Below are 55,996 nucleotides of genomic sequence, written 5' to 3' on the forward strand. Positions count from 1 at the left end.
GGGCGCGGCCGATCTCGGCGCCGTCGGCGGTGACGAAGGAGTTCAGCGACATGTTCTGCGCCTTGAACGGCGCCACGGCGACGCCCTGACGGGCCAGCCAGCGGCAGATGCCCGCGGTGACCACGCTCTTGCCGGCGTCCGAGGTCGTCCCGGCGACCAGCAGTGCGTTGCTCATGCGCTCCCCCTTCGCTTGCCCGCCTTGAGTGCCTGCACGACGGCGTGCCCGGCGACGGTCGTACCCAGTGCGAGCAGTCCCACCCGGCGGGAGAGCCGGCAGGCGCGCTCGATGTCGTCCACCGTCACCGGCCGCAGCTCGCCGCCCAGCACCGGCCGGTGCTCCACCCGGGAGCCGTACCGCAGGGTGCCGCCGAGGCGTACGCCGACGGCGCCGGCGAAGGCCGACTCGGCCTGGCCCGCGTTGGGGCTGGGGTGGGCGGAGCCGTCCCGCCGCCAGACCCGCCAGGCCGTCCGGGGCTCGGGCGCGGCGGCGACGGTCAGCAGCGCGGTCAGCCGCGCGCCCGGCCAGCCCGCCGCGTCGTCCAGCCGGGCCGAGGCCCAGCCGAACCGGGCGTGGCGCGCCGAGCGGTGGCCGACCATCGCGTCCAGGGTGTTGACGGCGCGGAAGGCCAGCAGGCCGGGCGCCCCGGCGAGGGCGCCCCAGACGAGCGCGTTGACCACGGCGTCGGCGGTGTTCTCGGCGACCGACTCGACCACCGCGCGGGCGATCTGCTGCTCATCGAGCCCGCTCGGGTCGCGTCCGCACAGGTGCGGCAGCCGCCCGCGCGCCGCCGCGAGGTCGTGCGCGGCGAGCGAGCGTCCGATCGTGCGGGCCTCACGGGTGAGCGAGGTGCCGCCGAGCACCGTCCAGGTCGCGGCGGCGGCCAGCGCGGCCCGCCCGAGCGGCCGGCGGCCCAGGGTGCGGTCGGCGGCCACCGCGCCGGCCGCGACGGTGCCCACGCAGAGCGCGGTGAAGGCGGTGCCGACGGCGCGGTGGTCGCGCCAGATCCGGCGCTCCAGGCGGCCGGCCGCGCTGCCGAAGACGGCCACCGGGTGGCCGCGGCGCGGGTCGGCGAAGCGGGCGTCGGCGAGGTACCCGGCGGCGGCGCCCAGCGCGTAGGCGGCGGCGCGGGTCAGCGGGCGCACGACGGACAGCGGAGGTCTCGGAAGGTCGGGGCAGCCTGCATCGCGTGCGTGTCCTCACTCAGGGTCCGCGCCCTGGATCGACGTACCGGGGGCGAGAGTCTCCTGGCTTCCGGGGCGGACGCACTCCCGGGCCTTCCAGCGGCTTCGACGGCCCGCCGCGATGGGCCCCCTCCGGCGCCGCGGCGGGCGAGGAGGGACTCCGAGTGTGCTCCCCGGTGACAGTGGCGGGACCGCGCCGGACTCGCACCGGCTTCCTCTGCATGCCTCCGTTTGGCTGAAGGATCCCATCACGCGGCCGAACCGTGCGTCAACCGAGGTCACGGAGGGGTAGGTCACAGCGCCGCCGGGTTTCCCGGCCCCGTGGCTACCTCCGATCGGCACCCCCCGCAGGGGCATGACAGCCTGTGGGATCGTCCAGTCGCCTGGAGGAGCCTCCAGTCCCGCTTCGTGTGTTCGGCGGCTGGGGGGCGGCCGGACCACCCCCTACCGTCTGGTCCCATGCGACGCAGACAGCCACCCGCCCTGCCTCCGGTGCCCTTCTCGCCCGCGGCGGCCCGCGCGCACCGCGCCGGCCTCGGCCTGACCCCCGAGCAGGTGGCCGAGGGCATGGCCGCGCACGGCGTCCGGCTGCTGCCCGCCCACGTGCTCGGCTGGGAGAGCGGTGAGCTGCGCCCCACCGAGGAGGAGTTCATCGCGCTGGCCCGGGCGCTCTGGTGTCCGCCGGCCCAGCTGATGGGCGTCCGCCCGGCCCGGCTGCGGGACCTCCGGGTCGCCCGGGAGCTCAACCAGGAGGGCGCGGCCCGCCGGATCGGCATCGCCCTGCGGCAGTACCAGCTGGCCGAGGCGACCGGTCAGTGGGACGGCGACCAGGAGCAGACGCACGCGCTGGCCCGGGTGCTCGGCCTGACCCTGCGCGAGCTGGTCGCGGTGACGGGCCGGGCGGACGAGCTGGACCGGCGGCTGCGGCAGGGCGTGGACGGCCGCTGGCAGGCGCACGTCCGGGCGATCGGCCGGATCGTGCCGGTGCACGAGGACGACCTCGCCACCGTGCTGACGGTGCTGCAGAACGAGAACCAGGTCTCCTCGCACTGGGGCGCCGGCAGCTGGGGCTCCCCGGCCCCGGCGGCGGACCCGGTGGCGCCGGGGGCCCGGCCGCTCGGCGAGCGGTTCTGGGAGCTGCTGGGCCGGCTGGAGACGGAGCTCCCGGTCTGACGGGCCGGCGTCCGCGGGACCCTCCCCGCTGCCCTCCCCGCGCCGCCCCCCGCGGTGGTCCCCGCCCCCGCCGTGACCCGGACGGCCGTGACCCGGACGGCCGTGTCCGGTGGCCGGGCGCCGCCGCCGCGAGTGGACTGGTGGGCACAGTGCCCAGTCCGCGACCAACAGAGCGGGGAGCGATATGCGTTGGGGAACCGCAGCCGCCGTGGCGGCCGCCGCCGTCGGTACCGGGGCCGCCGTCCTGCTGATCGGCCGGAGGGCGTCCGAGCGGATGGTCCACCCGGCGGCCGCCCGTGAGCGGGCCGCCGGCCCCGTCGTGGTGCTGGGCCTCGCCGCCGGACGGGTCACCTTCACCCGCGGCGCCGAGAGCGCCCGCGCCGGCCGCTGGGCCGTCGAGTGGGCCGGCGGCGGGCACGCGGTGGTCGACGAGGTCCTGCACGCCGACGAGCGGGGCGTCACCCGGCGGCTGGTCCGCGCCGACCGGGGCACCCTGGTCCCCGGCACCTCGGTCCGCTTCACCCCCCGGGTGTACCTCGGCGACCCGACCGGTGCGCTCGGCCTGCCGTTCACCGAGACCGCCGTCGAGGGCGAACTGGGCGCGCTGCCCGCCTGGCGGCTCGACGGCAAGCGCGGCGCCTGGGTGATCCTGGTGCACGGCCCCGGCGCGGACCGGCAGCAGACCCTCCCGGTGATCCCCGTCCTGCACCGGCTCGGCCTGCCCGTCCTCGCCGTCACCTACCGCGGCGACCAGGGCGCGCCGGCCTCCCCGGACGGTCTCGGCCACTTCGGCGAGACGGAGTGGCGGGACGTCGAGGCGGCCCTGCGGCTGGCCCTCGACAGCGGCGCCGGGCGGGTCATCCTCTACGGCTGGTCGCTCGGCGCGACCATCGCCCTGCAGACCGCGGCCCGCTCCGCCTGGGCGTCCTCGATCAGCGGCCTGGTGCTGGACTCGCCGGTGCTCGACTTCCCGGCCACCGCCCGCCGGGGCGCGGCCCGGGCCGGCTACCGGGGCGCCGCCGCCGAGCTGGGCGCGCTCGCCGCGGAGGGCCGCGCGGGCGTGGATCTGGCCGACTTCGCCCGCCTCGCGGACGGCACCGACCTGCGGGTGCCCACGCTCCTGCTGCAGGGGTCCGACGACACGCTGGCGCCCTGGCGGGCCGCCGCCCGGCTCGCCGACCGGCGCTCGGACGTGGTCGGCCTCCAGGCCGTCCCGGACGGGGAGCACGCGGCCCTCTGGAACGCCGACCCCGACCGCTACGAGGAGCACCTCCGGCGCTGGCTCACCCCGCTGCTCTGAGCCGCCGCCGCGCCGGGTCCGGAAGGGGCCGGCGCCCGCGTCCCGACCCTCCTCCCGCGCCCCGTCCACCCCACCGCTCCCGAGCTGGCGTGTTCGCGTCATACAGATCCGGCCAGGCGGTTTGGCCTCTGTTGCCCGATCTTGTCGACCCCCCGCGACCGCCTCCCGGGAGTCGGGGCCGATCGGATGTGACAGAAGGCCGGTACAAGGGGAAGACTGCTCGACGTGACGTCTCGGAATCCGCGCGACCGTGATGCCCAGCTCCCGCCGACGATCGGCTCCGGTGCGACGGTGACCCGTCTCCCCGGAACTGCCCACCGCCCCGCCGGCGCCAGGCCGGGCGGCTCCGGCGTACCCCGCCGACGAGGCCCCGCACCCGCCCCCGGCCGTGGCCGGGTCCCGGTGCCGGAGGGCTTCCCCGCTCCCGCCGAGCTCGCCCCGCTGGCCCGCCGGATGCTGATCGACGCCGTCCGCATCGCCCGCTGGGCCGGTGAACTCGCCGAGGTCGACAAGCGCGGCGAGCTGCTCCCCGAGGACGCCCGCGCCGCCGGCCGCGCCCTCGCCATGACGGTGGGCGCCGCCACCAAGGCCTGGGGCCAGGCCCTGCTGGTCGGCCTGGTCGAGGCCCGGGACGGCGGCGCCGCCCCCGGCTGGCGCCTGCACGCCTGGGAGCACGACGACGAGGCCGTGGTCCGCGGCTGGTCGGCCCTGTTCGACGCCTGGACGCTGCTCGCCCCGGTGCCGCCCGCCGCCCTGCGCGGCGTCTTCGCGGTGCTCGCCGGGCAGGCCGTCGACCAGGCGCCGCAGCTGCTCTCCTTCCTGCACCTGGTGGCCGGTCCGGTCGCCGACAGCGAGCTGCTGGAGCTGCTGCGCCGGGGCCTGGACGAGCGCCGGGTCGGCGGCGGCGACGGCGCGCTGGGCCTCTCGCCCGTGCCGCACGCGGCCTCGGCGGTCTCCGCCGTCCGCGGCACCTGCCGCGAGCCGCAGATCGACACCCCGGCCGCGCCCTCCGACGTGGCCGCCGTCCTGGACTGGATGCTGGACGGCCTGGCCGCCGTCGGCGCGGTGGTCCGCAGGGACGACGCCGCCGAGCTCTCCCCGCTCGGGCACTGGGCGGTGCGGGCCAAGCTGGAGGAGATCTGCACCGTCGCGCAGACCGCCGCCGGGCACATCGAGCAGAGCGCCTTCGAGCTGCTCAACGCCTGCGCCGACTACTCGCCGGGCCCGGCCCGGGCCGAGTTCCGCGCCTGGGTGGCGGCCCGGCCGGCCGACCGGGCGGTGGCCGAGCTGCTGGACGCCGCCCAGGGTGACGACGCCCTGGTCCGCGGCCTCGCCTTCGAGGCCCTGCGGGTGGCCGGCTCCACCGCCGAGCAGGCCGTCCGGGCCGCCGTGGACGCGCCCGTGCTGCGTCCCTACGCGCTGCTCTGGCTGGCCGAGCAGTCGGACGAGGGCGTCGCCCCGGCCGATGTGCTGGGCGCGGAGGACGCCGCCTGGCTCTGGGTGGACACCGCGGCCGCCGTGCTCGACCACGGCGAGACCGAGCTCCTGGTGGGCCACGTCGAGGGCGCCTCGGCCGGTGACCCGGTCCGGCTGTTCGCCCGTGCCCGGCAGTCCGGCCACCCCCGGGCGGCCTCGGTGCTGACCGCCGTCTCCAGCGTCCACCCGGACCCGGGCGTGGCGCGGGCGGCCCGCCGCTCGGCCTTCAGCGTCCACCGCGGCGGGGCGTAGCCGGCCGCTGCCCGGTCCCCGGGCCGCAGGGAGGCGCCGCAGGGCCGCAGGAGCGCCGCGAGGGCGTCCGCAGGGCCGCCGCAGGGCATGCGAAAGGGCCCGGATCCGCCGAGCGGATCCGGGCCCTTCGTCGTACGTCCTGCGGGATCAGCCGATCCGGGACTCCGCGCGGCGCGCCCGGACGTCCCCGACCTTCTGGCCGACCTTGCGCCGGATCACCAGCAGCGGGGCCATCGCGGCCAGCGTGATCTGGGCGAAGGCGCCGATGTGCAGCAGCGTGTCGCCGCCGGGTGCCCCGGTCGCCCAGGCCGCCAGGCAGCCGATCGAGAGCACGATCCAGCAGAGCGTGGCGGTGGCCAGCAGCCCCTGCGGCTTCGGGTACTCGATCCGGCTCATCATCAGGTACGCGGTGCCCGCGATGGCCAGCAGGCCGGGCAGGAACGGCGGGTCGAGCAGCACGATGGCGATCACCGTCATCGCGCCCATCGGGCAGGGCATGCCCTGGAACACCCCGGGTCGCATCTTCACGGCGGAGAAGCGCGCCAGCCGCAGCACCACGGACAGCAGCACCGTCAGCGCGATCAGCGCCGAGAGGCGGCTGTCGGAGCCGGGCGAGACCATGCCCCAGACCGCGACGAAGTAGGCCGGCGCGATGCCGAAGCTGATCAGGTCGGCCAGGTTGTCGAGCTCGGCCCCGAGGGCGGAGGAGCGCAGCTTGCGCGCCACCAGCCCGTCGAAGAGGTCGCACATCGAACCGATCAGCAGCAGCGTCACCGCGGTGGCGGCGCTGTGCTTGTCCGGCGCGGCGTCCGGGTTGGTGATGTGCGGGACGAGGACCCCGGTGGTGATCGAGTAGATCGCCAGGAAGCCGCAGACGGCGTTCCCCAGGGTCAGGAAGTCGGCGGTGGACAGGTGCTGAGGAGAGCGCGGGGCGCGCAGCTCGCGGTCGCGCGCCCAGCGGCGGCGGCGCAGGGCCGTCTCCTCGTCGTCCAGGCCGACGATCGTCTCAGGATCAGTCACGGTCAAGGCGCGTCACCCCGGCTGTGGTCTTCTGGCCGACCTCGACGCCGACCTCGACGCCGGCCGGCAGGTAGGTGTCGACCCGGGACCCGAAGCGGATCAGACCGATCCGATCGCCCTGCTCGACCTTGGTACCGGCGTCGACGTACGGCACGATCCGGCGGGCCACGGCCCCCGCGATCTGCACCATCTCGATGTCGCCGAGCTCGGTCTCGAAGTGCCAGACGACCCGCTCGTTCTGGTCGCTGTCCTTGTTGAACGCGGGCACGAAGCCACCCGCGACATGCTCCACGGAGGTCACGGTGCCGGGCAGGGGCGCCCGGTTGACGTGCACGTTGAGCGGGCTCATGAAGATCGCCACCCGGGTGCGGCCGTCCGGCCAGGCGTCGATGCTCTGCACCACGCCGTCGGCGGGGGAGATCACTCTGCCCGTGCCGATCTCACGCTCGGGGTCGCGGAAGAACCACAGCATGCCCGCGCTGAGCGCACAGGCGGGTACCGCCGCCAGGGCCCACGCGCCGTTGCGCCGGGTGAGGGCGGTGGTCACGGCGGCGGTGGCGAGGGTGGGGACGAACCAGGGGGTGGCTCCGCGCGCGATGGTCACGCGGGGTCGCCGACCGGCCGTCGTGGCGGCGAGGGCATCGCGGTCCGTGACGGAGGTGTGAGGGGACGGGCTGATGGGCATCGAAGACCTTTGTCGCGGGGGATCATGGCCGCTGGACGGGGGCCACCGCGGGGATCGAGTAATAGAGGGACGGCTGCTGTCCCGGTGGATGCTATCGGGAGCACACGGTGGGTGGGCAACCCGCCTGTTCGTTCATGTGTCCTGGGTGCGGCGCAGCCGCGCGTTCTGTGTATACGACCGTAGCTCGCCCCGCTCCGGTTCCCAAGGGTCCTGGCGAGGCTGGTGACTCTTGTCTCAACAGGCACGCCGACCGAACCCCCGACGGCCTCGGCGCCGGGGGCGGGCGGGGGGTGCGCCGAAGCGGCCGCAAGGCGCGTGACAGCAGCTGTACGCCCTGCGGCCGCTTCGGGAGCCGTGCCGGACCCCAGGCGGACCAGGCCGGGGTCCTGGTGGCACGGCGGGGTGCCGGGACGGGCCCGCACGCCCGTCGACCGGCCGTCACCGGGCCGTCGACCCGCCCCGCGGAGCGTCACCGCGCCGCCGGGCGAGTCTTCGTGCTGGTCGTTCTCACTCCGCGATGCGGTACTCCTCCAGCAGACGACGTCCGACGATCATCTTCTGGATCTCCGCAGTACCTTCACCGATGAGCAGCATCGGGGCCTCGCGGTAGAGGCGCTCGATCTCGTACTCCTTGGAGAAGCCGTAGCCGCCGTGGATGCGGAAGGCGTCCTCGACGACCTCCTTGCAGTACTCGGAGGCGAGGTACTTGGCCATGCCGGCCTCGAGGTCGTTGCGCTCGCCGCTGTCCTTCTTGCGGGCGGCCATCACCATCATCTGGTGGGCGGCCTCGACCTTGGTGGCCATCTCGGCGAGCTTGAACTGGATCGCCTGGTGCTCGGCGATCTTCTTGCCGAAGGTGGACCGCTGCTGGGCGTAGGAGATGCCCAGCTCGAAGGCGCGGCGGGCGACGCCGCAGCCGCGCGCGGCCACGTTGACCCGGCCGACCTCGACGCCGTCCATCATCTGGTAGAAGCCCTTGCCGGGGACGCCGCCGAGGACGCGGTCGGCCGGGATGCGGACGTCCTGCAGGATCAGCTCGGTGGTGTCGACGCCCTTGTAGCCCATCTTCTCGATCTTCCCGGGCACGGTGAGGCCGGGGACGGTCGGGTTCGGGCCGAAGCCCGCCGTCTTCTCGATCAGGAAGGTGGTCATGTTCTTGTACGGGGAGCTGCCGCCCTCGTCGGTCTTGCAGAGCACCGCGACCAGGGTGGACGTGCCGCCGTTGGTGAGCCACATCTTCTGGCCGTTGAGGACGTAGAAGTCGCCGTCCTTGACGCCCTTGGTGGAGATCGCGGAAACGTCGGAGCCGAGGCCGGGCTCGGACATCGAGAAGGCGCCGCGGATTTCGCCGGCGGCCATCTTCGGCAGGAAGTAGTCCTTCTGCTCCTGGGTGCCGTGCGCGTTGATCATGTGGGCCACGATGAAGTGGGTGTTGACGATGCCCGAGACGGACATCCAGCCGCGCGCGATCTCCTCCACCACCAGGGCGTAGGTGAGCAGCGACTCGCCGAGACCGCCGTACTCCTCGGGAATGGTGAGGCCGAAGAGGCCGAGCTGCTTCATCCCCTCGACGATGGCGGCGGGGTACTCGTCCTTGTGCTCCAGCTCGGTCGCGACCGGAATGATCTCCTTGTCGACGAAATCCCGCACGGTGGCGAGGATGTCCCGCTGGATCTCGGTCAGGCCGTCGGTCTGTGCGAGGCGTCCCATCGTGCGGCTCCTGTGGCGAAAGGGGATGAGGGTGGGGGAGGGGAAGAACTGGCGGGGGGGGGGGGATTTCCCGGGGGCCCTGCCGGCGTGGCTGCGGCAGCAGGGCCCCCGGTACCGGGGTGGGGATCGGCCGATGACGGCGGCCTACCCGTCCGGGGCTCTGGGAGGTACGGGCCGGGCCCTAGGACAGCGGAGTGGGACGGCCGGGCTGCTCGCCGCCGCGCTCCTTGATGTACGTCGCGGTCGGCACCATCACCTTGCGGCGGAAGACGCAGACGACCGTGCCGTCCTGCTTGTAGCCCTTGGTCTCGACGTACACGATGCCGCGGTCGTCCTTGGACTTGGAGGGCCACTTGTCGAGCACGAGGGTCTCGCCGTAGAGGGTGTCGCCGTGGAAGGTCGGCGCGATGTGGCGCAGCGACTCGATCTCCAGGTTGGCGATCGCCTTGCCGGAGACGTCCGGGACGGACATGCCGAGCAGCAGCGAGTAGATGTAGTTGCCCACCACGACGTTCTTGCCGAAGTCGGTCGTCTTCTCCGCATAGTTGGTGTCCATGTGGAGCGGGTGGTGGTTCATGGTGAGCAGACAGAAGAGGTGGTCGTCGTACTCGGTGACCGTCTTGCCGGGCCAGTGCTTGTAGACAGCGCCGACCTCGAACTCCTCGTAGGTGCGTCCGAACTGCATCTCAGTGGTCCTTAGGAGGTCAGGCCTGCGGGGGCTCGAACTTGGAGGTGCGCTGGAACCCGGCGGCGCGGCCCTTGCCCGCGATGACCAGGGCCATCTTGCGGCTGGCCTCGTCGATCATCTCGTCGCCGAGCATCGCGGAGCCCTTGGCGCCGCCCGCCTCGGAGGTGCACCAGTCGTAGGCGTCGAGGATCAGCTCGGCGTGGTCGTAGTCCTCCTGCGAGGGCGAGAAGATCTCGTTCGCGGCGGCGACCTGGTCCGGGTGGAGCACCCACTTGCCGTCGAAGCCGAGCGCGGCGGCGCGGCCGGCCACCTCGCGGTAGCCCTCCTGGTTGCGGATCTGCAGGTAGGGGCCGTCGATGGCCTGCAGGTCGTTGGCCCGGGCGGCCATCAGGATGCGCATCAGGATGTAGTGGTAGGCGTCGGCCGGGTAGCCGGCCGGCTGCTCCCCGACCACCAGGGACTTCATGTTGATCGAGGCCATGAAGTCGGCCGGGCCGAAGATGATCGTCTCCAGGCGCGGGGAGGCCTCGGCGATCGCGTCGACGTTGATCAGGCCCTTGGCGTTCTCGATCTGCGCCTCGATGCCGATCTTGCCGACCTCGAAGCCCATGGTCTTCTCGATCTGGGTGAGCAGCAGGTCGAGCGCCTTGACCTGCTCGGCGTCCTGGACCTTCGGCAGCATGATGCAGTCGAGGTTGGGGCCGGCGCCCTCGACGACCGTGATCACGTCGCGGTACGTCCAGTGGGTGGTCCAGTCGTTGACGCGGACGACCTTGGTCTTCTTGCCCCAGTCGCCGTTGTTCAGCGCGTCGACGATGTTGTGCCGGGCGCTCTCCTTGACCAGCGGGGCGCAGGCGTCCTCCAGGTCGAGGAAGACCTGGTCGGCCGGCAGGCCCTGGGCCTTCTCCAGGAAGCGCGGGTTGGAGCCCGGCACGGCGAGGCAGGAGCGGCGGGGGCGGAGCCTGTTGACGGTTGCCATGGGGTGGGTCAGTCCTTCCGGGGTCAGCTGGTGGTCGTCGCGGCGGCTGCGGGCGTCCACGGCTGGAGCCTGTTGGCCAGCCGGATCTCGTCCACGATCCGGCCGATGATGGTCGTGATGCCGAAGTCCTTCGGGGTGAACACGGCAGCCACGCCGGCGGCCTTGAGAGCCTCGCCGTCCGCTGCCGGGATGATGCCACCCACGATCACTGGCACATCCTCCACCCCGGCCCGGCGCAGCCGGTGCAGGACGTCGGGTACCAGCTCGGGGTGGGCCCCGGACAGGATCGACAGGCCCACGCAGTGCACGTCCTCCGCGACGGCGGCGGAGACGATCTGCTCGGGCGTCAGCCGGATGCCCTGGTAGACCACCTCGAACCCGGCGTCGCGGGCCCGGACGGCGATCTGCTCGGCGCCGTTGGAGTGCCCGTCCAGGCCGGGCTTGCCGACCAGCAGGCGCAGCTTGCCGGTGCCCAGCTCGGCGGCGGTCGCGGTGACCGCCTCGCGGACGGCGGCCAGCTCGCCGCCGGGCTCGGCCGCCACCGCGACCGGGGCACCGCCGACGCCGGTGGGTGCGCGGTACTCGCCGAAGACCTCGCGCAGGGCGAAGGACCACTCGCCGGTGGTGACCCCGGCGCGGGCGCAGGCGAGCGTGGCGGGCATCAGGTTGGCCTCGGTGGCCGCGATGCTCTTCAGCTCGTCGAGGGCCAGCTGGGCGGCGGCCTCGTCGCGGCCGCCGCGCCACTGCTCCAGGGCGGCGAGCACGGACTGCTCGGAGGCCGGGTCGACCACCATGATCGCGGTGTCGAGGTCGGCCGTGAGCGGGCTCTCCTCGGTGGTGTCGAAGCAGTTGACCCCGATGATCTTGTCCTCGCCGGACTCGATCCGGGCCCGGCGGGCGGCGTGCGAGGCGACCAGGTTGGACTTGAGGTAGCCGGACTCGACGGCCGGGATGACCCCGCCCATCTCCAGCACCTTGGCGATCTCGGCCTCCGCGCCCGCCAGCAGCGAGGCGGTCTTGGTCTCGATCACCTCGGAGCCGTTGAAGATGTCCCCGTACTCCAGCAGGTCGGACTCGTAGGCGAGCACCTGCTGGATCCGCAGCGACCACTGCTGGTCCCACGGGCGGGGCAGGCCGAGCGCCTCGTTCCAGGCGGGCAGCTGGACGGCCCGGGCCCGGGCGTCCTTGGAGAGCGTGACGGCGAGCATCTCCAGCACGATCCGCTGGACGTTGTTCTCGGGCTGCGCCTCGGTCAGGCCCAGCGAGTTGACCTGGACCCCGTAGCGGAAGCGCCGCTGCTTGGCGTCCTGGATCCCGTAGCGCTCCAGCGTGACCTTCTCCCAGAGCTGGGCGAAGGCGCGCATCTTGCACATCTCCTCGACGAAGCGCACGCCGGCGTTGACGAAGAAGGAGATCCGGGCGACCACCTCGCCCATCCGCTCGGCCGGCACCTGGCCGGAGTCGCGCACCGCGTCCAGTACCGAGATCGCGGTGCACATCGCGTAGGCGATCTCCTGGACCGGGGTGGCCCCGGCCTCCTGCAGGTGGTAGCTGCAGATGTTGATCGGGTTCCACTTGGGGATGTTCCCGACCGTGTAGGCGATCATGTCGGTGATCAGGCGCACGGACGGCCCGGGCGGGAAGACGTGCGTCCCGCGCGACAGGTACTCCTTGACGATGTCGTTCTGGGTGGTGCCGGTGAGCTTGGCGATGTCGGCGCCCTGCTCCTCGGCGACCACCTGGTAGAGCGCCAGCAGCCACATCGCGGTGGCGTTGATCGTCATGGAGGTGTTGGTCTGTTCGAGCGGGATGCCGTCGAACAGGGTCCGCATGTCCCCGACGTGGCCCACCGGCACGCCGACCCGGCCGACCTCGCCGCGGGCGAGGATGTGGTCGGAGTCGTAGCCCGTCTGGGTCGGCAGGTCGAAGGCCACCGAGAGGCCGGTCTGGCCCTTGGCGAGGTTCTTCCGGTAGAGCGCGTTGGAGTCGCTCGCGGTCGAGTGCCCCGCGTAGGTCCGCATCAGCCAGGGCCGATCACGCTTCTGATCAGTCATCGGATCGCCTTAGATGTCGCGGCTGGGCCGCTCGGCCCGCTCGGAGGCCTCGCGGAACAGGTTGATCGCGGGCAGGTGCTTCTCGCGCAGCTCGGCGTTGCGCACTCCCAGGCCCTCGGAGGGGGCGAGGCAGAGCACGCCGACCTTGCCCTGGTGCTTGTTCTGGTGGACGTCGAGGGCGGCCTGGCCGGACTGGTCGAGGGTGTAGACCTTGGACACGGTCGGGTGGATCTTGCCCTTGGCCACCAGGCGGTTGGCCTCCCAGGCCTCGCGGTAGTTGGCGAAGTGCGAGCCGACGATCTTCTTCAGCGACATCCACAGGTAGCGGTTGTCGTACTGGTGCATGTAGCCGGAGGTGGAGGCGCAGGTGACGATGGTGCCGCCCTTGCGGGTGACGTACACCGAGGCGCCGAAGGTCTCGCGGCCCGGGTGCTCGAAGACGATGTCCACGTCCTCGCCGCCGGTCAGCTCGCGGATCCGGCTGCCCAGGCGCTTCCACTCGCGCGGGTCCTGGGTGTTCTCGTCCTTCCAGAACTTGTAGCCCTCGGCGGAGCGGTCGATGATCGCCTCGGCGCCCATGGCCCGGCAGATCTCGGCCTTCTGGTCGTTGGAGACCACGCAGATCGGGGTGGCGCCGCCGGCCAGCGCGTACTGGGTCGCGTACGAGCCGAGGCCGCCGCTGGCGCCCCAGATCAGCACGTTGTCGCCCTGCTTCATGCCCGCGCCGTTCTGCGAGACCAGCTGGCGGTAGGCGGTGGAGTTGACCAGGCCGGGGGAGGCGGCCTCCTCCCAGGTCAGGTGGGCGGGCTTGGGCATCAGCTGGTTGGTCTTCACCAGGGCCAGCTGGGCCAGGCCGCCGAAGTTGGTCTCGAAGCCCCAGATCCGCTGCTCCGGGTCCATCATCGTGTCGTTGTGGCCGTCGGAGGACTCCAGCTCGACGGAGAGGCAGTGGGCGACGACCTCGTCGCCCGGCTTCCAGGCGTTGACCCCGGCGCCGGTGCGCAGCACCACGCCCGCGAGGTCCGAGCCGAGCACGTGGTACGGCAGGTCGTGGCGCTTGGTGAGCGGGGAGAGCCGCCCGTAGCGCTCCAGGAAGCCGAAGGTGGAGACCGGCTCGAAGATCGAGCTCCACACGGTGTTGTAGTTCACGGCGCTGGCCATGACGGCGACCAAGGCCTCGCCCGGGCCCAGCTCGGGCAGGGCGACCTCGTCGAGGTGGAGGGACTTGCGGGGGTCCTTGTCGCGGCTGTCGAGGCCGGCGAACATCTGCTCCTCGTCCTTGTGGAGCGTCACCGCCCGGTAGGACTCCGGCAGCTTGAGCGCGGCGAAGTCCGCCGCGGTGCTGTCGGAGCTGAGGATCGCGTCGAGGATTTCCTTCATGGCTGCCTCCGAAGGCGTACCTGTGTGAGGGGCACAGGGCGTCTGGGGGAGCCGGGAGCGGACACCGGCTTCGCTGAGATGGGTGGTTGGTGGTGTGGCAAGGGGCCTGGCGGTGGACCGGGCTGGGCACAGCTCCCGGGGTGTGGGAGCGCCGGACGACGGCGCGCCGAGGTGGGGAGCCGCGGCGCCGCGACTGGTGGGTAACAAGGTAGTGGCACCCTGTGCCACTCGTAAAGACACCGGGTGTCACCAATTCAGGTGAATCAAATCCGCGTTCGAGCGGCCGTCCGAGGGTATGGAAAGGGCCCGCACCGGAGATCCGGTGCGGGCCCTGGAAACTGCCTTGACCTGCGGAAACGCTGCTGCTCAGGCCTCCCTGGCGCTGCTCAGCGCGGCCCTGATGCTGTCCACCACGACGTCCAGCGGGGCGTCGGTCCGGGCCACTGTGATGAGTACCTCACCTCCGGGGCTGGCACTCAGTGCGCTCGCGGCCGCCTCCTCCAGGGGGGTCACACTGGCACCGGGTGCCACCAGGGACCCCCGCCGTCTCACGCCGGGCGGGGCGGAGGCCCAGAAGGTCCGCCGGATCACCTCGAAGGAGTGGTCCAGCTGCGCCTCCACGTCGCCCCGGCCGGCGGCCCGCAGCCAGCGTCGCAGCACGTGGTTGTGGGCCGCGACGACCGCCGCCGCCGACACCTCGGCCAGCATCGAGTCGTCCTCGCCGGCCCGCTGCCAGCCCGAGGGGATCTCGCCGCCGGTGTCGAACCGGCCCAGCAGGTAGCGGGTGAACAGCCGCTCGTACCGGGCCACCACGGCGATCTCCCGCTCGCGCAGCGCCGGCACCTGACGGATCAGCTGGTACCGGGCGACCGAGACCGCCGGGGTGGAGGCGTACATCCGCAGCACCTCCTTGATGCCCCGGCAGACCACGTCCAGCGGGTGCTCGTCGGGCTCGGCGCTGGCCAGCAGGTCGGCCACCCGGACGAGGGTGTCGTCGTGGTCCGGGAAGATCGCCTCCTCCTTGGACCGGAAGTACCGGAAGAAGGTCCGCCGGGCCACCCCGGCGGCCGCGGCGATCTGGTCGACCGTGGTCTCCTCGTAGCCCTGCGACGCGAACAGCTCCATCGCGGCCGTGGCCAGGTCCTGGCGCATCTGCTGGCGCTGCGCGGCCGCCCGGCGGCTGCCCGGGCCCCCCTCGGAGCCGGAGCCGGCCGACCGGTCGGCGCCGCGCGGTACGGCGGAGTGCTGGGGGGAGGCTGACTGAACCCGATCCATGGCCGGAACGCTACACGCCCCGGGGGCCGGCGCCGCGGGCCTTCCCCGCCGCACCGGTGCGACCGGGCCGGTCACGGCCGGTCTCGGCCAGCGCGCCGACACCGCCCCGGGGCTCCAGCCGGTGCGCGGCGGGCCGTACCCGGGCTGACCGGGCTGGACCGGCGCCGGGCCGGACGGGCCCGGTCCGGCGGGCCCCGCGCCGAGGGGCGCGGCGCCCCCGGCCGACGGCGTGGTCACCGGCGCGCGTGGTCGCGGAACCCGCGGCCGGTCTTGCGGCCCAGGCAGCCGGCCGCCACCAGGTGCTCCAGCAGCGGCGCCGCCGCCAGGCCCGGCTCGCGGAACTCCTGGTGCAGCACCTGCTCGATGGTCAGCGAGACGTCCAGGCCGACCACGTCCAGCAGCTCGAACGGGCCCATCGGGTAGCCGCAGCCGAGCTTCATCGCGGTGTCGATGTCGTCCACCGTCGCGTAGTGCTCCTGCAGCATCCGCACGGCGTCGTTCAGGTAGGGGAAGAGCAGCGCGTTCACGATGAACCCGGCCCGGTCGCCGCACTCCACCGGGTGCTTGCGCACCTTCGCGCAGACCTCCAGCGCCGTCGCGGTGACGTCCGGCGCGGTCAGCACGGTGGAGACCACCTCGACCAGCTTCATGGCCGGCGCCGGGTTGAAGAAGTGCAGCCCGATCACGTCCTGCGGCCGCGAGGTGGCCGCCGCGCAGCTGATCACCGGCAGCGAGGAGGTGGTGGTGGCGAGCACCGCGCCCGGCTTGACGATCTTGTCCAGGGTGGCGAACAGCTCGCGCTTGACCGTGAGGTCCTCGGCCACCGCCTCGACCACCAGGTCGACCCCGGCCAGCTCGGTGTACTGCCCGACCGGCGTCACCAGCGCGAGCGCCGCGTCCCGCTGCTCCTCGGTCAGCCGGCCCTTCGACACCGAGCGCTCCAGCGACCTGGCCAGCTGCGCCTTGGCCTTCTCGGCCTTCTCCTGGCTGCGGGCGGCCAGCAGCACCGGGTACCCGGCCTTGGCGAACACCTCGACGATGCCGGTGGCCATGGTGCCCGAGCCGCAGACGCCCACGCCGCGCACCTCCCGGCCGGGCACCTGCGCCCGGGCCGGTCCGGTGGCGGCGTCGACCGCCCTGGACGAGCCGGGCGCCTCGTAGGTGTAGAAGCCGCGGCCGGACTTGCGGCCCAGCAGCCCGGCGGCCACCAGCTGGCCGAGGATCGGCGCGGGCGCGTGCAGCCGGTCCCGGGACTGCTCGTACATCGCCTCCAGGACGGTCCGCGCGGTGTCCACGCCGATCAGGTCGAGCAGCGCCAGCGGCCCCATCGGCAGCCCGCAGCCGAGCCGCATCGCGGCGTCGATGTCCTCGCGGGTGGCGTACTTGGACTCGAACATCGCGGCGGCCTGGTTGAGGTACGCGAAGAGCAGCCCGTTCACCACGAAGCCGGCCCGGTCGCCCGCCGCCACCGGCTCCTTGCCGAGGTCGCGGGCGAAGGCCGCGGCGTCCTCGGCGACCTGCGGGGCGGTCAGCACGGTGCGGACCACCTCGACCAGCTTCATGGAGTGCACCGGGTTGAAGAAGTGCAGGCCCAGCACGCGCTCCGGGCGCGCGGTGGCGGCGGCGATCCGGGTCACCGACAGCGCGGTGGTGCCGGTGGCCAGCACCGTCGCGGGCGGGCAGATCCGGTCCAGCTCGGCGAAGAGCTCCCGCTTCAGCTCCAGCTGCTCGGGGACCTCCTCGATCACCAGGTCCGCCGCGGCGGCGGCGTCGAGCGCGTGGCCCACCGAGATCAGCGCGAGCAGCGCGGTCCGGTCCTCGGCGGTGATCCGCTCCCGGGCGACGGCGTGCGCGGTCGCCTCCTCGATCCGGGCCAGGGCCCGGGCGGCGGAGTCCTCGTTGGCCTCGATGCCGATCACCCGGCGGCCGCTCTGCGCGACCGCCACCGCGACGCCGGCACCCATCGTGCCGAGGCCGACCACGGCGACCGTGGGAAAGGGACGCTCCATCTGTCCTGACTCCTTGTCATAAGGGCCCGCGCGCGCTCCGGCGGACGCGCCGCCGGAGGAGGGTCCGCGCGCGGGGGCTGGGGAGATGACGGTTGCGGCCCACCGGCGCAGCCGCCGGTCCGCTCCGGCCGTGCTGCGGGTGTGCCGTGGTACTCAGGCGCTCGAGGTGAAAGGAAGCGGCTCTGATACGAGGAGAGAATCCGGCCCGCCGCGACCCGCGGCACAGACCGGTGAAGAAGCACCGCCCGCCGCCGGCCCGTTCCGCGCGATCACGCGCGCCGGCCGACGACCCCGTCGGTGCGGCTCCCGAAGCCCGACGGTGGTGCGTGCCGACACTGTAGCGAAGCTACTCGCCAGTAGGAAGGGGGTGGACGCCGCTTCTTTCGCGCCGCCGCCCGTCCGGGCCGCCCGGGGCCGCGGAAATTCGCTCGGCGCCGTCGGCGGCCCCCGCTAGGGTGGGCGGCGCGGGGGCGGCTCCGCGGCGTGCTTCCTTCTCACTCACTGCAAATGAACCGAGTGCGCCCACTCTCCGCCCCCGCTTCGTCATATCTCCGGGGGATCCACCGATGAAGAAGCAGACCACCGCCACGCCCGACACCGGCCTCGACGCCCTGCTGCTGCGGCACCGCGGAGCCGTCGCCGTGGCGGGAGGCGCGACCGGCGAGCCGGACCCGTGGAGCGCGCGGGGGCTGCTCGCGCTGGAGGCCGACCTCGCGGTGCGCGGGTACCTGCTGACCGGGCCGCTGCGGGCCGCGCTCGGCCGGCTGCGGCCGGCCGGGCTGGCCGAGGCCGGGCAGGCGCTGCTGCGACGCCTCGACGGGCTGACCGGTTTCGACCGCCGGCACCGGCCGCTGTTCAGCGCGTTCCCCGGCGGCGTGCCCGACCACGCGCACGGCTACTACTCCGCGCAGGTCCGCGCCTTCCTGGTCAACCGGCCGGACCAGCTCTGCGCGGTCTGCGAGCGCGCCGGTGCCGAATTCGGCGTCGGCGCCCTGGCGCCCTGCGCCCACCTGCTCTGCGGCGGCTGCCACGACGAGCTGGAGATCCACGACGACGGCCGGGCCTGCCCGCTCTGCGGCACTCCGATCGCCGCCGGGCGCCACCTCCCGCTGGACGCCAAGTCCGTCCGCAACGCCGCCCGCGAGCGCGGCTCCGACGCCCTGCTCCGCCCGCTGCGCCTGGCCGAGGGCACCGACCCGGCCGCCCTCGCCGCCGCCGAGGCCCGCCGGCTGCTGGCCCGCCGCACCCCGCTCGATCCGCAGGACCGCGAGGACCTCGCGCTGCTGCTCGACCTGGTCCCCGGCGACCCGGCCGACTGGCTGCCCCCGGACATTCCGGTCCGGGAGAGCCGCGCCACCGTGCTCGCCGCGCTGCTGCGCCGCGACCGGGAGAGCGCCCGCCCGCTGCTCGCCGACCGGCTCACCACCGCCACCGACGTGCTGCGGCTGATCTGGGCCTGGTCCGGCGTCGAGCCCGACCTGCTGCCCGCCACCGCCGAGGGCCTGCGGCTGCGCAGCCTGCCCCGCCCGCTCCGCCGCGACCTGCTGGCCGTCCTCGACGCGCTCCCGGTCGGCACCGTCGCCGAGGACCTCGGCCGGCACCGCCAGGCCTGGCTGCGCGCCGGCGAACTGCTCCACCCCTACGAGTACCGCGACCGCTTCCCGTACGCGGCCGCCGCGTTCGCCGTGCTCCGGCAGAGCGACCTCGACCTGCACGGCCTCGGCCCGCAGCTGCGCGAGGCGCCCGCGCCGCTGCGGGTCGACGCGACCCCGGCCGGCCACACCCGGCTGGCCGTCAGCACCTTCGCCGCGGAGGTCGAGCGGGCCCTGGCCGCCGGTGAGGTGCCCGCCGCCGTCCGGCTGCTGGCCCGCCGCCCGGGCGAGCTGGTCCGCCGGCTGCACCACCTGCTGCGGGTGCACGCCTCCTGGCACCCGGGCGAGCCGCTGCCCGCCGATCTGGAAGGGGGCGCCCTCCCGGCCGCCCTGCGCAAGGTCGCGCCCGGCCCGTTGCTCGGCGCGTACGGGCGGCTGCGCGCCCCGCGCGAGATCGGTGAGCGCCGGCTCTACTTCCCGCGCGGGCGGGTCGCGCTGGCGCACGCCCGCGACGACTGGGGCACCGTCGTCCCGGCCGAGCTCAGCGCACCCGTCTGCGCGCTGATCGAGGCCGAACTGCTGCGCCGCGCCGGGCAGCACGAGCGCTTCGAACTCGCCGTCCTGGACGAGGGCCTGGCCGACCTGGTGGTCCCGTTCGCCGAGCGGGCCAGCGCCAGGACGCTGGTCGCGGTGCCGCGCGGCAGCGTCCAGCGGCTGCCGGACGGCGGCCGCGTCCGGCTCTTCCTGCACTGGACGCAGCAGCCGCGCCAGCGGGTCGACCTCGACCTCTCGGTGGCGCTGTACGACGACCGGTGGGAGTTCACCGGCCTCTGCGACTACACCCGCCTGGTGCACGGCGCGAACGCCGCCGTGCACTCCGGCGACTTCACCTCGGCCCCGCCGCCGCACGGCGCCACCGAGTTCGTCGACCTGGACCTGCCCGCGCTGGCCGCCGGGGGCGCCCGGTACGCGGTGGTCGTGGTCTTCAGCTACAACGACATCCCGTTCGAGGAACTGGCCGACGCCTTCGCCGGGTTCATGGAGCTGGACGCGGGGACGGCGGCCCGGCGCCACGGCGGCCGGTTCCACCCCGCGGCCGTCCGGCAGCGGCTCGACCTCAGCGGGGACGCCAAGGTCTGCGTGCCGATGATCGTCGACCTGGCGCGGCGCAGCTACACCTGGACCGACCTCAACACCAGCGCCTCCGGCGGCTTCCACGACGTCTGGCGGTACCGGGACCGGATCGGCACCCTCGCCGCGGACGTCGCGGCGCACTTCGCCGAGGGCTCCCGCGCCACGCTCTGGGACCTCGCCTGCGCCGGCGCCGCCGCCTGCACCGACGAGGTGCTGGTCCGCGACCGCTCCGGCGGCGTGGTCGGCTCCTACCGCCGGGGCGCGGACGAGCCGGTGGCCGCCTTCGCCGCGCGGCTGCGCGACGGCCGCGCGCCGGACGACCGGGTGACCGGCCCGGCCGACGACACCGCCCGCGCGCTGGCCGGCCGGCTCGCCGGTCGACGGGCGCTCGCCGCGCTGGTGCACGCCGACCTCCCGGCTCCGGCCGGTGTCTCGGGCGCGCTCTACCGGCTCTACCCCGGCCCGCTGGACGCGGCGCCGGACTCCCTGGAGCGGCTCACCGCGGGGGACGTGGTGGCCCTGTTCAACCCGGAGGAGTGAACGGGCGGACAGACGTCCGCCCGAACCACCCGATAGGGGAATTCCCCCTGGTCGGCGGGCGCGACAGCATGGGCGCATGAGCACCGGAACCGTCTCGTCCGCCGGCCTCGCCGACCCTTCCGGGCCCCGGCCCGCGTCCGACGCCGCCTCCGGGCCCGCTGTCGCGCCGGCGTCCGGCGCGGCCGGCCCGGCGGGCGCCGTCGCCCTGCCCCCGCGCGCCGAGCGCGTCGAGCGGGCGCGGGAGGGCGTCGAGCGGCTGCGCCAGGCCGGGGTCGAGGCGGTGGCCGTCACCTGGGTGGACAACGCCGGCATCGCCCGGGTCAAGGCCGTCCCGCTGGACGGGCTGGTGCACGCCGCGCAGTGGGGCGTCGGCGCGGCGCCGTGCTTCGACGTCTTCCTGGCCGACGACACGATCGTCACCAGCCGCCTGATCGGCGGCCCCACCGGGGACCTCCGGCTCTACCCGGACCTCGACCGGGTGGTCCCACTGGCCGCCCAGCCCGGCTGGGCCTGGGCGCCGGGGGAGCGGTACACCCAGTCCGGCGCCCCGCACCCGGGCTGCCAGCGGCTGTTCGCCCGCCGGATGACCGCCGCCGCGGCCCAGCGCGGGATCGCCGTCAAGGCCGGCATCGAGGTCGAGTGGGTGGTCGCGCTCGCCGGGCCGGCCCAGGAGGAGCCCCGCTACCCGACCGACGGCCCGGCCTACGGCATGCAGCGCCTGACCGACCTCTCCGACTACCTGCGCGAGGTGCTGCGCGCCCTCACGGCGCAGGGCCTGACGGTGCTCCAGATCCACCCCGAGTACGCCCCGGGCCAGTTCGAGGTGTCGGTCGCCCCGGAGGGGCCGGTCGAGGCCGCCGACACCTCCGTGCTGATCCGCCAGACCGTCCGGGCCGTCTCCGCCCGGCACGGCCTGCGCGCCTCCTTCGCCCCGGTGGTCGAGGCCGGCTCGGTCGGCAACGGCGGCCACCTCCACCTCAGCCTCTGGCGGGGCGGGCAGAACCTCGCCCACGGCGGGGCCGGCCCGCACGGGCTGACGGCCGAGGCGCAGGGCTTCCTCGCCGGGGTGCTCGGCGCGCTGCCCGAGCTGCTGGTGCTCGGCTCCTCCAGCCCGGCCGGGTACCTGCGGCTGGTGCCCTCGCACTGGGCGGGCGCCTACCAGTGCTGGGGCCTGGAGAACCGCGAGGCGGCGCTGCGCCTGGTGACGGGCTCCGCCGGGGAGCGCGCCACCGCGGCCAACGCCGAGATCAAGTGCTTCGACGCCACCGCCAACCCGTACCTCGCGGTCGGTGCGGTGCTCGCCGCCGGCCTCGCCGGGCTGGACCAACGGCTGGCGCTGCCCCCGGAGTTCACCGGCGACCCGGCCGAGGCCGCGCCCGGTACGGTGCCCCGGCTGCCGGCGAGCCCCGCCGACGCGCTCGCGGCGTACCAGAAGTCGGCGGTGCTCCGCGAGGCGCTCGGCGAGCCGCTGTACGAGGCGGTGCTGGCCGTCCGCCGCGCCGAGAGCGAGCAGTACGCCTCGGCCACCCCGGAGCAACTGGTCGCGGCCACCCGCTGGCGGTACTGACCGGTGCCCTCGCTGGACGTCCCGGCGCTGGTCGACCACCACTGCCACAGCGTGGTGGTGGCCGAACTCGCCGACGACGCCCTGGCCGGACTGCTCACCGAGTCCGACCGGCCGCCCGCGCCCGGCACGTCGCCGTTCGACAGCGCGCTCGGCCTCGCCGTACGCCGCTGGTGCCCGCCCGCGCTCGGGCTGCCCGCGCACGCCCCCGCCGCCGACTACCTGGCCCGCCGGGCCGAGCTGGGCGCCGCCGAGGCCACCCGGCGGCTGCTGGCGGCCGCCGGGCTGGACACCTGCCTGGTGGACACCGGCCTGGCCGAGGCGGCCGGTCACCCGCTGCTGCCGCTCGGCGAGTTCGCCGAGGTGGCCGGCGCCCGGGTGCGCGAGGTGGTCCGGCTGGAGTCCGTCGCGGAGGCGGTGCCGGCATCGGCCGGGGCCTGGCCGCTCCTCGTCCGTGAGGCGCTGGCCGCCTCGGCCACCGGCGCGGTGGCGGTCAAGTCGGTGCTGGCCTACCGGCACGGCCTGGCGGCGCCGGCCGAGCGGCCCGCCCCGGTGGCGGTGGTGGCGGCCGTGGGGGAGTGGCTGCGTGCCGGGCGCGGCCGGCTGACCCACCCGGTGCTGCTGCACCACCTGCTCTGGACGGCGCTGGACGTCTGCGCCGAACTCGGCCTGCCGCTCCAACTGCACACCGGCTTCGGCGATCCGGACCTCACCCTGCACCGGGCCGACCCGTCGCTGCTGACCGACTTCGTCCGGGCCGCCGAGCCCAGCGGCGTGCCGCTGGTGCTCCTGCACGGCTACCCCTACCACCGGCAGGCGGCCTGGCTGGCGCACGCCTTCCCGCAGGTGTACACCGACCTCGGGCTGACGGCCTCCTACGTCGGGCCCCGGGCGGCCGCCGTCCTCGGCGAGATGCTGGAGCTGGCGCCGTTCGGCAAGCTGCTCTTCTCCACCGACGCCTACGGGTTGCCGGAACTGTACCTGGTCGGCGCCGCCCAGTTCCGGCACGGTCTGGGCACCCTGCTGGACGGCTGGCTGGCGGACGGCGCCTGCTCGGCGGCCGACGCCCGGCGGCTGGCCTGGCAGGTTGCTGCCGACAACGCCCGCCGCCTGTACCGGCTCTGAGCGGCGGGCGGGCCGTACCGGCCCCGCCCGGCCCGCACCCGCTTCGCACCGCACGGTCCGGAGGCGTGCGGCGCGGCCCCCCCGGGAGGCCGTCTGACCGGGTGCGCAGGCCGGTGCCGGTCCCTCGGAATTTGTGGATCGTCCACGCCCGGCCGAGCGAAAGAACACGCGGCCCGGATATTCACCGTATGGATTGACGCCGGGTCGGCAAGCCCGGAGCCACACCCCTCGGAAGTGGCCGAACGGTGTCGATTAGATGACTACCTCTTGCGGATTGCAACGCATGTTCACTAGCGTCCCGATCATTCCACTGCACCTGCCATCCGCAGCTGCACGACGACTCGGGAGGGCCAACCCCTATGAGTGTTCCTCGGATCAGCCGGACCCGGTACGCCGCGGTGGGCGTCGCCCTCGCCGCGGCCGGTGCCCTGGCGCTGCCCGCCGGTACCGCCGTCGCGGCCACCGGGGCCGAGCCGACGACCGGGCCGCTGCTGAGCTACGTCGTCAACACCCAGGCCAACCACGGCCAGGTGCAGAAGGTCGAGAAGGCCGTCACGACCCTCGGCGGAAGCGTGGTGTACTCCTACGAGCAGATCGGCGTGGTGATCGCCCGCTCGACCGACACCCAGTTCGCCGCCAAGCTGCGCAAGGCGAAGGGCGTCCAGTCGGTCGGCACCAGCCGCACCAAGGGCATCACGGCCGCCGAGACGCAGAAGGCCGAGGTGGCCGCCGAGCCGGTCACCGCCGCCGCGGCCGGCGAGGAGCCCTACTGGGCCAACCAGTGGGACATGCGTCAGATCGGCGTGGACAAGGCCCACAAGCTCTCCCTGGGCAGCCGCAACGTGACCGTCGGCGTGCTGGACTCCGGCATCGACGGCACCCACGAGGACCTCGCCGCCAACGTCGACGCCTCGCAGTCGGTCTCCTGCATCGACGGCGGCAAGCCGAACACCGACTGGGCGGCCTGGCAGCCGGGCCCCGACGGCGACCACGGCACCCACGTGGCCGGCACCATCGCCGCCGCCAAGAACGGCAAGGGCATCGAGGGCATAGCCCCGAACGTCAAGCTGGCCGCGGTCAAGGTCGTCGACGACGGCGGGTTCATCTACCCGGAGTACGCGATCTGCGGCTTCGTCTGGGCCGGTGAGCACAAGTTCAAGGTGACCAACAACAGCTACTACGTCGACCCGTGGATGTTCAACTGCCAGAACGACGCGGACCAGGCGGCGATCAGCACCGCCGTGCGTCGCGCGGTCGAGTTCTCGCAGCGCAAGGGCGTCCTCAACGTGGCCGCGGCGGGCAACGAGAACATCGACCTCGCCCACAAGACCGTTGACGTCAGCAGCCCGGACGACACCACCCCGGGCACCCGCCCGATCACCCAGGACTGCCTCAGCCTGCCGACCGAGCTGGACGGCGTGGTCGCGGTCTCCTCGGTGGGTGTCAACGGGGACAAGTCGTACTACTCCAGCTACGGCAAGAACAAGGTGACCGTGGCCGCCCCCGGTGGCGACCGCCTCTACCAGATCCCGAACACCCCGGACAAGAACGGCCGCACCCTCTCGACCATCCCGGGCGGCCGCTACGGCTACATGCAGGGCACCTCGATGGCCTCCCCGCACGCCGCCGGCGTCCTGGCGCTGCTCGCCAGCACCTTCCCGTGGGCGAGCCCGGAGGAGCTGACCGAGCTGCTGACCAACCAGGCCGAGTCGCACGCCTGCCCGTCGGGCCCGTACAACCCGGGCGGGACCGGCACCTGGGCCGCCACCTGCGAGGGCGGCGTGGACGACAACGGCTTCTACGGCGCCGGCATCATCAACGCCGAGAAGGCGGTCCAGTGGTGGCGCTGACGCGCTGACCAGCCGTCACCCGGCACGGCAGCCCGGCGCGGGCACCTGACGCGGCGGCTCCGGGCCGGAGCCCGGTGACCGATCGAACCGTGGGTGGGGAGTGGGACTTCGGTCCCGCTCCCCACCCTTGTGCGTACCGGCGTACCGGCGTACCGGCGTACCGGCCTGCCGCCGCACCGGCGTCCTACCGGCGGTCCGGCCCGGCGCCCGGCACTCACTCGAAGTGGTGGTCCCAGACGGTCTCGACCGACGGCTTGCCGTGCAGGTCCGGCACCTCCTGGAGCCACGCGGGCCGCCCGGCCCGGCTCCGGGCGGCCCGCCGCCGCTCGGCCTCGCCCAGCTGCTCGGGCGTGGCGAACCCGTCCGGCAGCCACTCGCGGGAGCGCGCCGCCCGCGCGGCCAGGTGCGCGACATAGGCCTGCCGGACCGCCTCCACCGAGTCGAAGCCGGGCTCGTCGGCCAGCCAGGCGTCGGGGACGAGCGCCACGACCTCCTCCAGCAGCGCGGTGGTGACCAGCGGTCCGAGCTCCTCGTCGGCCAGCGCCACGTCGGGGGCGGAGCCGCCGAGGGCGTGGGCGCTCAGGTCGTACCGCTTGGCGACCGAGGCCCCGGCGCCGGACCAGCGGTGGTGGAAGACCAGCGCCGCGCCGTTGTCGATCAGCCAGAGCTTCCCGTGCCAGACCATCAGGTTGGGGTTGTGCACGGTGCGGTCGACGTTGCCGGTGAGCGCGTCCAGCCAGACCACCCGGCCGGCCTGGACCGGGTCGACCGGGATCATGCCGGGCCTGAAGTCGCGGGCGCCGGGCAGCAGGTCCATCCCGAGGTTGAGCCCGGCGCTGGCCCGCAGGATGTCCTGGACCTCGGGGTCGGGTTCGGCCTCGGCGACCGCGGGGTCGAAGTCGACCAGCCGGAGTTCGGGCACCGGCAGACCGAGCCGCCGGGCCAGCTCGCCGACGATCACCTCGGCCACCAGCGCCTTGCGGCCCTGCGCGGCACCGATGAACTTGACCACGTAGGTGCCCAGGTCGTCGGTCTCCACCACGCCGGGGACGGACCCACCGGCCCGCAGCGGATCGACGTAGCGCACTGCTGTCACCTGATCGAGCACATCCGTCACCCTAACCCGTGCACCTTCCGTGCCCGACCCGTTCACAGGGATTCCCGCGCCACCTCGCGCGCGTCCGCGAGCGCCTGCCGGACGGCGGCGGGGATGTCGGTGACCGGGAAGGCCACCCGGCGCACCACCCGTTCGCGGTCCAGCACGAGCACCGCCCGCTTCAGCCGCAGGCCCTGGCCGACGTGGAAGGTGGGCAGCCGCAGGGCCGCCGCCAGCCGGACGTCCAGGTCGGACAGGAGCGGGAAGGGGATCTCCTCCGCCTCGGCGAACTCCCGTTGCTCGTCCGGCCGTTGGGTGGAGATCCCGCGCAGGGCCAGACCGGCCGCGCGGAACTCGGGGTACGCCTCGCGGAAGAGCCGGTTCTCCAGCGTGCAGCCGACCGCCCCGGGGATGTCGCCCCAGCCGGCCGGCAGCGGCGCGGGCCGGCCGGTGGCGGGGTAGCAGAACAGCACGGTGGCGCCGGCCGCCGGGTCGACCGGGTCCAGCTCGCCGCCGGTGTGCGCGGGCAGGGTGAGCGCCGGCAGCCGGGTGCCGGGCAGCGCGGCCATCCGGGCGGCCTCGGCGCTGTCGGGCGCGGCCGAGCCGGAGAGCGCGCCGTCGCCGAGCAGCCAGCGGTCCGCCCAGTCCTGCATCGCGACCAGGACCGGCAGCAGCGCCCGCCCGGCCTCGGTGAGCCGGTACTCGTAGCGCACCGGGCCGCTCTGGTACGGCACCCGGGTCAGCACGCCCGCCCCGGTCAGGTGGCCGAGCCGCTCGGTGAGGACCTTGCGGGAGATGCCGAGCTCGTGCTGGAGCTCGTCGAAGCGCAGCAGGCCGCGCGCCGACTCGCGGACGATCAGGATGCTCCACCAGTCGCCGATCACGGCCGCCGAGTGGGCGATCGCGCAGCTGGCGTCCCGCTCGGGTACCTCTTTGAGCACCGTCGCTCCTCTCGCGGTCAGGACGGTCCATCCTCGCACCCCCTTGCGAGTTTCAGAAGGGAACTTGTAAGTTCCCAATGAAAACTCAAGCGCGGGGAGCGCATGAGCGCGAACGAGAACGGAAGGGGGAGCACATGTCCGTCGCCTGGGCGACGCTGCACCGCACCTGGACGATGACCCGCCGGGCCTACCCGTGGTCCTACGCCGTCGGCTGCCTGCTGATCGGCGTCTTCACCCTCGGCCTGTCCTACCTGGGCCTGCACGCCATCGGCGGCGGCTCGGTGGCCGAGGACTTCACCGCCCGCACCGGCGGCGCCGACTACCTCGGCTACATCGCGATCGGCGCGGCCGGCTACATGTTCACCGTCCGGATGCTGCTCTGGAGCAGCAAGGCGCTGATCACCGAGCAGCGCCAGGGCACCCTGGGCGCACTGCTGATCGCGCCGGCCGGGCGGCTGCCCTACCTGCTGGGCTTCACCGGGTTCGCGCTGCTCAACACCGCCGTCGAGGTCGGCCTGCTGGGCGGATTCGCCGCGGCGCTCGGCGTCACCCTGCCCGCCTGGCACCCGCTGGCCGTCCTCGCGGGGCTGTTCGCGCTGGCCTTCGCCGTCTTCGCCGTGGCCGTCGTGCTCGGCGCGCTGATGATCGTCGCCGGCGAGGCGCACATCTCGCAGAACACCGTCTTCCTCGCCGTCTCACTGCTCTGCGGCATCACCTTCCCCAACAGCTACCTGCCCGCGCCCGCGCAGTGGCTGGCCGAGCTGCTGCCCGTCACCTCCGCCATGGACGTGCTGCGCGGCGCGCTCGGCCAGGGGCAGCCGCTCGGCGAGCTCACCGCGCGGCTGGTGACCTGCCTCGCCCTCGGCCTCGGCTACCTGCTGATCGGCCTGCGGCTGCTGCCCGGCGCCGAGCGCCGCGCCGTCGAACGGAGCTTCTGACCCATGGACCACTCGGACCGGAGCCACTGACATGATCCGTACCCGCGCCCTGCGCAAGACCTTCCGCACCCGGGAGAAGGGCCTGTTCGGCCCGCGCGCCGTGAAGACCGCCGTCGACGGCCTCGACCTGGAGATCCCGGCCGGCCGGGTCACCGGACTGCTCGGCCTCAACGGCGCCGGCAAGACCTCCACCATCAAGATCCTCGCCACACTGCTGCGCCCCACCTCCGGCACGGTCACCCTGGACGGCCTCGACCTGGTCGAGCACGCCCGCGAGGCCCGGCGCCGGATCAACCTGATCGCCGGTGGCGAGCGGATGGTCTACGGCAAGCTCACCGGCGCCGAGAACCTCCGCTACTTCGGCCACCTCTACGACGTCCCCGGCGCGGTGCTGCGCCCCCGGATCGGCGAACTGCTGGAGCTGGTCGGCCTCACCGGGGCCGCCGACACCCCGGTCGAGCGCTACTCGCGCGGCATGACCCAGCGGCTCTCGATCGCCCGCGGCCTGATCAACGACCCGGCGTACCTGCTGCTGGACGAGCCCACCCTCGGCCTGGACGCCCCGATCGCCCGGGACCTGCGCCGGGTGGTCGCCGGCCTCGCCGCCGAGGGGCGGGGCGTGCTGCTCACCTCGCACTACCTGGCCGAGGTCGAGGAGCTCTGCGAGCACGTCTACGTGATCTCCGACGGGCGCCACCTCGCGGCCGGCAGCCCGGCCGGGCTCAAGGCGGAGACCGGCAGCCACCGCAGCGTCCGGGTCACCGTCACCAATCCGTCCCCCGAACTGGAGTCCGCCGTGGCCGACTTCGCGCTCCGGCTGGGCGTGCGCGCCGAACTCGGGGCGACCGGGCAGGGCGGCCTGCTGGTCACCGTCCGCCACCCGGAGGACGTGGCCGGCCCGCTGGCCGGGGCGATCGTCGCCGCCGGCGGGTCGATCGGCGGGCTGGAGGTCACCGAGGCCAGCCTGGAGGACGCCGTCCTGGCGCTCACCGGCACGGCCCCGGCGCCCGCCGGTGCCACGGCGGCGCCCGCCGACGGCCGGTCGGCGGTGGCCGCATGACCGGCCGGCCCCGCACCGAGGCGTTGCCGCCCGCCGAGGCGCTGCTGCTCGGCGCGGCCGACCGCGGTGCGCAGCCGCCGTACCCCGCCGGCCGCACCCCGCCGGACCTCTCCGGCCGGACCCTCCCGCCGCCCCGCCCGGGGACCCGTCGGCCGCCCGGCCGGGGCGGCGCCCGCCTCCCCGCCAGGCCGCTGCGGCACGCCGGCAAGGTGTTCGCCGCCGAGGCGCTGAAGCAGCACCGCACGCTCTTCGGCCAGCCCCTGGTGCTCGCCTCGATGCTGCTCTGGCCGCTGCTCCAACTGGCCGCCACCTACTACACCCTGCACCCGATCGCGGCCGGCTCGGCCGCCGCCGCCCGCTGGCCGCTCGCCGCCGACCCGGCCAAGCTGCTGGGCTTCCTCGCGACCGGGGCGCTGGCCTGGGCGTTCTTCTTCTCACTGGTCCAGTCCGCGTGGAACTTCGCCTACGAGCGCACCACCGGCACGCTGGAGCTGCTCTTCCTGTCGCCCGCCGACCGGCTGGTCCTGATGCTGGCCAACGGCGCGGGCGCGCTGCTGCAGAACGCCTGGCTGCTCACCTGCTTCCTGGGCGCCGCCGCGTTCGGCTTCGGCAGCCTGGACGTCGCCGGGCCGTGGATGTACCCGGTGGTGCTGCTCGCCCTGCTGCTGCCCGCGGTGGCCTGGGGCGCGCTGCTCAACAGCCTGATGGTGTTCTCGCGGGACTCCACCTTCGTCTACACCGTGCTGGACGATCCGATGTGGTTCGTCGCCGGGGTCCGGCTGCCCGTCTTCGCGCTGCCCGGGGTGCTGCGGGTGCTCGGCGCGGCGTTGCCGCTGACCGGCAGTCTGGCGGTGGTCCGGGGCGCGCTGCTGGAGGGGCGCGGGCTCGGCGAGCTCGCGCCCGGGCTGGCCCGGCTGGCGGTGCTCTGCGCGCTGCTGCTGGCGGGAGCGGCGCTGGCGCTGCGGCTCGGCGAGGCCCGGGCGCAGCGGACGGGGGGCCTGCGCCTGTCCTGAGCCCGGGCCGGGCGTGCCCCGCGGCCGGGCGGACCACGGACCACGGACCACGGGCCGGGCGTGCCCCACGGCCGACCCGACCCGGACCACGGGCCGGCGTGCCCCGCGACCGACCGGAGCCCGGGTCACCCCGAGCCCCTGCACCGCCCCGGGTCGTGCCCTGTGGTTGGCTTGCCGGTGAAACCGGACGTCCAGACGAGGAGAGCAAGGTCATGGGACAGGTGCAGGCCACCACCGAGCGGGTCTACGACGCCACCCCCGAGCGGGTCTACGAGGCGCTGGCCGACTACCAGGTGACCCGCCCCAAGCTGCTGCCCGCGCAGTACAGCGAGTACGAGGTCCGGGTCGGCGGCACCGGGGCGGGCACCCAGGTGCACTGGCGGCTCCAGGCCACCGAGAAGCGGGTGCGGGACTGCCTGTTCACCGTCTCGGCGCCCGCGCCGGACCAGCTGGTGGAGAAGGACGCCAACTCCAGCATGGTGATCACCTGGACGGTCGCCGCGGCCGGCGAGGGCCGGTCGAAGGTCACCGTCTCGGCCGCCTGGCAGGGTGCGGGCGGCATCGGCGGCTTCTTCGAGCGCACCTTCGCGCCGAAGGGCCTGAACCGGATCCACGACGAGGTGCTCGCCAACCTGGCCGCCGAGGTCCGCTGAGACCCACGAGGTCCACCGGGGCCGGCCCGGGCCCGCCGGGACCTGCCGGAACCCACCGGGACCCGCCGCGCCGGCCGCCCGGCCAGCACGAAGATTCGACGGGCTCGTCCACCCGTACGACAAGCAAGCCGTACGGGTGGACGGCCGCCACCTGCGGGTGACGAGGGCCCCCGGGCACGGCGGAGCCACCCTAGGCTCGCCGCCGTGCATATGACGATCCTTCACATTTCGCAGCCCGTCGACGGCGGGGTCGCCCGCGTCGTCGTCGACCTGGTTCGCGGTCAACGCGAGGCCGGCCACCGGGTACTGGTCGCCTGTCCGCGCGGTGGCCGGCTGGCCGAGGAGGCCGCCGCCGCCGGCGCGCTGGTCCAGGACTGGCCCGCCCGCCGCTCGCCCGGTCCGTCCGTCGCCGCCGAGGCCTGGCGGCTGCGCCGGATCGTCCGCGCGGCCGCGCCCGACATGGTCCATCTGCACAGCGCCAAGGCCGGGCTGGCCGGCCGGCTGGCCATCCGGGGCGCCGTGCCGACCGTCTTCCAGCCGCACGCCTGGTCGTTCGCCGCCGTCGACGGCGCGGTGGCCGCCGCCACCCTGCGCTGGGAGCGGTACGCGACCCGCTGGGCGCACCGGCTGCTCTGCGTCAGCGTCCAGGAGCGGACCGACGGCGTCGCCGCGGGATTGCACGCCGACTGGGCGGTGGTGCCCAACGGTGTCGACGTGCGCCACTACGCGCCCGCCGAGCGCCGGGCCGCCCGGATCGCGCTCGGCCTGGACCTCGACGCCCCGCTGGCCGTCTGCGTGGGCCGGCTCTGCCGCCAGAAGGGCCAGGACGTCCTGCTCGACGCCTGGCCCGAGGTGCTGCGCCGGGTGCCGCAGGCCCGGCTGGCCCTGGTCGGCACCGGGCCCGAGGAGGCCCGGCTGGCCGCCGCCGTCCGGGAGTCGGTCGAGCCGTCCCGGGTGCGGCTGGCCGGGGAGGTGCCGGACCCGCGGCCGTGGTTGGCGGCGGCCGATCTGGTGGTGCTGCCCTCGCGCTGGGAGGGGATGGCGCTGGCGCCGCTGGAGGCGATGGCGGCGGGCCGGCCGGTGCTGCTGACGGACGTGCCCGGTGCCCGTGAATGCCTGCCGCCGGTCGAGCGCAAGCACGCCGTGGTGCCGCCCGAGGACGCCGCCGCGCTCGCCACCCGAATGGCCGAAGCATTGTCCGATCCGATCGAGTGCGAGCGACGCGGCGCGCGACTGCGCGACCATGCCGCGGCGCGCCATGACGTGCGATCGGTGGTCGAACAGGTGGACGCGCTCTACCGGGATCTGCTGGGCGCCGGGCCGGCGGCCGGACGGCGCCGTGCCCGTGTCCCAGAGCGGATCTGATCGTTTCACATGCCGTGAATGCCCTCCGCTGCGGAGCTGTCGTATTCGCACCCTCAACCGGTTTGTGGGCGAGGGGTGAAATCAGAAATACCTATTAATGGGCGGCTGGAATGAAATGGCAAGTCAACTTCCAGCATCCAGGCCCATGTTCGGTACTGTCTGATTTTGCCTGCTTCATTTCGATTTCACGCCGGGGATTCGCGAGAAAACCGAAAGCCGCCAGCGGCAGCAGGTGCAGTCAGGACCGCGCCCACCGGGCCGGGACGGCCGCCCCGGGCCAACCGGTGCCGGGCCGCCGTCACCCCGGGCACACAGCAGGGGAGTTCGTGCGCTGATGACCATTGACCACGACAGCGTGCCACGGCCCGGGCGGCCCCTGTCCGACCCGCGCCGGCCCGCCACCGGGCTGCTCGACCGCCCGGCCCGGTCCGCCCAGACCCGCAGCGCCCCGCAGCCCCGTCGCCACCGCCGGCCGGTCCGCTCCCGGCTCGCCCTGCCCGTCGCCCTGGCCGCCGTCGACGCCTTCGCCCTGTGCACCGCCACCGGGCTCGCCAACCGGGCCCTCGACCCGGCGGTCCGGGTCGACCCGCTGCTGGGCGTGGCCGCCCTGCTGCCGCTGCTGCTCCTGCTCAACCTGGCCGGCGGCCTCTACCGGGCCCGGCTCACCCTCTCCGTCCTCGACGAACTCCCCGCGCTGACCGTCCGCGCCGTCGTCGCCACCGCCTTCGCCGTCACCCTCGCCGGCTGCCTGGACGGCCGCTGGCCCGACTGCGGCCCCGCCACCCCGGCCCGGCTGACCGTCCTGCTCGGCGTCCAGCTGCTGCTCGCGGTCTGCGGCCGCGCCCTGCTCTACCACCTGGTCCGCCGGATCCGCCGCAGCCGGCCCAGCCCCGTGCTGGTCCTCGGCGCCGGCCGGCTGGGCCGCCGGGTCGCCGCGGCCCTCAGCGAGCGCGGCGAGTACGGCATGCGCCCGGTCGGCTTCCTCGACCCCGACCCGCCGCTGCTGGCCGGCGACACCGACCTGCCCGTGCTCGGCGGCCGCGAGGTGCTGGAGCGCGAGGTCCGCCGCCACCGGATCCACCACGTGGTCGCCACCGCCGGCGCCGCCGACGAGGCCGAGACCGCCGCCGCCCTGCGCGACGCCGCCCGGCTCGGCTGCCAGGTCTGGCTGGTGCCCGCGCTGCGCGAGTACGGCTCCCTGGAGACCGGCCGCTCGGCCGGCGGCGACCACCTCTGGGGCTTCCCCTGCCTGAAGGTGGACCGCCCGGCGATGCGCCGCCCCGGCTGGGCCGTCAAGCGCTGCCTGGACGTCACCGCCGCCGGCCTCGGCCTGCTCGCGCTGTCCCCCGTGCTCGCCCTCTGCGCGCTCGCCGTCCGCTTCGACACCGGCCCCGGCGTGCTCTTCCGCCAGCAGCGCACCGGGCTCGACGGCCGGGTCTTCACCGTCCTCAAGTTCCGCACCCTGCGCCCCAGCAACGAGCACGAGTCGGCGACCCGCTGGAACATCGCCCAGGACCACCGGATGGGCGCCGTCGGCAAGCTGATGCGCCGCAGCTCCCTGGACGAGCTGCCGCAGCTGTGGAACGTCCTGCGCGGCGACATGAGCCTGGTCGGCCCGCGCCCCGAGCGCCCCTACTTCGTCATGCGGTTCGGCCAGGCCTACCCCGAGTACGCGGACCGCCACCGCGTGCCGGTCGGCCTCACCGGCCTCGCCCAGGTCAACGGCCTGCGCGGGGACACCTCCATCGAGGACCGGGCCCGCTTCGACAACCGCTACATCGAGAGCTGGAGCCTCTGGCAGGACGTCAAGATCCTCTGCCGCACCGCGGCCCTGATGCTCCACCCGGACGGAAGCTGACCAGCGTGGCCCTCACCCTCGATCTCGCGCCCACCTCCGCCCGGGCGTTACGCCGGACGGGTGTGGCGCTCGCCGCCCGGCCCAGCCTGCTCGCCGCCGCCACCGTGCTGCTGGTCTGCGTGCCCACCGGCGAGAAGGACGTCACCGCCGCCGTCCACATCACCGCCGCCGACCTCGCCTCGCTGGCCCTGGTCGCCGTCACCGCCGTCGAGCTGCTGCGCGGCCGCACCCCCGCGATCGGCCGGACCACCGCCGTCCAGTTCGGCGCGATCGTGCTCGCCGCCGCCGTCGCCACCGTCGGCTCGATCGACCCGGCCGCCAGCCTCACCGGTTTCGTCCGGCTCACCCAGGTCTTCGTCCTGGTGCCCGCCGCCGTCCTGTGCTCCCTGCGCGACCGCACCGACCAGCGGCTGGTGCTCGGCTCCTTCGTCGCCGCCGCGCTGATCCAGGGCGTGGTCGGCGCCCACCAGTACCTCACCGGGACGGGCGCCTCCTACACCGGCCGGCCGATCCGGGCCGTCGGCACCTTCGGCGCGCTCGACATCATGGCGATGTCCACCGTGGTCAGCTACGGCCTGCTCGCCGCCCTCGCGCTGGCCCTCGGCGAGCGCCGTCCCGGCGGCGACCCCCGGCTGCGCCGCGCCCTGTACGCGGCCGCCGCGTTCCTGGCCTTCCCGCTCGCCGTCTCGTTCAGCCGCGGCAGCTGGATCGCCACCGGCGCCGCCGCCGCCGTCCTGCTGCTGCGCGCCGACGCCCGGCTCGCCGTCCGCAGCGCCGTCCTCGGCCTGGCCGCCGTCGTCGTCCTGATCGGCGGCCTCGGCCTCGGCGCCTCCGGGGTCACCGCCCGGATCAGCTCCATCGGCTCCGTCTCCGCCGCCCCCGACCAGTCGGTGTCCGACCGCTACGACCTCTGGTCCACCGCCGGGCGCATCTGGCAGGACCACCCGGTCGGCGGCGCCGGACCCAAGGCCTTCCAGCAACTGCGCGACAGCCACGCCCCGTTGCGGCTCTCCTCCGGCAGCGACGCCGCCGACGCCACCATCGGCTTCCAGCGCGAGCCGCTGCTCTCCCCGCACAACATGTACTTCCTGGTGCTCAGCGAGCAGGGCCTGATCGGCATCGTCGCCTACGCCGGGCTCTTCCTCGGCCTGCTGATCGGCTGCCTGCGCCGGGCCCGCGGCGCCGGCCTCGCGGCGCTCGCCCTGCTGGTCTGGGTCCTGGTCGACTTCCTCTACGCGGACATCGGCGGTACCACCACCGTGCTGACCTCCGTCGTCCTCGGCCTCGCCGCCCGTACCGCCCGCGGCGCCACACCGGAGGCGACCTCCCGATGACCACCGACCGGCCGACCGCGCTCACCCCGACGCTGCCGGCCCCCCGCTCCGCCCCCGCCGCCGGGGCACCCGCCGCCCCCCGGCGCGGCTTCCTCGCCAAGGCCTTCGGCGTCACCGCCGTGCTCAGCGCCGCCGGCTCCGCCCTCGGCCTGCTCCGCGACCTGCTGCTGGCCCGCTACTTCGGCGCCAACCAGGGCACCGACGCCTTCCTGGTCGCCTGGACCGTCCCGGAGACCGCCGCACCGCTGCTGATCGAGGACGCCATGTCCTTCCTCATGGTGCCCGCCTTCGCCCTGGCCCTGGTCCTGCGGGAGGAGCACCCCGACGGCCCCGACCCGGTCCGCCAGCTGGTCCGCGCCACCCTGCCCTGGCTGCTGCTCGCGCTCAGCGCGCTCTCGCTCGGCGCCGCGCTCGGCGCCCCCCAGCTGGTCGACCTGCTCGCCCCCGGTCTGGCCAACCCCGACCTCGCCGTCACCTGCACCCGGATCACCGCCTGCACCGTGCTGCCCTTCGGCGTGGCCGGCTACCTCGCCGCCGCGCTCCGGGCCCACCACTGCTTCACCGCCCCGGCCGGCATCTACGTCGCCTACAACGTCGGCATCCTCGGCGTCCTGCTGAGCTGCCACGCGCTCTGGGGGGTCCGCTCCGCCGCGATCGGGGTCGCCCTCGGCAGCCTGCTGATGGCCGGTCTGCTGGTCGCCCCGTTCCTGCGCCGGCTGCGGGCCGGCCGCCCCGCCGGCGCCCCCGCCCGGCCCGGCGGCCGGGAGGTGCCCCCGGGCGCGCGCCCCGCGCTCGTGCTGATCCCGCTCGCGCTGCTGCCGGTGGCCGCCTTCACGCTGACCCGGCAGGCACAGGTCTTCATCGAGCGCTTCCTCGGCTCCGCGCTGCCGCCCGGCACCATCTCGCACCTCAACTACGCCGCCAAGGTCTCCCAACTGGCCATGACGGCGGCCATCCTGATCTGTACGGTCACCTTCCCGCTGGTCGCCCGGGCGCTCGCCGCCGGGGATCTCACCGCCGCCCGCGACCGGGTCGAGAAGGACCTCGGCCAGGCGGCCGCGGTCGTCCTGCTCGGCACCGCCTTCCTGCTCGCCTGCGCGCCCCCGGTGGTCGCGCTGCTCTTCCAGCGCGGCGCGTTCGGTGCCCAGGACACCGCCGCCACCGCGGCCGTCATCCGGGTCTACAGCGTCGGCCTGCCCGCGCAGGCGCTGATCGGCGTGATGATCCGCCCCTACTTCTCGCTCCGCCCGGTGGTCCGCCGGGCCGGCGACCCGCGCAGCGACGACGGCGGCCGCCGGCTGCTCGACTGGTACCCGGCCGGCGCCATGGTGTTCGGCCTGGTCGTCACCGTCGCCGTCGGCCTGCTCGCCACTCCCCGCTTCGGCGCCCTCGGCCTGGCCGCCGGGAACGCGGCCGGCATCACGACCACCGCGGCGCTGCTGCTGCGCGGCCTCGTGCTGCGGGGCATCGCGCTGCGCCTGCGGCTCGTCCTCGGCGGCCACGCCCGGCTGCTCGCCGCCGCCGCCGGCGCGGCCGCCCTCGGCACCCCCGCCGCCGGGCTCCCCGCCGACCCCCTGCTCTCGACGCTGCTCGGGGGCCTCACCGTGGCGCTCGCCTTCGCCGCCCTCGGCACCGGCCTCGGTGCCCGCGAGGTGCGCGGACCGGTCCTCGCCGCCGTCCGGGCCCTGTGCCCGCCATCCGTTGCCGATGAAGGGAAGCCTCCCCATGGACGTTGAACGGGGATCCGTCCGGTCGGTGCTGTCGGGCGTACGCCGCGCCGGCGCGCCGACGGCAGCCGGTCCGCGGAGCGAGGCACCGCGCGCCGGTGCCCGCCGCCCGGAGGCTCAGCTGCCCCGAAGTCGCCACCCCGCCAGCCGGGCACCCGTCCCGGAGAGCACCTCGCCGTGGATCCTGATGTACCACTCGGTGGCCGTCGAGGAGGACGACCCGTACCAGCTGACCGTCAGCCCCGAGCGGTTCGCCGAGCAGATCGCCTGGCTCCACCGGCGCGGGCAGCGCGGCGTCTCGGTCCGCGAGCTGATGCGGGCCCGGGCCGCCGGCCGGGCCGACAACCTGGTCGGCCTGACCTTCGACGACGGCTACGCCGACTTCGGCCGCTTCGCCGTGCCGATCCTCCAGGCGTACGGCTTCACCGCGACCGCCTACGTGGTCGCCGACCTGCTCGGCCGGGCCAACGACTGGGACGTGAAGGGCCCGCGCAAGAAGCTGCTCACCGTCCAGGAAGTCACCGAACTCGCCTCCGCCGGCTGGGAGATCGGCTCGCACGGCCTCGGCCACCAGGCGCTGCCCGGCCTGCCCGCCGAGGTGCTCGTCACCCAGACCAGGGAGAGCCGGCGCGCGCTGGAGGAGGTCGTCGGCGGTCCGGTCACCGGCTTCTGCTACCCCTACGGCGCCGTCGACCTGCCCGCCACCCTGGCCGTCCGCGACGCCGGTTACGACTACGCGTGCGCCATCGCGCACTCCCCGCTGACCGGCCGCTACGCGCTGCCCCGCTGCTACGTCGGCGACCGCGACGGCGCCTGGCGGCTGCGCGCCAAGCGCGGCCGGCACCGCCTGCGCGACACCGTCACCGAACTGCGCCGCAGCCGCCTCGCGGCCCGCCCCGGACCGAAGGGCCGCGCCGCCGCCGAGGGCGAGGACCGGCAGGGGGGCGCGGGAGCCAGGAGCGGCGGCAACGGGTCGGAGCGCCCCGCGGGGGAGCGGGCGGGTCGACGGGGGGCCGGCCGGTGAGGGTGCTGCACATCGTCACCGGCCTCGCCTCGGGCGGCGCCGAGCGCCAGCTCCAGCTGCTGCTGCGGCACCTGCCCGCGCACCAGCACTGCGAGGTGGTCGCGCTGACCAACCCCGGCACGGTGGCCGCCGCGCTGCGCGCCGAGGGCGTCACCGTCCACCACCTCGCGATGCGCGGCAACCGGGACGTCGGTGCGCTGCCCCGGCTGGTCCGGCTGATCCGGTCCGGCCGCTACGACCTCGTCCACACCCACCTCTACCGGGCCGGCCTGTACGGGCGCCTCGGGGCCCGGCTGGCCGGGGTCCGGGCGGTGGTGGCCACCGAGCACTCGCTGCACGCGGGGGTGATCGAGGGCCGCCCGGTCACCCGCGGCGTCAAGGGCCTCTACCTGGCGGCCGAGCGTCTGGGCACCACCACCGTCGCGGTCTCCCGGCAGGTCGCCCAGACCCTGCACGCCTGGGGCGTGCCGCCGGCCCGGGTCGAGCTGATCCCCAACGGCATCGACACCGCCCGCTACCGCCGGGCGGCCGCCGACCGGGCCGTCACCCGGCACCGGCTGCGCGCCGACCTCGGCCTGCCGCAGGGGAGTTGGGTGGTCGGCGGGGTCGGCCGGCTGGTGCCCGGCAAGCGCTTCCACGTCCTGCTGGAGGCGCTCGCCGAGCTCGACCCGGCCGCCCGGCTGGTGCTGGTCGGCGAGGGCCCCGAGCGGGTCGCGCTGGAGCGCCGGGCCGCCGAACTCGGCGTCCGGGACCGCCTGGTGCTCACCGGCGAGCGCGACGACGTCCCCGACCTGCTCGCCGCGCTGGACGTGCTGGCCGCCCCCTCGACCGAGGAGACCTTCGGCCTGGGCGTCCTGGAGGGCCTCGCGGCCGGCCTGCCCGTCCGCCACAGCGCCTGCCCGGCGCTGGACGAACTCCCGCCCGCCGCCGCCCCGCAGGCCCGCCGGATCCCCTCCGACGCCGCCGCCTACACCGCCGCACTGCGCGAGCTGCGCCTCCTCGACGACCACCGCACCGAGCCGCTGCCCCGGCCCCCGGCGGTCGGCCACTACGACATCGTCCGGGTGGCCGCCGACCTCGGCGCCCTCTACGACCGCCTGGCACCCGCTTGAGCCGCCGGCAGCCTGGGGCGTTCCAGAAACGCCCGAACCCCCGGGCCGCCGGCCGGGCGGCCCGCATATCCAAGGAGCACCCCATGTCCGAACCGCGCCGAAGCGTCCGCAGCCTGGCCCGCCGCTGGTGGCCGGTGGTCCTCGCGGTGCCGCTGGGCGCCGCCGCCGGCGCCGGGTACGCCGTCGTCGCCCACCCCTCGTACGCCGCCAACTCCTATGTGATCGTGGTGCCGGAGAACCAGGGGGAGGCCGCCACCGCGATCAACTTCGCCCAGGCGTACGGCCGGCTGGCCGGCCAGCCCCAGGTGCTCGCGGCCGCCGCCGCCGAGACCGGGCACAGCCGGGCCGAGCTGGAGGCCCTGGTGCACGGCACGACCTCCCCGGACGCCCCGATGATCGAGATCACCGGCACCGGGGCGCGGCCGCAGGAGGCGGTCCGGGCCGCCGACGCGGTGGCCCGCTCGCTGGTCGCATTCGCGAACACCAGCAACAAGGAGACCGGCGTCCGGCTGGTCCCGCTGGCCGCCGCCGCCGAGCCGGACAAGCCGACCACCCCGTCCGCGCAGCTGGACGTCGCGGTCGGCGGCGCCGCCGGGGTGCTGATCGGCGCGCTGGTGATGATGACCCGCCGCCGGGGCACCGAGCCGGTGCCGGACGCCGTCGCCCCGCCCGGCACCGGGCCCGCGCCGACCACCCCGCGCCCGCGCACCGAGGAGGCCCCGGCCCGGGCCGCCGAGGCCGCCGCCGAGCAGGCCCCGGCGGAGCAGTCGCCCCCCGGGCAGCCGGTGGCCGACGGGACGTCCGCCGGGAAGACGCCCGCGGAGAAGACCGCCGCCGGGAAGGCGTCCGCCGAGAAGACCGGCGCGGAGAAGACCGGCGCGGAGAAGGCCCCGGCCAAGGAGAAGAGCGCCGCCGGGAGCGGCCGATGAGCACCGAGGCGCGGGTCACCGCCGGTCTGCCCGCCCAGGCCGGCGCGCCCCGCTGGACCACCGAACTGCGCCGGGAGGACGACGCCCTCGACGCCCTCGCCGAGGAGTGGGACGACCTGGTCGCCCGCTGTCGGACGGCCACCTTCTTCCAGGCCGCCGTCTGGCAGCGCTCCTGGTGGCGCCAGTACGGCCGCCCGGGCGAGCTGCTGGTGCTGCTGGTCCGCCGCAACGGCCGGCTGGTCGGCGCGGGAGCGTTCCAGCGCCGCCACGGCCCGCTCGGCGGGCTGACCGGGCTCGGCGACGGGCTGATCGACTTCACCGACATCCTGCTCGACGACTCCTGCGCGGACCGCGCCGCCGCCGAGTTCGCCGCCGCCCTCCCGCTCACCCGCCCCTGGCACAGCCTGGAGCTGCGCGAGGTGCACCCCGAGGCGGCCGTCCAGCGGGTCTTCGAGCAGTGGCGCGGCCGGCGGCGCCGGTTCACCGACTCGCTCTGCCAGTACCTGCCGGCCGTCCCGATGGAGCAGCTGCTCAAGCGGGTGCCCGGGAAGACCGCCCAGCGCAGCCGGGTGAAGCTGCGCAAGATCGCGGAGGCCGGGGTCGAAGTCCGTTCCACGCCGCCGGAGGAGGTGTCCGAGGCCCTGGACGGGCTGTTGCGGCTGCACTTCCTGCAGTGGAGCGAGCGCGGGGTGACGCCGGAGCACCGCACCGAGCGGTTCGCCCGGCACCTCGCCGAGTCCACCACCGGGCTGGTCGCCACCGGCCGCGCCGCCGTCCACCAGTACTGGCTGGAGGGCGAGCTGGTCGCGGTGAACCTGCTGCTGCTCTGCCCGTCGTTCGGCGGCCTCTACCTGTACGGCGCGCACCCGGAGCTGCGCGAGCGGCTGGACATCGCCGGCCTGCTGTTCGGCGCGGCGCTGGACGAGACGGTCGGCGCGGGGATCCCGGTGCTCAGCCTGCTGCGCGGCCAGGAGCCGTACAAGCAGCGCTGGCGGCCGGATCAGCTGCCCAACCAGCGGCTGCTGTTCGGCCCGCGCGGAGCGGCCCCGGCGGCCGCCGCCCGGGCCGGCTCGGTACGGGCCCGGCAGGTCGCGGTGCACGTGCTGCGCACCCGTCTGCCGAGGCTCAAGGAGGCGCTGGCGGCCCGCCGGCGGAGCTGACCGCCCGCCGGCGGGCCCGGCACCGGCCCTCAGCGCCGGGCCGGCAGATTGTTCGGTGCGGGCGACGGCGACGCGGACGGCGAGGGCGAGCCCGACGGCAGGTCCGGCGCGGTCGGCGCTGCGGACGGTGCCGCGGTGGCGGAAGCGTCCGCGGTCGGCGAGGACCCGGTCGGAGCGGCGGCGGACGGCGTGGCGGGGGCGGAGGGAGCGACCCCCGGCGCCGCGCCGGGCGCCGGGGCCGCCACCGGCGCCCCCTTCGACCCGGCCATCAGCTGCTTGAACCGGCTGCTGGAGCGCGGGTTCTGCCCGCACTGCCAGAACCCGTGCGGGCAGTAGTCGGTGACGGTCTGGTAGCTGGTGTCGTGGGTGCGGATCCACTCCACCATCCGCTGCACGAACTCCGGGTTGTCCCCGTTGCGGAACAGCCCCCACTCCGGGTACGAGACCGGCTTGCCGCGCTTGGCGGCGAACTCCACCTGGTCCTGCAGCCCGTACGGCTCGCGGACGTAGTCGTCGAAGGTGGCGCCGGCCGGCTGGTCGTAGCTGTCCATGCCGATGATGTCGACCACGTCGTCACCGGGGTAGCACTTGGTCCAGGGGATCGCGTCCAGCCCCCGGTTGGGGGTGAAGTCGAAGCGGAACCGCTGCCCGGGCACCGAGCGCATCACCGAGACGATCCGCCGCCAGTACGCCTTCCAGGCGGTCGGGTCGGGCTTGCAGCGGTGGGTGTAGGTGACGCCGTTCATCTCCCAGCCGAGGGTGAGCACGGTGTCCGCGCCGCCGAGCGCCACCAGCCGGCGGGCGAGCCGCAGGAAGTGCCGGTCGAAGTCCCCGCGGGCGCCCTGGGCGAGCAGCCTGGCCACCTCGCCGTCCGGCACGTTCGCCTCGTTGGGCACGAGCATCGGGACGCCGAGGATCAGCATCCGGGACGGGTCGGCCAGCCGCCACTGCGACCACATGCCGAGCACCACCGGCTCGCCCTCGACGTCCGCCCAGCTGTTTCCGGCCAGATAGGTGTGGCCGACCTGCACGTTGGCGTTGTTCAGCCACTGCGCGTAGCGGCCCAGCTGGGGGATGTACTTGTCCCAGGAGCCGACGAAGGCACCGAACGGCGCCTCGTGCTTGGGCCGCTGGACGGCCGGCCGGGGGGCGGCGCCCCGGGGCTGGAAGGCGTCGGAGGAGAGGGCGTGCCGTTCGGTCTGGCTGAGCGGCGTCCCGGCGGGGACGCTCGCGGTGGTCAGCATCAGCAGGGCGGCGGCAGCCAGCGTCAGGCGGCCGAGTCGCATGGTCTCTCCTCCGGGCGTCACGGGGCGGGGCAGGGGGACGGACCGTGATGCCCCACTCGCAGACAGTAGGCCCCGAAGGCGTCGGAAAAGCCGAATGTCACCCTAAAGTGGGCGATATTCGAACGCCGACTGCCGCAATGCGGCGTGTATCACCTCTGTAACAGTCCGAACGGCCCTGGGAGCCCTACTCCGGCAGGCCGCCCGGCGTGCCGTGCGGTCGGCCGGGGCCCGACGGCGCAGGTGGGCGGGCGGATCGGGCGAACGGCGCGAATCGGCCGTCCGCACATCCACCGTTCGGACGCCGGGCCGGGTCCGGCTGACTCGTGAGGGTGTCGAAAGGTACGCTCCGCCCGTGTCCTGGAAGCCGCTGCGTGTACTCACCCCTCGATCGATCCTCCCTGCCCTGGCGGTGCTGCTGGTCCTTGTGGCGGGCGCGGCCGCGCACGCCAACAAGCCGGTTCCGTTCGGGGACCGGGTGGCCGAGCCGGGTGGCGCGAGCGCCGGCCCGGTCGGCACGCAGTCGCCGGGCGCCGACGGTCTGGAGCTGAAGGTGGGCCCCGGCCTGGAGGCCTACAACCGGGCCACCGGCGAGCACGCGTGGTCCTACCGCCGCGAGGGCGCCACCGCGCTGTACCTGTCGATGGCGGGTGAGAGCGCCGTGGTGGTCTGGGACGACGGCCTCGTCACCTCGGTGCGCCCCGGCGACCACGAGGTCCGCTGGCACCGCGCGGTGCCCGGCCTCGAGGACTGGCTGAGCGGCGCGGGCGAGCCGGGCGCCGACAAGCGCACCGACGAGCAGCGCAAGCAGCTCCAGCGGGAGCGGGCCGCGGCGGCGCTGTACACCGTCCAGCAGTCCTCGCCCTGGGTGGCCGTGGTCACTCCCGACCTGACCATGGGCTTCCGCGACGCCGACGGTGACCTTCGCTACAACTCCAAGCCGGCCGGCAACTGCGCCTACGACCCGACCCGCACGGTGGGCACCGACTTCGCGGTGCTCGTCCCGCGCAGCTGCACCAACAGCACCGGCCAGCCCGTCTCCGGCGGCGTCACCGGCTACCGGCTGGACAGCACCGGCTGGCAGCTCAACGCCGGCCCGACGGTGTCGCTGAAGGCGCTGGACGGCCGCCGGGTGCTGATCTCGGACGGTCCGATCGTCGGCCCGAAGGTGTTCGACACCAAGGCGGCGGCCCCCGAGGCGGCCTGCGGCAGCCCGGCCGAGCCCTTCGCCGCCGTCCGCCCGCAGGGCAGCTGCGCCGTCCCGGAGGACGCCCCGCAGCCCTGAGGCCGGTACCCGCGAGCGGTCAATACCACCGGGCCCCGTCACGGGGCCCGGTAGACTTGCCGTCATGGCTGTTCTCTCCGGGCACTAGCGGACGAGCGGCGCCGCTCCGCGCGGTCCGCCGATCTGCCGACGACGCCCCCTTCCGCTGCCCCGGCCCTGTGCCATGCCCAGGCGCCCGCCCACGTCCCAGGAGTAGTCCCAGCCATGATTTCCGCCAACGCCCTTGAGCTGCGCGCCGGTGCCCGCATCCTGATCGAGTCCGCGAGCTTCAAGGTCGCCCCGGGCGACCGGATCGGTCTGGTCGGGCGCAACGGCGCCGGGAAGACCACGCTCACCAAGGTGCTGGCCGGTGAGGGCCTGCCGGCGTCCGGCACGGTCACCCGCTCCGGCGAGGTCGGCTACCTCCCGCAGGACCCGCGCACCGGCGACCTCGACGTCCTCGCCAAGGACCGCATCCTCTCCGCCCGCGGCCTCGACACCGTGCTGAGGAAGATGCGCGAGAACGAGGATCGGATGGCGAACGGCAAGGGCGCCACCCAGGAGAACGCGATGAAGAAGTACGCGCGCCTGGAGACGGAGTTCCTCACCAAGGGCGGGTACGCCGCCGAGGCCGAGGCGGCCACCATCGCCGCCGCGCTGGGCCTGCCGGACCGCATCCTCGCCCAGCCGCTGCACACCCTCTCCGGTGGTCAGCGCCGCCGCGTCGAGCTGGCCCGGATCCTCTTCTCGGACTCCGACGTGCTGCTGCTCGACGAGCCCACCAACCACCTCGACGCCGACTCGATCGTCTGGCTGCGGGACTTCCTGAAGACGTACAAGGGCGGCTTCATCGTCATCTCGCACGATGTCGAGCTGGTCGAGACGGTCGTCAACAAGGTCTTCTACCTGGACGCCAACCGCTCCGCGATCGACGTCTACAACATGGGCTGGAAGCAGTACCAGCAGCAGCGCGAGGACGACGAGAAGCGCCGCAAGCGCGAGCGGGCGAACGCCGAGAAGAAGGCCGCCACCCTGAACGCGCAGGCCGACAAGATGCGCGCCAAGGCGACCAAGACGGTGGCCGCGCAGAACATGGCCCGCCGCGCCGACAAGCTGCTCTCCGGCCTGGAGCAGGTCCGGATGAACGACAAGGTCGCGAAGCTGCGCTTCCCCGACCCGGCCCCCTGCGGCAAGACCCCGCTGACCGCCAGCGGCCTGTCCAAGTCCTACGGCTCGCTGGAGATCTTCACCGACGTGGACCTGGCGATCGACCGGGGTTCCCGGGTCGTCGTGCTGGGCTTCAACGGCGCCGGCAAGACCACCCTGCTGCGGATGCTGGCCGGGGTGGAGAAGCCGGACACCGGCGAGGTGATCCCGGGCCACGGTCTGAAGATCGGCTACTACGCCCAGGAGCACGAGACGCTCGACCCGGAGCGCTCGGTGCTGGAGAACATGCGTTCCTCGGCGCCCGACACCGACCTGGTGCAGATCCGCAAGATCCTCGGCTCGTTCCTGTTCTCCGGCGACGACGTCGACAAGCCGGCCGGGGTGCTCTCCGGCGGTGAGAAGACCAGGCTCGCGCTGGCCTCGCTGGTGGTCTCCAGCGCCAACGTGCTGCTGCTCGACGAGCCCACCAACAACCTCGACCCGGCCAGCCGCGAGGAGATCCTCGGCGCGCTGCGCGAGTTCAGCGGCGCCGTCGTGCTGGTGACCCACGACGAGGGCGCGGTCGACGCGCTCCAGCCGGAGCGGATCATCCTGCTGCCGGACGGCGTGGAGGACCTCTGGAGCCCGGCGTACAGCGACCTGGTGTCGCTGGCCTGACCCGGGCCCCGCTTGCGTCCAGCATGGAGTAGACGCCTCATCCACTCTTTGGACCAGAAAAACTAGTACTTACGGCGTGTCCGGGAATGAAGAGGTCCGGGATTCCGTTTGAGAAGCTTCCGTCGGCCCGCCACTCGATCGTGGTCGGGCCGACGCTGCTGATCAGCTCTTTCGCGCCGAATGGCGGTATCACCCCGGGGGCGTGCACTCTGCGTGAGCGCCCTTGTGCGCTCGGATCACCACCGACGGACCGCGCATTCCCGGCATCGACCTTGTCGAATGGGTGGCCAGGAGGCGGTGGATGGGTGATCATGGGAATCTGACCGAGCAACGCTACGAGGAGGCACGGGTGGCCGAGACTCTGAAAAAGGGCAGCCGGGTGACCGGTGCCGCGCGTGAGAAGCTCGCGGCCGATCTCAAGAAGAAGTACGACTCCGGGGCGAGCATTCGCGCTCTCGCGGAGGAGACCGGTCGCTCCTACGGCTTCGTGCACCGGATGCTGAGCGAGTCCGGAGTGATCCTCCGGGGCCGCGGCGGTGCCACGCGGGGCAAGAACAAAGCTACTGCTGGAGCCAGCTCCTGACGGTCCGTCAGTTCATGGACGGATGACTCGGCGGCAGGGCGCGGGCCGGGGAGACGACGGTTGATCGTCCGTCCCCGGTCAGAGCGAACCGGCCGCCGATCGTCATGCCCGCCGCCACTCGCGCCGGGTGCCGCCCGACCCGTCCATCACGACGTGTGCGGTGGCCCTGCCGCTGCGCGCCCAGTTTTGTTACTCTCCGGTAGCCAAGTCCCTCGCCACCGGAGGTCCCCGCATGACTGCCCCCGCCACCGACCCGCAGGCCCCGAGCCGGGAGCAGGACGGCGTCCGTCTGGAGATCGACGGCGAACTCGCCGTCGTCACCCTCTGTCAGCCCGAACGGCGCAACGCCCAGTCGCCCGCGATGTGGCGCGCGCTGACGGCCTTCGGCCGGGAACTGCCCGGCAGCGTCCGGGTGGTGCTGCTGCGCGCCGAGGGCCTCTCCTTCTCGGCCGGCCTGGACCGCGCGATGTTCACCCCCGAGGGCATCCCCGGCGAGCCCACCTTCCTCCAGCTCGCCGCCGCCGGGGACAAGGACCTCGACGACACCATCGCCTCCTACCAGGAGGCCTTCTCCTGGTGGCGCCGGTCCGACCTGGTCTCGATCGCCGCCGTCCAGGGCCACGCCGTCGGCGCCGGCTTCCAGCTCGCCCTCGGCTGTGACCTGCGCGTGGTCGCCGACGACGTCCGGTTCGCCATGAAGGAGACCTCGCTCGGCCTCGTCCCCGACCTGGCCGGGACCAAACCGCTCACCGAACTCGTCGGCTACGCCCGGGCGCTGGAGATCTGCGCCACCGGCCGCTGGGTCGGTGCCGAGGAGGCCGCCGCCATCGGCCTGGCCAACCTGGCCGTCCCCGCCGCGGAGCTGGACGCCGCGGCCCGCGACCTCGCCGCCGCGCTGCTGGCCGCCCCGCGCAGCGCCGTCATCGAGACCAAGGCGCTGCTCCAGGGCGCGGGCGGCCGCACGTACGACGAGCAGCGTTCGGCCGAACGGGCGGCGCAGGCCCGCCGGCTGCGCGATCTGGCCGGTATCGGCGACTGATCGCACGGTCGTGCCGAAGGCCCGGCTCCGGGGGAGTGCCCCCGGAGCCGGGCCTTCGGCGTTCCGGCCGTCCGCGGGTCGGTGCTCCGGGAGCGGGAATCGTGGCGAAATGCCAGAGTTGGAGCGATTTGCGATATAGCTGGAGCCGTACGACGGGAGAAGCGCCCATGCCTGACACTCCGACCCCCGCCACCATGCACAAGAACCCCCCTGCCCCGGCCGCGCCCGGATCGGGCGCCTCGGCGACCGACGCCGGCCGGGCGGTGGCCGACCGCGAACGCGGCCGCACCGCCCTGGCCGTCGGCGTGGTCGAGAAGATCGCCGGCATGGCCGCCCGCGAGGTCTCCGGCATCCACGCCCTCGGCTCGGGCCTGTCCCGGACCTTCGGCGCGATGCGCGACCGGGTGCCCGGGGGCAAGTCCAGCATCGGGCGCGGGATCAAGGCCGAGGTCGGCGAGAAGCAGACCGCCATCGACATCGCGCTGGTCGTCGAGTACGGCGTGGTCATCCCCGAACTGGCCCGCCAGGTACGGGAGAACATCATCGACGCGGTCGAACGGATGACCGGCCTCGAGGTCGTCGAGGTCAACATCGCGGTCAACGACGTCCACCTGCCCGACGAGCCGGACGTCGAGGAGGAGGAAGAGGAGACCGTCCCCTCCGGCCAGCGGCCCAAGTTGAAGTAGCCCCTCGGTGGGCGCAGCAGAAGACGAGGAGTAGCGGATGAACCTGGCCATCGTCGGCCTGGTGGTGGGTATGGCCCTCGGCTTCGCCGGCTATTTCGGCGGCTTCGCGGCGTTCCTGCTGGTGGCCGCGCTGGGCGTGGTCGGCTTCGTGGTCGGGCGCCTGCTGGAGGGCGACATCGAGATCGGTGACCTCGGCGACCTGCTGCGCGGTCGCGATCGGCGCCGCTGATGGCGTCCCCCGCCGCTCCCGTCGCCCGCCGCCGCGAGCCCGGTGCCCGGGGGCGGCTGCGGATCGCCGACCGCGTCTACGCCCGGATCGCCGCCCGGGCCGCGCGTGAGGCGCTCGCCGACGCGTGGAGCGGCCGGTCGGTGCGCGGCGGGCCGCCGAAGGTGTCCGTCACCGCGCGGGGCACCACCGTCGCCGTCCGGGTCGCCGTCGACCTGCCCTTCCCCGCGGACCTCGCCGCGCTCGCCCGGGCCGTGCGGGAGCGGATCGCCGCACAGGTCTGCGGGCTGACCGGGACGCGGGTCGCCGAGGTGGTGGTGGTCGTCGAGCACCTGGTCACCGGGGGAGCGGTATGACCGGGCAGGCGCCGGACGCCCTCCCGGCGGAGGCCGTCGAGCCCGAGCCGGTGGCCGTCAAGGTGCCCCGGCCGCGGTCGCCGCGGACGGTCGCCGCCGTGCTGGTCGCCACCGCCGTCCTGGTGATCGCCGCCGCACTGCTCTACGACGTGATCGCCGTGCGCACCGGGCACGCCGCCCGCCGCTGGCGGGCCGAGGTCGCCGACGAACTGGCCACCCGCCACCTGGACGACGTCTGGGTCCTGCTCGGCGCCGGGGCGACCGTCCTGCTCGGCGGCTGGCTGCTCTGGCTCGCCTTCGCCCCCGGCCTGGGCCGCTGGCTCCCGCTGCGCCCGCACGGCGGCACCTCCGCCGCCATCGACCGCGCCGGCGTCGGGCACCTCCTGCACGACCGCGCGGCCGGGCTGCCGGGCATCGAGCACCTCACCGTCCGGATCAACCGCCGGCGGGTGAAGGTGGCGCTCACCGGCCCCGCGGACCCGGCCTCGGTGCAGCGGCAGCTGCGCGCGGAGCTGGCGCGGGTCACCCTGGCCCGGCCGCTCCGGCTCGACGTCCGGGCCAAGCGCGGCCGGGGCGAGGGCGGCGCGGCCCCGGGCCCGCCACCGGACGTCGCCGCGGGCGCTCCGACGACCGGCGAGACCGGCGAGATCGGTGGGACTGCCGAGACGGGTGGGACCGTCAAGGCCGCCGAGGCCGCCGAGACCGGCGAGGTCAGCGGGGGCGCCGAGACCGCCGAGACGGGTGGGACCGTCAGGACCACCGAGACCGGCAAGGCCACTGGGTCCAGCGGCATCAGCGGCACCGGCGGCATCAGCGGCCCCGGCGGCGCCGGGTGAGCGGGGTGCCGGCCGGGAGCGGGCGGCGGTGGACGGGGGCGCGGGTGCGGGTCGGACGAGGAGGGGTCTGGTGAGTCGGTCCACCGTCAACCGGGTGCTGCTGGGCGTGGTCGGAGTCCTGCTGCTGGCGGCCGGCGTGCTGGTCCTGGCCGGCGGGCTCGACCTCTACGCCCGGCTCGGGCTGGACATGCCCGGCTGGTGGCCGCTCACCTCGCCCGACCGGCCGGTGGTCAGCGCCGGCTCGCGGACCCGCTGGGCGGACGAGTCCTGGTGGTGGCCGGCCGTGATCGCCGGGCTGGTCCTGGTGGTGGCCGGCACCGCCTGGTGGCTCTTCGCCCAGCTGCGCCGCAGCGGCCCGGCGACCATCGTCCTCCCCACGCCCGGTGCGAGCGGGCTGCGCCTGCGGCTGCGCACCCGGGCCCTGGAGGAGGCGCTGGAGACCGGGACGGTGGCCCTCCCGGAGGTCGAACGGGTGAGCGTCCGGCTGCTGCGGGGGCAGCCGCGGCTGCGGGCCGCCGTGCGGCTGACCCCGGGAGGCGACCCGGCGGAGCTGGTCGAGCACTTCGAGACCGGCCCGCGCAGCAACGCGACAGCCAGCCTGGGCCTGGCCGACCTGCCCGCCGACCTGCGGATCCGGGTGCTGGCGGCGAAGCCGGCCACCGCCCCTGGGCGCGGCGGCCGGCGCAGGCGTCCGCGGGTCGAATAGCCGCGCGCCACCGGCCCGGCGGCGGGTCAGAGCCCGCGCAGGGAGCCCCCGTCGACCGGGATCATCACACCGGTCAGGTAGGAGGCGGCGGGGGAGAGCACGAAGGCCGCGACCTTCCCGAACTCCGCCGGGGTGCCGTAGCGGCGGAGCGGGATGGTGGCGCTGTTGCGGGCCCGGGCGGCGGTGGCGTCGCCGCCGAGGGCGTCCAGCTCGCGGACCCGGTCGGTGTCGATCCGGGCCGGGAGCAGGCCGACCACCCGGATGCCGCGCGGGCCCAGCTCGTCGGCGAGCGACTTGGCGGCCATCGCCAGGCCGGGCCGCAGGCCGTTGGAGATGCCGAGGCCGGGGATGGGCTCGCGGACCGAGGCGGAGAGCACGAAGCCGATCACGCCGCCCTCGCCGAGCCGTTCGGCCGCCGCCCGGGCGAGCCGCAGGGCGCCGAGGAAGACCGACTCGAAGGCGCCGCGCCAGGCCTCCTCGGGGGTGCTGCTCACCGGGCCGGCCGGCGGGCCGCCGACGCTGATCAGCACGCCGTCCAGCCGGCCGAAGCGCTCGACGGCCTCGGTGAGCAGCCGCCCGGCGGTCTGCGGGTCCGCGTTGTCGGCCGCCAGGCCGTGCGCCGCGCCGCTGCCGCCGAGCCCGTCGAGCTCGGCCACCGCCGCCTCGACGGACTCCTTGTTCCGGCCGCTGACCAGCACCCGGGCGCCGTCGGCGACCAGCTCCCGGGCGGCCGCGAGGCCCAGGCCCCGGGTGGCGCCGGTGACCACGTACACGGTGTCCTTCAGTCCAAGATCCATGGCTCCCATCCTGCCGGGTCGGGGGAGCGGCGGGGTAGGGGGCGCGTCGGGCCGGGCCGTCCGGGCCGGGCCGCAGCGCACGGCGGGCCCGGCGCCGACGAGTTTCGGCCGACTGCGTCGGCACGCTGGCCTTGACGCCCGCGTCAAGGTCTACCGTCGTACCCGACGGCGTTCGAACGGCGGCCGGAAGGAATGGTGCGGTCATGCGGATCGGCGAGTTGGCGGAGCGGGCGGGGACGACCACCCGGGCGTTGCGCTACTACGAGCAGCTCGGGTTGTTGCCCGCCCGGCGCGCGGGCAACGGTTACCGCGCGTACGGCGAGGACGACCTGCGGCTGCTGAAGCAGATCCGCACGCTCCAGGACTTCGGTTTCGAACTGGAGGAGACCCGCCCGTTCGTGGAGTGCCTGCGGGCGGGCCACCCGGAGGGGGACTCCTGCCCGGCCTCGCTGGAGGTCTACCGGCGCAAGCTGGCCGAGCTGGACGAGTGCGTCGCCCGGCTCCAGGAGGTCCGTGCGCAGGTGGCCGAGCAGTTCGCCCGGGCCGAGCAGGCCCGCGACGAGCTGGCGGCCGAGGCCGCCTGGCAGACGCCGCAGTGTGAGTTGGCAGTCGAGTGGGAGGAGCGGTAGATGGGGAAGATCGCTGGGGTTCCGGAGGTCACGGACGACACGTTCGCGACCGAGGTACTGGCGGCCGAAGGGCCGGTCCTGGTGGAGTTCACGGCGGACTGGTGTCCGCCGTGCCGCCAGATGGTGCCGGTCCTGGCCGACATCGCGAAGGAGGAGGCGCACCGGCTCACCGTGGTCACCGTGGACGTGGACCACAATCCGCAGACCCAGGCCGCGTACGGGGTGCTGTCGATGCCGACACTGATGGTCTTCCGGGGCGGTGAGCCGGTGAAGTCCATGGTCGGCGCCCGGGCCAAGGTGCGGCTGCTGCGCGAACTGGAGGACGTCCTGTAGCGCTCGGCTACGCCGGTACGGCCTCCAGCCCCACCTCGGCCTCGGCGGCCTCCTTGGCGCGGTCCCTGGCCTCGCGGCGGACCATGACCCCGAAGCCGACCGGGATCAGCGCCGTGAACAGCCACCACTGGATCGCGTACGCCATGTGCGGGCCGATGTCGGAGTGGTTGGGCTCGGGCAGCAGCTCGGGCTGGTCCGCCGGGGCCGGGGTGGTGGCGGTGAGCTCCAGGTAGCCGCCGAGCAGGGTGTCACCGCTCGCCCTGGCCTGCTGGGTGCTGCTGATCAGGTTGAACTGCCGGTCCGGCAGGCCGGCCCGGTCCCGGATGCTGCCGGACGCGGCCTCGTCGGGGCGCAGGCGGCCGGTGAGGGTGACCTCCCCGGCCGGCGCGGCCGGCACCTGCGGGTAGGTGGTGGCGGAGTCGCCGGACGGCACCCAGCCGCGGTTGACCAGGACGGTGCCCTTGCCGTCGGCGAGCCGGAGCGGGGTGACGACGAAGTAGCCGATCTTGTCCCCGCCGGAATCGGTCCGCTTGCGGACCACGAACTCGTGCTCCGGGTCGTACTGCCCGGTGGCCGTCACCGCTCGCCAGGTCACGTCCTTGGGGACGGCGAAGCCGGGTGCGGTCGACAGCGTGTCGAACGGGACCGGCCGGTCGCCGAGGGCGTGGGCGATCAGCTCGTTGCGGGCCACCCGTGCCTCGTGGCGGTGCAGCTGCCAGAACCCCAGCCGGATGGTGGCGGGGATCAGCAGCAGGGCGATCAGCAGCGTGATCAGCCAGCGCCGGGAGAGCAGAAAACGGTACACATGGGCACGGTACGCCCACCTCACAACCGGCTCACGCACCGGGGTGCGGCGCGACCTCGCGCAGCAGTTGGAGGAACGCGTCCTCGCCGAGCACCGGGGTGCCGACCTCGCGGGCCTTGCGGGCCTTGCCGCTCCAGCTGGTCGGTTCGTTGGTGACCAGCAGGCTGGTGAGCCGGCTCACCGAGGAGGCGATGTGCAGGCCGGCCTCCGCCGCGCGGTCCTCCAGCAGCTCCCGGTCGGTCGCGGTGTCACCGGTGAACGCCACCCGCATGCCCTGCACCAGCGGCTTGCCGTCCTCCCAGCGCCCCGGGTTCGGGTACGGGCACGGCGGGCGCTTCCTGGCCTGCCGGTAGGAGGCGCCGGTCCAGGAGGCGCGGCCGGGGGAGGCGGGCTCCTCCGTACCGAGGTCGGTGACGGCCACGCAGGTCTGCAGCGGCAGCGGGACGCCCCCCGAGCGGGCCAGGTGCAGGCTGGGACGGAACGCCTCGGCGAGCACCCGGGCGTCGTCCAGGGCGTTGTGCGCCTGGCGCTGGTGGACGCCGAAGTACGCGGCGAGCGAGGCGAGCTTGCCGTTGGGCAGCGGCAGCCGCAGGTCGCGGGAGAGGACCATGGTGCAGAGCCGCTGGTCCACCGGCGCGAGCAGGCCGGCCCGGGAGAACTCGCGGGAGATCATGTTCCAGTCGAAGAGCGCGTTGTGGGCGACCATGACCCGGCCGCGCAGCCGCTCGGCGAACTCGCCGGCGATCTCCGGGAAGGTCGGCGCGCCCGCCAGCAGGTCGTCGGTCAGGCCGTGGATCCAGACCGGGCCCGGGTCGCGCTCGGGGTTGACCAGCGTGTACCAGTGGTCGGTGACCTCGCCGTCGGCGTCCAGCTGGTAGACACCGGCCGAGATGACGCGGTCCGAGCGGCCGAGGCCGGTGGTCTCGACGTCGACCACCGCGAAGCCCTCGTCGGGGGCGGCGGAGCGCTGGGCGGGGACGGGGACGGTCCGCGGCGCGCCGTTCGTCTCGGGCTGGATCGCATGCATGGTCAAACAGAATAAGCGCCGTCGCGGCCGGGCTCGGTCGAAATGTTCGTACCGACCGGCCGGAATAGAGTGGGACGCGTATTCGTCGTACACCCAGTCGAATACTCCCGGCCGCTCGACACCCCCCACGCGGCCGTCTCTACGAAGGACGAACCCCCATGCGCGCCACCGTGATCCACGGCCCCAACGACATCCGGATCGAGGAGGTGCCGGACCCGGTGATCCAACACCCGACCGACGCCGTGGTGCGCGTGGTGAACGCCTGCATCTGCGGCAGCGACCTCTGGGCCTACCGGGGCGTGGCGGCGCGGGTGGCCGGGCAGCGGATCGGGCACGAGTTCCTCGGCGTGGTCGAGGCGACCGGCTCCGAGGTCCGCGACGTACGGCCGGGCGACTTCGTGGTCGCGCCGTTCGTCTGGTCGGACGGCACGTGTGATTTCTGTCGCGAAGGCCTGCAGACCTCCTGCCCGCACGGCGGCTTCTGGGGCGAGGTCGGCTCGGACGGCGGCCAGGGCGAGGCCGTGCGCGTCCCGTTCGCCGACGGCACGCTGGTGCGGCTGCCCAAGGAGGCGGCGGGCGACGAGAAGCTGCTGCCCAACCTGCTCGCCCTCTCCGACGTGATGGCCACCGGCCACCACGCGGCCGTCACGGCCGGCGTGCGCGCCGGCGCCACCGTCGCGGTGGTCGGCGACGGCGCGGTGGGCCTGTGCGGCGTGCTGGCGGCGTACCGGCTCGGCGCGGGCCGGATCATCGCGCTCGGCCGGCACACCGCCCGGACCGACCTGGCCCGGCGCTTCGGGGCCACGGACGTGGTCGCCGAGCGCGGCGAGGCCGCGATCGAGGCGGTCAAGGAGCTGACCGGCGGGCAGGGCGCCCACGCCGTGCTGGAGGCGGTCGGCACCGAGGAGTCGATGCGCACCGCGATCTCGATCACCCGCGACGGCGGCGCGGTCGGCTACGTCGGGGTGCCGCACGGCGGCAGCGCCGGCGTCGACATCGGCCAGATGTTCGGCCGAAACGTTTCGCTCAACGGCGGTGTCGCGCCGGCCCGCGCGTACATCCCCGAGCTGCTGCCGGACGTCCTCTCCGGCGCCATCGAGCCGGGCCTGGTCTTCGACCGCACCGTCGACCTGGACGGTGTCCCGGACGGCTACCGGGCGATGGACGACCGCTCCGCGCTGAAGGTGCGGATCACGTTCTGACACATCGTCACCACGGGCTCCAGCAGGGGCGGCACCGCACGGCGGTGCCGCCCCTTCCGTTGTCCGGAAGTGGTGGTTTTCGGCCAATTGACTAGCGCGGGAGGGTGAACGAATGGCTGGTCACGGTCAAACCCTTTCGGGGCGGGCACGACCCTCCTAGCATTGCGCGGCGCGCATCCGGACTGTGACGCCCCTCACGTCCGATCGTTCCACTGGTGCGACCACTACGCCGAAGGAGTGAGGAGACAGCGTGGAATCGCCGCCGATCACCACCGCCCCTACCGAAGTCCAACTCATCGAAGAGGGCCAGGAGTTCCGCACCCTTCGAAGCTCCTTCCGGAGCTTCGCGTTCCCGGTCACCATCGGGTTCGTGCTCTGGTACCTGCTCTACGTCCTGCTCTCCAGCTACGCCCCCGCCCTCATGGGCACCAAGGTCGTCGGGCACATCAACGTCGCCCTGGTGCTGGGCCTGCTGCAGTTCGTCACCACCTTCGCCATCGCGGCCTGGTACGCGCGCTACGCGGACCGGCGGCTCGACCCGCCCGCCGCCGCGATCCGCGAAGCCCAGGGCGCCGTGGTCCACGCCCCCCGGGAGGCCGCCGAATGACCCTGCTCGCCAGCTCCGCCACCGAGCACCGCGGTCTGACGATGACCCTGTTCGGGATCTTCGTCCTGGCCACCCTCGGCATCACCGTCTGGGCCGGGCGGCAGACCAAGGGGGCCGCCGACTTCTACGCCGGCGGCCGGGGCTTCACCGGCTTCCAGAACGGCCTGGCCATCTCCGGCGACTACATGTCCGCCGCGTCCTTCCTCGGCATCGCCGGCGCCATCGCGCTCTCCGGCTACGACGGCTTCCTCTACTCGATCGGCTTCCTGGTCGCCTGGCTGGTCGCGCTGCTGCTGGTCGCCGAACCGCTGCGCAACTCCGGCCGCTTCACCATGGCGGACGTCCTCGCCTTCCGGATGAAGCAGCGCCCCGTCCGGACCGCCGCCGGCATCTCCACCATCGTGGTGTCGATCTTCTACCTGCTCGCCCAGATGGTCGGCGCCGGGACGCTGGTGGCCCTGCTGCTCGGCGTCAGCGGGGACGGCGCCAAGCGCTGGACGATCGTCGCCGTCGGCGCGCTGATGGTGGTCTACGTGGTGATCGGCGGCATGAAGGGCACCACCTGGGTGCAGATCGTCAAGGCCGTGCTGCTGAT

The 55,996-nt window shown here is 74.5% G+C and carries 50 protein-coding genes and 1 riboswitch (1 of these 51 only partly in view); of the genes, 33 read left to right on the plus strand and 17 right to left on the minus strand.

Going from position 1 to position 55,996, the window contains the following annotated elements:
- Together ACWDRR_RS23930 and ACWDRR_RS23935 are read right to left on the minus strand one after the other, a co-directional pair.
- Positions 1 to 175: the beginning of a cobyric acid synthase gene (locus tag ACWDRR_RS23930; protein WP_449774235.1), read on the minus strand. 1,343 nt of this gene lie to the left of the window's left edge; only the first 175 of its 1,518 coding nucleotides appear in the window; it begins with the start codon at positions 173 to 175; its stop codon lies off the left edge, out of view.
- Positions 172 to 1,143 carry a cobalamin biosynthesis protein gene (locus tag ACWDRR_RS23935; RefSeq protein WP_449774236.1) on the minus strand — a complete coding sequence of 324 codons (972 nt, stop codon included), beginning with the start codon at positions 1,141 to 1,143 and terminating at the stop codon, positions 172 to 174. Before ACWDRR_RS23935 ends, ACWDRR_RS23930 begins: the two co-directional genes overlap by 4 nt.
- Positions 1,144 to 1,236: 93 nt before the next feature.
- Positions 1,237 to 1,427: riboswitch (cobalamin riboswitch) on the minus strand.
- Between the two features lie 214 nt (positions 1,428 to 1,641).
- Here ACWDRR_RS23935 and ACWDRR_RS23940 point away from each other — a divergent pair.
- The 3 genes from ACWDRR_RS23940 (at position 1,642) to ACWDRR_RS23950 (ending at position 5,383) form a co-directional block, all read left to right on the plus strand.
- Complete coding sequence (locus ACWDRR_RS23940) at positions 1,642 to 2,355, plus strand: transcriptional regulator (protein WP_449774237.1); 714 nt, start codon at positions 1,642 to 1,644, stop codon at positions 2,353 to 2,355.
- A gap of 184 nt (positions 2,356 to 2,539) precedes the next feature.
- On the plus strand, positions 2,540 to 3,655 hold the full coding sequence (locus tag ACWDRR_RS23945; RefSeq protein ID WP_449774238.1) for an alpha/beta hydrolase family protein: 1,116 nt from the start codon (positions 2,540 to 2,542) through the stop codon (positions 3,653 to 3,655).
- A 225-nt stretch (positions 3,656 to 3,880) separates the two neighbouring features.
- The gene (locus ACWDRR_RS23950) at positions 3,881 to 5,383 is read left to right on the plus strand and encodes a hypothetical protein (RefSeq protein WP_449774239.1); all 1,503 of its coding nucleotides are present in this window, start codon (positions 3,881 to 3,883) and stop codon (positions 5,381 to 5,383) included.
- Positions 5,384 to 5,530: 147 nt separating this feature from the next.
- On the opposite strand, the gene ACWDRR_RS23955 is transcribed toward ACWDRR_RS23950, so the two are convergent.
- The 9 genes from ACWDRR_RS23955 to ACWDRR_RS23995 form a co-directional block, all read right to left on the minus strand.
- A complete protein-coding gene (locus tag ACWDRR_RS23955; protein WP_449774240.1) occupies positions 5,531 to 6,409 on the minus strand; it encodes a CDP-alcohol phosphatidyltransferase family protein in 879 nt (292 codons plus the stop codon).
- Positions 6,396 to 7,088, minus strand: a complete 693-nt coding sequence (locus ACWDRR_RS23960; RefSeq protein ID WP_449774241.1) for a phosphatidylserine decarboxylase — start codon at positions 7,086 to 7,088, stop codon at positions 6,396 to 6,398. Before ACWDRR_RS23960 ends, ACWDRR_RS23955 begins: the two co-directional genes overlap by 14 nt.
- Positions 7,089 to 7,595: 507 nt before the next feature.
- Complete coding sequence (locus ACWDRR_RS23965) at positions 7,596 to 8,798, minus strand: acyl-CoA dehydrogenase family protein (protein WP_449774242.1); 1,203 nt, start codon at positions 8,796 to 8,798, stop codon at positions 7,596 to 7,598.
- Positions 8,799 to 8,979: 181 nt separating this feature from the next.
- A complete protein-coding gene (locus ACWDRR_RS23970; protein ID WP_449774243.1) occupies positions 8,980 to 9,483 on the minus strand; it encodes a MaoC family dehydratase in 504 nt (167 codons plus the stop codon).
- A gap of 19 nt (positions 9,484 to 9,502) precedes the next feature.
- Positions 9,503 to 10,465 carry an HpcH/HpaI aldolase/citrate lyase family protein gene (locus ACWDRR_RS23975; protein WP_387890754.1) on the minus strand — a complete coding sequence of 321 codons (963 nt, stop codon included), beginning with the start codon at positions 10,463 to 10,465 and terminating at the stop codon, positions 9,503 to 9,505.
- A gap of 23 nt (positions 10,466 to 10,488) precedes the next feature.
- The gene (locus ACWDRR_RS23980; protein WP_449774244.1) at positions 10,489 to 12,519 is read right to left on the minus strand and encodes a protein meaA; all 2,031 of its coding nucleotides are present in this window, start codon (positions 12,517 to 12,519) and stop codon (positions 10,489 to 10,491) included.
- A gap of 9 nt (positions 12,520 to 12,528) precedes the next feature.
- Positions 12,529 to 13,899, minus strand: coding sequence for a crotonyl-CoA carboxylase/reductase (gene ccrA, locus ACWDRR_RS23985; protein WP_449774245.1), 1,371 nt, complete (start codon positions 13,897 to 13,899; stop codon positions 12,529 to 12,531).
- A 366-nt stretch (positions 13,900 to 14,265) separates the two neighbouring features.
- Positions 14,266 to 15,174: a TetR family transcriptional regulator gene (locus ACWDRR_RS23990; RefSeq protein WP_449774246.1), complete on the minus strand. Its 909-nt coding sequence runs from the start codon at positions 15,172 to 15,174 to the stop codon at positions 14,266 to 14,268.
- Between the two features lie 233 nt (positions 15,175 to 15,407).
- Positions 15,408 to 17,183 carry a 3-hydroxyacyl-CoA dehydrogenase family protein gene (locus ACWDRR_RS23995; RefSeq protein WP_449774247.1) on the minus strand — a complete coding sequence of 592 codons (1,776 nt, stop codon included), beginning with the start codon at positions 17,181 to 17,183 and terminating at the stop codon, positions 15,408 to 15,410.
- Positions 17,184 to 17,749: 566 nt separating this feature from the next.
- Between ACWDRR_RS23995 and ACWDRR_RS24000 the strand changes: the two genes are divergently transcribed.
- From ACWDRR_RS24000 to ACWDRR_RS24015, 4 genes are all read left to right on the plus strand, one after another.
- The gene (locus ACWDRR_RS24000) at positions 17,750 to 20,449 is read left to right on the plus strand and encodes an MXAN_6230/SCO0854 family RING domain-containing protein (protein WP_449774248.1); all 2,700 of its coding nucleotides are present in this window, start codon (positions 17,750 to 17,752) and stop codon (positions 20,447 to 20,449) included.
- A gap of 76 nt (positions 20,450 to 20,525) precedes the next feature.
- Positions 20,526 to 22,016 (plus strand): glutamine synthetase, encoded by a 1,491-nt coding sequence (locus ACWDRR_RS24005; protein ID WP_449774249.1) that lies wholly within the window; start codon positions 20,526 to 20,528, stop codon positions 22,014 to 22,016.
- A gap of 3 nt (positions 22,017 to 22,019) precedes the next feature.
- Positions 22,020 to 23,138 carry an amidohydrolase family protein gene (locus ACWDRR_RS24010; RefSeq protein WP_449774250.1) on the plus strand — a complete coding sequence of 373 codons (1,119 nt, stop codon included), beginning with the start codon at positions 22,020 to 22,022 and terminating at the stop codon, positions 23,136 to 23,138.
- A gap of 359 nt (positions 23,139 to 23,497) precedes the next feature.
- Complete coding sequence (locus ACWDRR_RS24015) at positions 23,498 to 24,988, plus strand: S8 family peptidase (RefSeq protein WP_449774251.1); 1,491 nt, start codon at positions 23,498 to 23,500, stop codon at positions 24,986 to 24,988.
- A 214-nt stretch (positions 24,989 to 25,202) separates the two neighbouring features.
- Here the strand turns inward: ACWDRR_RS24015 and ACWDRR_RS24020 are convergent, their stop codons facing one another.
- Together ACWDRR_RS24020 and ACWDRR_RS24025 are read right to left on the minus strand one after the other, a co-directional pair.
- Positions 25,203 to 26,096: a HipA family kinase gene (locus ACWDRR_RS24020; RefSeq protein ID WP_449774252.1), complete on the minus strand. Its 894-nt coding sequence runs from the start codon at positions 26,094 to 26,096 to the stop codon at positions 25,203 to 25,205.
- A 41-nt stretch (positions 26,097 to 26,137) separates the two neighbouring features.
- Positions 26,138 to 27,025, minus strand: coding sequence for a winged helix-turn-helix transcriptional regulator (locus tag ACWDRR_RS24025; RefSeq protein WP_449774253.1), 888 nt, complete (start codon positions 27,023 to 27,025; stop codon positions 26,138 to 26,140).
- 134 nt (positions 27,026 to 27,159) lie between these two features.
- Between ACWDRR_RS24025 and ACWDRR_RS24030 the strand changes: the two genes are divergently transcribed.
- The 12 genes from ACWDRR_RS24030 (at position 27,160) to ACWDRR_RS24085 (ending at position 41,198) form a co-directional block, all read left to right on the plus strand.
- Complete coding sequence (locus tag ACWDRR_RS24030; RefSeq protein WP_449774254.1) at positions 27,160 to 27,963, plus strand: ABC transporter permease; 804 nt, start codon at positions 27,160 to 27,162, stop codon at positions 27,961 to 27,963.
- Positions 27,964 to 27,994: 31 nt separating this feature from the next.
- Entirely contained in the window at positions 27,995 to 29,023 is a 1,029-nt protein-coding gene (locus ACWDRR_RS24035; RefSeq protein WP_449774255.1) for an ABC transporter ATP-binding protein, read from the plus strand.
- Positions 29,020 to 30,036, plus strand: coding sequence for an ABC transporter permease (locus tag ACWDRR_RS24040; protein WP_449774256.1), 1,017 nt, complete (start codon positions 29,020 to 29,022; stop codon positions 30,034 to 30,036). The genes ACWDRR_RS24035 and ACWDRR_RS24040 overlap by 4 nt, the downstream gene beginning before the upstream one ends.
- Before the next feature lie 212 nt (positions 30,037 to 30,248).
- Entirely contained in the window at positions 30,249 to 30,689 is a 441-nt protein-coding gene (locus ACWDRR_RS24045; protein ID WP_449774257.1) for an SRPBCC family protein, read from the plus strand.
- 210 nt (positions 30,690 to 30,899) lie between these two features.
- The gene (locus ACWDRR_RS24050) at positions 30,900 to 32,054 is read left to right on the plus strand and encodes a glycosyltransferase (RefSeq protein ID WP_449774258.1); all 1,155 of its coding nucleotides are present in this window, start codon (positions 30,900 to 30,902) and stop codon (positions 32,052 to 32,054) included.
- A gap of 334 nt (positions 32,055 to 32,388) precedes the next feature.
- Positions 32,389 to 33,912 carry a sugar transferase gene (locus tag ACWDRR_RS24055; RefSeq protein ID WP_449774259.1) on the plus strand — a complete coding sequence of 508 codons (1,524 nt, stop codon included), beginning with the start codon at positions 32,389 to 32,391 and terminating at the stop codon, positions 33,910 to 33,912.
- Positions 33,913 to 33,917: 5 nt separating this feature from the next.
- Positions 33,918 to 35,246 carry an O-antigen ligase family protein gene (locus ACWDRR_RS24060; protein WP_449774260.1) on the plus strand — a complete coding sequence of 443 codons (1,329 nt, stop codon included), beginning with the start codon at positions 33,918 to 33,920 and terminating at the stop codon, positions 35,244 to 35,246.
- Positions 35,243 to 36,982, plus strand: coding sequence for a lipid II flippase MurJ (locus tag ACWDRR_RS24065; RefSeq protein WP_449774261.1), 1,740 nt, complete (start codon positions 35,243 to 35,245; stop codon positions 36,980 to 36,982). Before ACWDRR_RS24060 ends, ACWDRR_RS24065 begins: the two co-directional genes overlap by 4 nt.
- Entirely contained in the window at positions 36,972 to 37,997 is a 1,026-nt protein-coding gene (locus tag ACWDRR_RS24070) for a polysaccharide deacetylase family protein (RefSeq protein ID WP_449774262.1), read from the plus strand. Before ACWDRR_RS24065 ends, ACWDRR_RS24070 begins: the two co-directional genes overlap by 11 nt.
- The gene (locus ACWDRR_RS24075) at positions 37,994 to 39,109 is read left to right on the plus strand and encodes a glycosyltransferase (RefSeq protein WP_449774263.1); all 1,116 of its coding nucleotides are present in this window, start codon (positions 37,994 to 37,996) and stop codon (positions 39,107 to 39,109) included. Before ACWDRR_RS24070 ends, ACWDRR_RS24075 begins: the two co-directional genes overlap by 4 nt.
- A gap of 83 nt (positions 39,110 to 39,192) precedes the next feature.
- Positions 39,193 to 40,038: a Wzz/FepE/Etk N-terminal domain-containing protein gene (locus ACWDRR_RS24080; protein ID WP_449774264.1), complete on the plus strand. Its 846-nt coding sequence runs from the start codon at positions 39,193 to 39,195 to the stop codon at positions 40,036 to 40,038.
- On the plus strand, positions 40,035 to 41,198 hold the full coding sequence (locus tag ACWDRR_RS24085) for a GNAT family N-acetyltransferase (RefSeq protein ID WP_449774265.1): 1,164 nt from the start codon (positions 40,035 to 40,037) through the stop codon (positions 41,196 to 41,198). Before ACWDRR_RS24080 ends, ACWDRR_RS24085 begins: the two co-directional genes overlap by 4 nt.
- A gap of 29 nt (positions 41,199 to 41,227) precedes the next feature.
- Here the strand turns inward: ACWDRR_RS24085 and ACWDRR_RS24090 are convergent, their stop codons facing one another.
- Complete coding sequence (locus ACWDRR_RS24090; protein WP_449774266.1) at positions 41,228 to 42,484, minus strand: glycoside hydrolase family 26 protein; 1,257 nt, start codon at positions 42,482 to 42,484, stop codon at positions 41,228 to 41,230.
- Between the two features lie 352 nt (positions 42,485 to 42,836).
- Here ACWDRR_RS24090 and ACWDRR_RS24095 point away from each other — a divergent pair, with 352 nt between their 5' ends.
- The 9 genes from ACWDRR_RS24095 to ACWDRR_RS24135 all read left to right on the plus strand — a co-directional run bounded on the left by ACWDRR_RS24095 (position 42,837) and on the right by ACWDRR_RS24135 (position 50,001).
- Entirely contained in the window at positions 42,837 to 43,766 is a 930-nt protein-coding gene (locus tag ACWDRR_RS24095) for a hypothetical protein (protein ID WP_449774267.1), read from the plus strand.
- Between the two features lie 204 nt (positions 43,767 to 43,970).
- A complete protein-coding gene (locus tag ACWDRR_RS24100) occupies positions 43,971 to 45,569 on the plus strand; it encodes an ABC-F family ATP-binding cassette domain-containing protein (RefSeq protein WP_449774268.1) in 1,599 nt (532 codons plus the stop codon).
- A 349-nt stretch (positions 45,570 to 45,918) separates the two neighbouring features.
- On the plus strand, positions 45,919 to 46,152 hold the full coding sequence (locus tag ACWDRR_RS24105; protein WP_049658450.1) for a helix-turn-helix domain-containing protein: 234 nt from the start codon (positions 45,919 to 45,921) through the stop codon (positions 46,150 to 46,152).
- A gap of 232 nt (positions 46,153 to 46,384) precedes the next feature.
- Positions 46,385 to 47,191, plus strand: a complete 807-nt coding sequence (locus ACWDRR_RS24110; protein WP_449774269.1) for an enoyl-CoA hydratase/isomerase family protein — start codon at positions 46,385 to 46,387, stop codon at positions 47,189 to 47,191.
- A gap of 167 nt (positions 47,192 to 47,358) precedes the next feature.
- Entirely contained in the window at positions 47,359 to 47,877 is a 519-nt protein-coding gene (locus ACWDRR_RS24115) for an Asp23/Gls24 family envelope stress response protein (protein WP_449774270.1), read from the plus strand.
- Between the two features lie 37 nt (positions 47,878 to 47,914).
- Positions 47,915 to 48,106 (plus strand): hypothetical protein, encoded by a 192-nt coding sequence (locus ACWDRR_RS24120; RefSeq protein WP_329490120.1) that lies wholly within the window; start codon positions 47,915 to 47,917, stop codon positions 48,104 to 48,106.
- A complete protein-coding gene (locus tag ACWDRR_RS24125; protein WP_449774271.1) occupies positions 48,106 to 48,459 on the plus strand; it encodes a hypothetical protein in 354 nt (117 codons plus the stop codon). Before ACWDRR_RS24120 ends, ACWDRR_RS24125 begins: the two co-directional genes overlap by 1 nt.
- On the plus strand, positions 48,456 to 49,295 hold the full coding sequence (locus ACWDRR_RS24130) for a DUF6286 domain-containing protein (protein WP_449774272.1): 840 nt from the start codon (positions 48,456 to 48,458) through the stop codon (positions 49,293 to 49,295). Before ACWDRR_RS24125 ends, ACWDRR_RS24130 begins: the two co-directional genes overlap by 4 nt.
- 70 nt (positions 49,296 to 49,365) lie before the next feature.
- The gene (locus ACWDRR_RS24135) at positions 49,366 to 50,001 is read left to right on the plus strand and encodes an alkaline shock response membrane anchor protein AmaP (RefSeq protein WP_449774273.1); all 636 of its coding nucleotides are present in this window, start codon (positions 49,366 to 49,368) and stop codon (positions 49,999 to 50,001) included.
- A 26-nt stretch (positions 50,002 to 50,027) separates the two neighbouring features.
- On the opposite strand, the gene ACWDRR_RS24140 is transcribed toward ACWDRR_RS24135, so the two are convergent.
- A complete protein-coding gene (locus ACWDRR_RS24140) occupies positions 50,028 to 50,798 on the minus strand; it encodes an SDR family oxidoreductase (RefSeq protein WP_449774274.1) in 771 nt (256 codons plus the stop codon).
- Positions 50,799 to 51,001: 203 nt separating this feature from the next.
- On the opposite strand from ACWDRR_RS24140, the gene ACWDRR_RS24145 reads away from it, so the two are divergent.
- Entirely contained in the window at positions 51,002 to 51,427 is a 426-nt protein-coding gene (locus tag ACWDRR_RS24145) for a MerR family transcriptional regulator (RefSeq protein ID WP_449774275.1), read from the plus strand.
- Positions 51,428 to 51,760, plus strand: coding sequence for a thioredoxin family protein (locus tag ACWDRR_RS24150; RefSeq protein WP_360631931.1), 333 nt, complete (start codon positions 51,428 to 51,430; stop codon positions 51,758 to 51,760).
- 7 nt (positions 51,761 to 51,767) lie between these two features.
- Here ACWDRR_RS24150 and ACWDRR_RS24155 read toward each other — a convergent pair whose 3' ends face one another.
- Entirely contained in the window at positions 51,768 to 52,565 is a 798-nt protein-coding gene (locus ACWDRR_RS24155; RefSeq protein WP_449774276.1) for an SURF1 family cytochrome oxidase biogenesis protein, read from the minus strand.
- 31 nt (positions 52,566 to 52,596) lie between these two features.
- Positions 52,597 to 53,592: a DEDDh family exonuclease gene (locus ACWDRR_RS24160; protein WP_449774277.1), complete on the minus strand. Its 996-nt coding sequence runs from the start codon at positions 53,590 to 53,592 to the stop codon at positions 52,597 to 52,599.
- 158 nt (positions 53,593 to 53,750) lie between these two features.
- Between ACWDRR_RS24160 and ACWDRR_RS24165 the strand changes: the two genes are divergently transcribed.
- The 3 genes from ACWDRR_RS24165 to ACWDRR_RS24175 all read left to right on the plus strand — a co-directional run.
- Positions 53,751 to 54,794, plus strand: coding sequence for a zinc-dependent alcohol dehydrogenase family protein (locus ACWDRR_RS24165; protein WP_449774278.1), 1,044 nt, complete (start codon positions 53,751 to 53,753; stop codon positions 54,792 to 54,794).
- A 250-nt stretch (positions 54,795 to 55,044) separates the two neighbouring features.
- Positions 55,045 to 55,401, plus strand: a complete 357-nt coding sequence (locus tag ACWDRR_RS24170; protein WP_449774279.1) for a DUF485 domain-containing protein — start codon at positions 55,045 to 55,047, stop codon at positions 55,399 to 55,401.
- Positions 55,398 to 55,996: solute symporter family protein (locus tag ACWDRR_RS24175; RefSeq protein ID WP_449774280.1), on the plus strand; the 599-nt coding region annotated here is incomplete at its 3' end. The genes ACWDRR_RS24170 and ACWDRR_RS24175, both read left to right, overlap by 4 nt.

This window comes from Kitasatospora sp. NPDC003701, from assembly GCF_053587085.1.

Bases quoted from the DNA above. Each gene is read 5' to 3' on its own strand.
- ACWDRR_RS23940 (WP_449774237.1), top strand. From the start codon at position 1,642: ATGCGACGCAGACAGCCACCCGCCCTGCCTCCGGTGCCCTTCTCGCCC.
- ACWDRR_RS23945 (WP_449774238.1), top strand. From the start codon at position 2,540: ATGCGTTGGGGAACCGCAGCCGCCGTGGCGGCCGCCGCCGTCGGTACC.
- ACWDRR_RS23960 (WP_449774241.1), bottom strand. From the start codon at position 7,088: ATGCCCATCAGCCCGTCCCCTCACACCTCCGTCACGGACCGCGATGCC.
- ACWDRR_RS23965 (WP_449774242.1), bottom strand. From the start codon at position 8,798: ATGGGACGCCTCGCACAGACCGACGGCCTGACCGAGATCCAGCGGGAC.
- ACWDRR_RS23970 (WP_449774243.1), bottom strand. From the start codon at position 9,483: ATGCAGTTCGGACGCACCTACGAGGAGTTCGAGGTCGGCGCTGTCTAC.
- ACWDRR_RS23975 (WP_387890754.1), bottom strand. From the start codon at position 10,465: ATGGCAACCGTCAACAGGCTCCGCCCCCGCCGCTCCTGCCTCGCCGTG.
- ACWDRR_RS23980 (WP_449774244.1), bottom strand. From the start codon at position 12,519: ATGACTGATCAGAAGCGTGATCGGCCCTGGCTGATGCGGACCTACGCG.
- ccrA (WP_449774245.1), bottom strand. From the start codon at position 13,899: ATGAAGGAAATCCTCGACGCGATCCTCAGCTCCGACAGCACCGCGGCG.
- ACWDRR_RS23990 (WP_449774246.1), bottom strand. From the start codon at position 15,174: ATGGATCGGGTTCAGTCAGCCTCCCCCCAGCACTCCGCCGTACCGCGC.
- ACWDRR_RS23995 (WP_449774247.1), bottom strand. From the start codon at position 17,183: ATGGAGCGTCCCTTTCCCACGGTCGCCGTGGTCGGCCTCGGCACGATG.
- ACWDRR_RS24000 (WP_449774248.1), top strand. From the start codon at position 17,750: ATGAAGAAGCAGACCACCGCCACGCCCGACACCGGCCTCGACGCCCTG.
- ACWDRR_RS24005 (WP_449774249.1), top strand. From the start codon at position 20,526: ATGAGCACCGGAACCGTCTCGTCCGCCGGCCTCGCCGACCCTTCCGGG.
- ACWDRR_RS24015 (WP_449774251.1), top strand. From the start codon at position 23,498: ATGAGTGTTCCTCGGATCAGCCGGACCCGGTACGCCGCGGTGGGCGTC.
- ACWDRR_RS24030 (WP_449774254.1), top strand. From the start codon at position 27,160: ATGTCCGTCGCCTGGGCGACGCTGCACCGCACCTGGACGATGACCCGC.
- ACWDRR_RS24035 (WP_449774255.1), top strand. From the start codon at position 27,995: ATGATCCGTACCCGCGCCCTGCGCAAGACCTTCCGCACCCGGGAGAAG.
- ACWDRR_RS24040 (WP_449774256.1), top strand. From the start codon at position 29,020: ATGACCGGCCGGCCCCGCACCGAGGCGTTGCCGCCCGCCGAGGCGCTG.
- ACWDRR_RS24045 (WP_449774257.1), top strand. From the start codon at position 30,249: ATGGGACAGGTGCAGGCCACCACCGAGCGGGTCTACGACGCCACCCCC.
- ACWDRR_RS24050 (WP_449774258.1), top strand. From the start codon at position 30,900: ATGACGATCCTTCACATTTCGCAGCCCGTCGACGGCGGGGTCGCCCGC.
- ACWDRR_RS24055 (WP_449774259.1), top strand. From the start codon at position 32,389: ATGACCATTGACCACGACAGCGTGCCACGGCCCGGGCGGCCCCTGTCC.
- ACWDRR_RS24065 (WP_449774261.1), top strand. From the start codon at position 35,243: ATGACCACCGACCGGCCGACCGCGCTCACCCCGACGCTGCCGGCCCCC.
- ACWDRR_RS24070 (WP_449774262.1), top strand. From the start codon at position 36,972: ATGGACGTTGAACGGGGATCCGTCCGGTCGGTGCTGTCGGGCGTACGC.
- ACWDRR_RS24080 (WP_449774264.1), top strand. From the start codon at position 39,193: ATGTCCGAACCGCGCCGAAGCGTCCGCAGCCTGGCCCGCCGCTGGTGG.
- ACWDRR_RS24085 (WP_449774265.1), top strand. From the start codon at position 40,035: ATGAGCACCGAGGCGCGGGTCACCGCCGGTCTGCCCGCCCAGGCCGGC.
- ACWDRR_RS24090 (WP_449774266.1), bottom strand. From the start codon at position 42,484: ATGCGACTCGGCCGCCTGACGCTGGCTGCCGCCGCCCTGCTGATGCTG.
- ACWDRR_RS24100 (WP_449774268.1), top strand. From the start codon at position 43,971: ATGATTTCCGCCAACGCCCTTGAGCTGCGCGCCGGTGCCCGCATCCTG.
- ACWDRR_RS24110 (WP_449774269.1), top strand. From the start codon at position 46,385: ATGACTGCCCCCGCCACCGACCCGCAGGCCCCGAGCCGGGAGCAGGAC.
- ACWDRR_RS24115 (WP_449774270.1), top strand. From the start codon at position 47,359: ATGCCTGACACTCCGACCCCCGCCACCATGCACAAGAACCCCCCTGCC.
- ACWDRR_RS24120 (WP_329490120.1), top strand. From the start codon at position 47,915: ATGAACCTGGCCATCGTCGGCCTGGTGGTGGGTATGGCCCTCGGCTTC.
- ACWDRR_RS24125 (WP_449774271.1), top strand. From the start codon at position 48,106: ATGGCGTCCCCCGCCGCTCCCGTCGCCCGCCGCCGCGAGCCCGGTGCC.
- ACWDRR_RS24130 (WP_449774272.1), top strand. From the start codon at position 48,456: ATGACCGGGCAGGCGCCGGACGCCCTCCCGGCGGAGGCCGTCGAGCCC.
- ACWDRR_RS24140 (WP_449774274.1), bottom strand. From the start codon at position 50,798: ATGGATCTTGGACTGAAGGACACCGTGTACGTGGTCACCGGCGCCACC.
- ACWDRR_RS24145 (WP_449774275.1), top strand. From the start codon at position 51,002: ATGCGGATCGGCGAGTTGGCGGAGCGGGCGGGGACGACCACCCGGGCG.
- ACWDRR_RS24150 (WP_360631931.1), top strand. From the start codon at position 51,428: ATGGGGAAGATCGCTGGGGTTCCGGAGGTCACGGACGACACGTTCGCG.
- ACWDRR_RS24160 (WP_449774277.1), bottom strand. From the start codon at position 53,592: ATGCATGCGATCCAGCCCGAGACGAACGGCGCGCCGCGGACCGTCCCC.
- ACWDRR_RS24165 (WP_449774278.1), top strand. From the start codon at position 53,751: ATGCGCGCCACCGTGATCCACGGCCCCAACGACATCCGGATCGAGGAG.